The sequence below is a fragment of the Actinocatenispora comari genome (assembly GCF_017312725.1).
GTDB classification, from domain to species: Bacteria; Actinomycetota; Actinomycetes; order Mycobacteriales; family Micromonosporaceae; genus Actinocatenispora; species Actinocatenispora comari.
In genome coordinates this window covers 1-55769 of sequence record NZ_BOPO01000096.1, presented here as the reverse complement: position 1 = coordinate 55769, position 55769 = coordinate 1, and the positions used below count along the sequence as shown (strand labels likewise).

Here is a 55769-nt window from a genome sequence, read left to right as displayed (position 1 = left end):
GCGCTGGCCGCCGCCGCGTTGTGGCTGGAGCACTCGTGCCGGATCCCACCCGACCCGGACGACGAGAAGAACGCCGAGCGGTGATGCGTCCCTAGGCGGGGCTTTCCTCGGTACCGAGGGTGCATGCGCCGTGCCGGCGTGCGACCGTGGAACCGGTAGGCGACGATGAGCGCACGCGCGTCGCCGACCGGTGGGTGCGCACCGAGGGGGCCAACATGTCCGAGGACGATTCGACGGTCCGGCTGCCCGGTCGCCGGCCCGAGTCGAGCCGCTATCCCGACGACCTGCCGGACCAGGGTTTCGGCTACGGCGGCGACTACCCGTCCGACGACCCGACGTTCGACCCGGGCTACGCGACGCCGGAGAGCGACCGGACGTTGACCCTGCCCGGCCAGACCCCGCCGGGCGCGCTGCTCACCCCGCCGCCCCCGCCGGCGAACGACCGGCTGCTGGTGCACGTGGTGTGGGAGTTGCTGCTGGTGGTGCTGGTCGCGGCGCTCGCGGTGTTCTGCTGGCGGGTCGAACCGGCCATGTTCCACAGCGTCGGCCTGCGGCTGATCGCGGTGCAGGCGGCCGCGCTCGGGCTGCTCGCGATGGCGGTGTCGGTGTCGCTGCGGGCCGGCGCGCCGAACCTCGCGGTCGGTGCGTTCGCCGCGGTCGCCGGTCTGCTGTTCGCCCGGGCGTACGAGCACAACCTGCCGGTGGCGCTGATCCCCGGCCTCGGCGTGGCGCTGGTGGCCGGGCTGGCGCTCGGGGTGGTGGTGGCGCTGCTGCACGTACCGGGGTGGGCGGCCTCGCTCGTCGCGCTGTGCGGCGGTCTGGTGGCAACGACGCTGATCGGCCACGGCAGCATGGTCACGGTGGCGGACGGCGCGCCCGACCCGCGTCGCTGGGCGTACGTGTGGTTCATCGCGGTGGCCGCGACCTCGGTGCTGGCGGGGGTGTTCGGGCTGGTCCGGCCGTTGCGTCGGGCGATCGGTGCGTTCCGGCCGGTGGCCGACCCGGCGGAGCGGCGCGGCATCGGCGCGGCACTGATGGTGGTACTCGCGCTGACCGTGTCCGGCGGCCTGGCCGGACTGTCCGGGGTGCTGTCCGCGGTGCAGTTGCGCACCGCCGGCGGTCCCGGTGGGATGCTGCCGCAGCTGCTGCTGGCGCTCGGCGCGGTCCTGGTCGGCGGTGTCTCCGCGTACGGGCGGCGCGGCGGCGTGTTCGGCACCATGCTCGGCGTGCTGGCGCTGGTGCTCGCGGTCCAGTTCGGCACCATGCGCGGCTGGTCCGGGCCGGCCACCACGTTCGGTGTCGCGGGTGGCGCGATCGTGCTCGGGCTGGTGGTGACGCGGCTGGTGGAGTGGGGCGGCCGGCGCCGCGAGAACGCCCGTATGCTCGGCGTATGACTGAGGGTACGTCGAGCAACGACCTCGACGCGCTGGACGCGTTGTCCACCGAGGAGCTGCGCGAGCGGGCCTTCGCGCTGGCGCGCCACCGGCACGACCGGCACTTCTTCGTCGACCTGGTCCGGCACCTGCCGCACGCCCAGGAGAGCAACGTGCTGGACGACTCCAGCGGCTCGATCGGCGAGGTCGTCGACGAGCTGGTCGGGGTGTGGCGCGAGTTCACCGGCCACGAGTCGTACGGGGACGCCGAGCCGCTGATGCGCGCCCGCTTCATCGACTACCTGACCAAGCACTCCTGACTGCCCGCCGCCGGCCCGGCCCGGCAGCCGGGTCGAGGCGGACGGTGTGGGTCAGGCCGGGCGGCCCGGTTGGGTGTCGTGCATCGCCTGGTAGATGTCGTCGGGGGTGAGCACGCCGGCGAGCCGGTCACCGTCGTCCACCAGCACCCAGCCGGTACCCCCCTCCAGCAGCGCGGCGAGCGCCTCCCGCAGCGTCGCCGACAGCGGTACCCGGGGCGGCGCGGTGGCGGTCGCGAACGTGGGCACCTGATCGGTCGGGCGCAGCGCCGCCGGCGGGATCGGGGTGACGCCGAGCCGCTTGATGCCGCGGTCGGCGCCGACGAACTCGGCCACGAACGACGACGCCGGCCGGCCCAGGATCTCCGCCGGCGGCGCGTACTGTTCCAGCTTGCCGCCGGCGGACAGCACCGCGATGCGGTCGCCGAGCCGGACCGCCTCGTCCACGTCGTGGGTGACGAACACCGTCGTCTTGCGCACCTCCGCCTGCAGCCGCAGGAACTCCTCCTGCAGCCGGCCGCGGGCGATCGGGTCGACGGCGCTGAACGGCTCGTCCATCAGCAGCACCACCGGGTCGGCGGCGAGCGCGCGGGCCACCCCGACCCGCTGCCGCTGCCCGCCGGACAGCTCGTCGGGGTACCGCTTGCCGTACTCGGTCGGGTCGAGGCCGACGAGGTCGAGCAGCTCCTCGACCCGGGCCGCGGTGTCCGCCTTGGACCAGCCGAGCAACCGCGGCACGGTCGCCACGTTCTGCCGCACCGTCTGGTGCGGGAACAGCCCGACGTCCTGGATCGCGTACCCGATGCGACGGCGCAGCGCGACCGGGTCGGCGGCGGTGATGTCGTCGTCGTCCAGGAAGATCTGCCCGCCGGTCGGCTCGACCAGCCGGTTGATCATCCGCAGGATCGTCGACTTGCCGCAGCCGGACGGGCCGACCAGCGTGACGAGTTCCCCCGCCGGTACGGCCAGGCTCAGCTCGGCCACCGCGACCGTGCCGTTCGGGTACGCCTTGGTCAACCGGTCCAGCCTGATTTCGGCGGCGCGCGACGAATCGCCGCGGTTGGGGCGCTCGGCGGCGTGCTCCGCCCGGGTAGCGTCCACTTGTGTCCTCTCTTCAGCAGGTCCCGTTGGCGGCGGTCACCGACGCCGCGGGCAACCCGTGGTTTTCCTGGGACTACGTGCAATCCAACGCCTCGGCGCTGCTCGCCGCGCTGATCCAGCACGTCGAGCTGACCGCCGCGTCGGTGCTGATCGCGGCGGTGCTCGCGATCCCCCTCGGTATCCTCGCGTACCGCGTCAGCTGGCTCACCGGTCCGATCCTCGCACTTTCCAGCGTGCTGTACACGATTCCGTCGCTCGGCCTGTTCGCCGTGCTGGCGCCGTTCCTCGGCCTGTACGCCAGTACGGTCGTCATCGGTCTGGTGCTGTACGCGCTGCTGGTCATCGTGCGCAACACGCTGACCGGGCTCAGCCAGGTACCGGTGGAGATCCGGGACGCGGCCCGCGGCATGGGTTACGGCAAGCTGGGTCTGCTCACCCGGATCGAGCTGCCGCTGTCGTTGCCGAGCATCATGACCGGCCTGCGCATCGCGACCGTGTCGACCGTCGCGATGGTGACCGTCGGCTCGGTGGTCGGCGGGTACGGCGGGTTCGGGGAGCTGATCCTGGAGGGCTTCCGGAACAACTTCTACAAGGCGCAGATCATGACCGCGACGATCGCCACGGTCCTGCTGGCCCTGGTCTTCGACCTGGTACTGGCACTGCTCGGCCGCCTCGCCACCCCCTGGTCGAGGAGGCGGTCAGCATGAGCGAGCGGCAGCGAGCGAATCGTGGGCATCGTGCGGCTTGGTGCCTCATGAGGGTTCCGACGAAGGAGGAACGCTCATGAGCAGCATCGTGTCGCAGGCTTGGGTGTGGTTGAACGACCCGCTGAACTGGACGAACTCCGACGGGATCCTGGCGCTGACCTGGCAGCACCTGTGGATCTCCGCGGTGTCGGTGGCGATCGGCTGCGCGATCGCCTGGCCGATCGGCATCTGGCTGGGCCATCACGGCCGCGGTGGCGGGCTGGTCGTGGGCGTGTCGAACCTGACCCGCGCGGTACCGACGCTGGCGTTGTTGTCCATCTTTCCGTTGACGATCCTCGGGTTCGGGCCGTGGTCGGCGGTGGCGGCGCTGGCGGTGTTCGCGATCCCGCCGCTGCTGGCGAACGCGGTGCTCGGGCTGCGTGAGGTCGACCCGAGCGCCCGGGACGCGGCGTACGGGATGGGGTTGTCCGGCTGGCAGGTGCTGTTCCGGGTGGAGCTGCCGCTGTCGGTGCCGTACCTGGCGAGCGGGTTCCGCACCGCCGCGGTCCAGGTGGTGGCGACCGCGACGCTGGCCGCCCTGGTCGGCGGCCCGGGGCTCGGCGCGATCATCAACGAGGGGTTCGGCCTGGGCATCGCGTCGGGTGGTGGCCAGGTGCTCGCGGGCGGCCTGCTCGTGGTGGTGCTGTGCCTGCTCGTCGAGGGGGTCCTCGTGCTGGTCGAGCGGGCGGTAACGCCCCGCCCGCTGCGCCACCCCACCCGCCGTGTCCGTCGCCGCGTCGCCAAACCGGCCCCCGCTCGCTGACCCTGCCCGTTCCGTGACGGCGTCGATCGGAGCGTGGCTGCTCCGGAAAGCGCTCTCCATCCCGTTCGCACCATGATCGACGCGGGCTGCGGTGGCATGGGGACTCCGGTGGGTAACGATGATGACAACTGTTGCCATTCGAGTTGCGGCACCCGCACCGGCGAGGTTGGGTAGTCCCTGCGCGCGGAAGGCACCGTGTTCCCGGCCGGCGAGGTCCGGGTAGGGGCGCGCCGACCGCTCGTCGGACACGCGGCCGGCCAGGGGGGCCGAGCCGGGACACGGAAGGCGGGCAGTAATGGCAACGCGGCTTTCGCGGTCGCGACTCGCTGCGGGGGGAGCGCGCCGTCGCGGCGTGACCCCGCGCCGGGTGGCGGTCGGGATTCTTGCCGGACTCTCGGTGGCGGCGTTGGCCGCCGGGTGCGGCCAGGCCGGTTCGTCCGGCACCAAGAAGGACACCAACGTCAAGGGTGCTGGCTGCGCCCCGGTGGCAGGCAGCCAACTCGTCGTGCTCAAGGACGACAAGCACCTGCAGAACTCCGACAACATCGTTCCGGCGGTGAACGCGAAGGTCGCGTCGCCGGCGCTGATCGCCGACCTGAACAAGGTCTCGGCGGCGCTGGACACGCCGAAGCTGATCCAGTTGAACAAGCAGGCCGACGTCGACCGGGTGCCGCCGCAGAAGGTGGCCGCGACGTTCGCCAAGAGCGCCAAGCTGACCGACGGGGTGCAGAAGGGCTCCGGCTCGGTCACCATCGGCGCGGCGAACTTCTCCGAGAGCAAGACGCTCGCCTACCTGTACAAGACGGTGCTGGACGCCGGCGGCTTCAGCACGTCGGTGCGCACCATCGGCAACCGCGAGCTGTACGAGCCGGCGCTGCAGAAGGGTGAGATCCAGGTCGTGCCGGAGTACGCGGCGACCCTGACCGAGTTCCTGAACCAGAAGGCGAACGGCAAGAACGCCAAGCCGATGGCGTCGCCGGACATCGACACCACGATGAAGGCGCTGACCTCGCTGGGCGACAAGGACGGGCTCAAGTTCGGCGAGCCGTCCGCGGCGGCCGACGAGAACGCGTTCGGGGTGACCAAGGAGTTCGCGGAGAAGAACAAGGTCTCCACGCTGTCCGAGTTCGCCGCCAAGTGCAGCGGCAAGGCGACGATCCTGGGCGGGCCGCCGGAGTGCCCGGACCGGGCGTTCTGCCAGCAGGGCCTGGAGAGCAAGTACGGGATGAAGTTCGGCAAGTTCGTCCAGCTCGACGCGGGCGGCTCGCAGTCGAAGAACGGGCTGAAGACCGGCAAGGTGTCGATCAGCCTGCTGCTCAGCTCGGACGCCGCCCTCGCCGGCAGCTGACCGGGCTCCGCAGCTGACCGGGGCTCCGGCAGCTGACGGACAGTGATCGATCGGGCCGGTGGAGTCGACCGACTCCACCGGCCCGATCGCGTTCGGGCGTCCCCTTTCCGGGGTAATTCTCGTCGCAGTCGTGACGGTTGGTTCGGATGAAGTCACCGTTCGCCGACGATCGGGCCGGGTGGCCGGCCAGTTGTCGATCGTTTTACCGATTGCGCGATGGCCCGGCCTTTCTTCGACCGTGTCGCACTCGGTAGCCTCGGCTCCCATGACAGCCCGTACCGCAGCGTCCGCCCAGGGACGTCGACCCCACCGCGGTCGGTTGCCCACCGTGCTGTTCTGGGTCGGCGCGATGCTCGCGCCGCTCGCCGGGATCGCGCTCTGGTTCGCCCGGGACGGCGGTGCACTGCGCGGCACCGCGGTGCTCGCGATCGTCGGTACGGTGCTGATCGGCCTGTCGGTGGTGCTGCGCCGGGACGCCGACGGGGTCCGGATCGAGCTGCAAGAGAACCTGGCCGCCGAGATCGAAGCGGTACGCGGCGACCTCGGCTCCGCGATGACCACCGCGTTGCAGCGCACCAAGCACGGCACGCACGCCGAACTCGCCGCGCTGCAGGAGCAGCTCGACACGCTGACCGCGCGGCTCGGTGGCGAACCGGCCCGCGAGCCGGTCGGCGCGAGCGCGGCCCAGGCATCCGCCGGCACCCGCCGCCCGGGGATGCCGCCCCGCCGCCGTGACCCGGTCGCCGACAGCATGCAACCCGGCACGATCGACCCGGTCCGGGACAGCCTGCGGCCCGGCGCCGTCGACCCGGTCCGGGACAGCCTGCGGCCCGGCGCCGTCGACCCGGTCCGGGACAGCCTGCGGCCCGGTGCCGTCGATCCGGTGCGGGACAGCCTGCGGCCCGGTGCGGTCGATCCGGTGCGGGACAGCCTGCGGCCGGGGGCGATGCAGCCGGTACGGGATGGCGCGCGTCCCGCCGCCGCGGGCCCGGCGCGAGACGCCGCGCGCGGACGTGGCAGCCTGCCGCCGGCGCCCGATCCGCTGCGGGACAGCGGGGTACAGCGGTTCGAGCCGTTGCGGGTGGAGCGCCGCAAGGCGCAACCCGAGACCACGGCGCCGCCGGCCCCGGCCGTACGACGTCGGCCGCCACGCGCCGTCGACCCGCTGCGGGACAGCGTGGCCCGCCTCGACCCGTGGGCCGAACTGCGCGGCGAGGACCCGCCTGCGCCGCCGGCGCCGGTGTCGCCCCGGGCGGCGCGCCGGGCCCGGCACCGCGCCGAGGACTGACCGGCGACCTCGCGCGTCGCGGAGCCACTCACCGTTCTCGCGTCCCGGCGCCACTCACCGTTCTCGCGCGCTACTTGTCGAGGTCGCGCGGTCCGGCGCTACTTGTCGATGTCGCCGACGACGAAGAACATCGAGCCGAGGATCGCGATCAGGTCCGGTACCAGGCAGCCCGGCAGCAACGTGCACAGTGCCTGGATGTTGGCGTACGAGGCGGTGCGCAGCTTGAGCCGCCACGGCGTCTTCTCCCCGCGCGACACCAGGTAGTACCCGTTGATGCCGAGCGGGTTCTCGGTCCACGCGTACGTGTGCCCCTCCGGTGCCTTGACCACCTTCGGCAGCCGCACGTTCACCGGCCCGGTGGTCCGGTCCACTTCGGACAGGCAGGCGTCGGCCAGCTCCAGCGACACGTGCACCTGCTCCAGCAGGCACTCGAACCGGGCGTGGCAGTCGCCCGCGGTGCGGGTGACGACCGGCACGTCGAGCCGGTCGTACGCGAGGTAGGGCTCGTCCCGGCGCAGGTCGAGGTCGAGCCCGGAGGCGCGGGCCACCGGCCCGGACACCCCGTACGCCGCGGCCGCCTCGGCGGTCAGCACGCCGACCCCGACGGTACGAGCGAGGAAGATCTCGTTGCGCATGATGATGTCGTCGAGATCCGGCAGCCGGCGCCGGACGGCGGCGATCGCGTCCCGGCAGCGCCGGGTCCAGCCCGCCGGTACCTCCTCCTTCAGCCCGCCGACCCGGTTGAACATGAAGTGCATCCGGCCGCCGGCGACCTCCTCCATCACGGCCTGCAGCGTCTCCCGCTCCCGGAACGCGTAGAACATCGGCGTGATCGCGCCGATCTCCAGCGGGTACGAACCGAGGAACATCAGGTGGTTGAGCACCCGGTTCAGCTCGGCGAGCAGGGTGCGCAGCCACACCGCCCGGTCCGGTACCGCGAGTCCCATCAGCCGCTCGACGGCGAGCACCACGCCCAGCTCGTTGCTGAACGCGGACAGCCAGTCGTGCCGGTTCGCCAGCATGATGATCTGCCGGTAGTCGCGCACCTCGAACAGCTTCTCCGCGCCCCGGTGCATGTACCCGATGATCGGCTCGGCGGCCTTGACGCGTTCCCCGTCGAGCGTCAGCCGCAGCCGCAGCACGCCGTGCGTGGACGGGTGCTGCGGGCCGATGTTGAGCACCATGTCGGCGGTGGCGAGGTCCGGATCGGCCAGCTGCTCGGCGCCGGACCCCAGGCCGACGACCAGCTCCCGGGACGTGTCCATCCCTGCATCCTCCCACCGGTACCGGTGCCGGCCGGTCACCCGCCGTACCGCGGTGTCCGGTTCGGCCGCCGCGCGCGGGCGGGTGGTCGCGTACCGTCACCGCTGCGCCGCGCGAGCCGACGATTTGACGGTGGTCCGGGAGCTGCATGAAAGATCGACGGAATCGGACAGGGAAGCCCTTCGAAACATGTTGACGTTCTGTGATGGGTCTCCCTGTCGAGCGAGCCGGCGACAGGGTTAAAGTCGGGGCCATGCTCCGATCGGTGATCCTCGCCGCGGCCCGCAGTGACCGGGTCGAGCGGCTTGTCGAGACCGCCCCGGTCAGCCGGGACGTGGTCCGTCGTTACGTCGCGGGCGCCGCGCTCGACGACGCCCTCCACACCTCGCGCGAGCTGGTCTCGTCCGGCCTCGCGGTCAGTCTCGACTACCTGGGCGAGGACACCACCAGCCCGGAGCAGGCGACGACCACGAAGCAGGCGTACCTCGACCTGCTCGGCGCGCTGTCCGCCGAGGGGCTGTGCCCGCCGGTGGAGGTCAGCATCAAGCTGTCCGCGCTGGGCCAGCTGTTCGACGAGAAGCTGGCCTACCAGCATGCCCGGGAGATCTGCCAGGCGGCGACCAACGCCGGCACCACGGTGACGGTGGACATGGAGGACCACACCACCACCGACTCCACCCTGGAGCTGCTGATGCAGCTGCGCAAGGACTTCCCGGACACCGGCGCGGTGCTCCAGGCGTACCTGCGGCGCACCGAGGCGGACTGCCGCGAGCTCGCCGGCGCGGGGTCCCGGGTCCGGCTGTGCAAGGGGGCGTACGACGAGCCCGAGTCGGTGGCGTTCCAGGCCAAGCTGGACGTCGACCGGTCGTACGTGCGGTGCCTGAACATCCTGATGGCGGGCGAGGGCAGGCCGATGGTCGCCACCCACGACCCGCGGATGGTGGCGATCGCGGAGGACCGGGCGAAGTGGTTCGACCGCTCGCCCGACTCGTTCGAGTTCCAGATGCTCTACGGCATCCGGCCGGACGAGCAGCGCCGGCTCATCGCCGACGGGTACACGATGCGTGTCTACCTGCCCTACGGAGTGCAGTGGTACGGGTATCTCATGCGACGTCTTGCCGAACGCCCGGCGAACCTGGCGTTCTTCCTTCGCTCGCTCGGCAGCCGCGGCTGACCGATCGGCGTGGCCCACGGGGCGTCCGGCGCGTGCCGGGCGCCCCGTTGCCGTCTCCACCCCGTACTGAGCTGGCGCTTTGTTATTGATCAAGCAGACCTGACCGCATCCGCCACCTCCCGCGGTCCGCTTCGTTAGGCCGGTGGAAGGTCGGCGAAACCTCGCATCCGAGAGGTAACGGCATAACAGTGCCGTTCGCCGGAGATGTCCCCCGTCGGGGTTCGAGGAATTCTGCGCTTCCGGTCTGGGCAGGATCGGTGAGTAGGTGCAAGATCGGCGGGGGGTTAGCTGCGCCGGTCTGGGTGGAGCCGGATCCCACTCCCCATCGGCGTGCCGAGGAGGTAAGGCGATGACCCTCAGACGACGCAGCCCGACCGCACGGCGGCGGCGGCTCGCCATGGAACTGCGCCGGCTGCGCGAGGAGGCCGGGCTGACCATCGACCAGGTCGCCGGCCGGATGGAGTGTTCCGCGTCCAAGATCTCCCGGACCGAGAACGCCCAGGTCTCGCCGACCGCCCGGGACGTCCGCTTCATGCTGCACATCTACGGGCTGGACGAGCAGAAGTGCGAGGAGCTCGTCCAGATCGCCCGGGAGGCGCGGCAGAAGGCCTGGTGGCATCCGTACAGCGACGTCGCGCTGGGCCCGTACATCGGGTTGGAGGCCGCCGCGGAGACCATCTTCACCTACGAGGCGCTGCTGATCCCCGGCCTGCTCCAGACCCGGGAGTACGCCCGCGCCGCGACCCGGGCGGCGCGACCCGATCTCACCCCCGAGGAGATCGAACGCAAGGTCGATCTGCGGCTCGCTCGGCAGAAGTTGCTCACTGAGGGTGACCCTCCGGAGCTCTGGCTGGTGCTCGACGAGGCGGTCCTGCACCGCTGGGTCGGCGGCCGCGAGGTGATGCGCGAGCAACTGCACCACCTGGCCGCCGTGGCCGAGCGCACCAACGTGACGATGCAGGTGGTGCCCTTCGATTCCGGCGAACATGCGGGGATGGACGGTGCCTTTGTCATCCTCGGTTTCCCGGATCCCGAGGATCCGGATGTCGTTTATCTCGACAATGCAACTGGTGGGCTCTATCTGGAAACCGACCAGGAGGTTCGTCGTTATAACCTGATGTTTGACCATCTACGCGCGGCGGCGCTCAAGCCGGACAATGCATTGGAGCGGGTCGTCGCGTTGACGAAGGAGTTGTGATGCACTACGAAGGCACCGCGTACCCTACCGAGCTGGCCTTCGCGGCATGGCGCAAGAGCACCCGCAGCGGGGGCGGGAACAACTGCGTCGAAGTCGCGTTCGTCCCGTCAGGTGTTGGTGTGCGCGATTCCAAGAATCGACTGGGTACGGCATTCGTTTTTGGCACGGCGGCCTGGGGTGAGTTCCTCGACGGAATTCGCGACGGCCGTTTCGACCTGAGCTGAAACATCTTCGCATCACGCCGAGAAAACCGGGTGGCGAGCCGTGCGCGGCGTCCGCCGCCCGGTTTTTCTCCGGGACCCCGACCGCGCCACACCGGTGCGGTACGGGTCCTCCCGGCCGAGGGGCGGCACTGCCGGGGCGCGGTCTCGGCGAGCCGCGCCGGCCTCGGTACGGTAGTCGCTCAGCGTGACGGTCGGCGGCGAGGTGATGTGACGCCCGTCGGTGCACCTCCGCCCGCTGCGGCGATCACCCGCTCACCCGGATAAGGTTTGGTGTTCACTACCTGCGCCAGGCCGCCGCATCGGCGGCCGGCGAAATCGCAAGCAAGGGGATGACGTATGGGCTCCGTCGTCAAGAAGCGGCGCAAGCGGATGGCGAAGAAGAAGCACCGCAAGCTGCTGCGCAAGACCCGCATCCAGCGGCGCCGTCAGGGCAAGTAGGCCCGGGTCGGCTGCCGCCGACCGCATCGCCGGTGCCGCGGGACGGGTCGTGACGACGTCGTCCAACGGCAGGATTCGCGTCAGCCACTGAAGGCGCCGTGCCATCGAGGTGCTGTCACCGATGGCGCGGGCCACTGATGGTGCTGGGGGCGCGCATGCACGCAGTCGCACCACGGGTCGTGCTCGTCACGGGCGTCAGCAGGTACTTCGCGGCCCAGGTCGCGGCTCGACTCGCCGCCGACCCCCGGATCGACCGGGTGGTCGGGGTGGACGAGACCGAGCCGACCGGGGTGGCCGCGAGCCTGCTGCCCGCGGTCGACTACCGCCGCGCCGACATCAGCAGCCCGGGCATCGCCCGGCTGGTGACCGACGCCGCGGTGGACACCGTGCTCCACCTCGCCGTGGTCGCCGGCCCGACCGGGGCCGGCGGCCGCGACGCGATGAAGGAACTCAACGTCATCGGTACGTTGCAGCTGCTCGCGGCGTGCCAGCACGCGCCGACGGTGCGCCGGCTGGTGGTCCGCTCCTCCACCGCCGCGTACGGCGCGTCGCCGCGCGACCCGGCGATCTTCACCGAGCAGACCGCGCTGCGCGCCATGCCGCGCGGCGGCTACGCCAAGGACGTCGTCGAGATCGAGGGGTACGTGCGCGGGTTCCGGCGCCGTCGCCCCGACACGGCGGTGACCGTGCTGCGCTTCGCGCCGTTCGTCGGTTCGCGCGCCGACACCACGCTCACCCGGTACTTCTCGCTGCCGGTGGTGCCCACCGTGCTCGGGCACGATCCGCGGATCCAGTTCGTGCACGCCGACGACGCGGTCGAGGTGACCTGCCGGGCCGCCCGCGAGGAGCACCCCGGCGACTTCAACGTGGCCGGGCCGGGCGTGCTGCTGCTGTCCCAGGCGGTCCGCCGGGCCGGCCGGGTGCCGTGGCCGATGCCGGACCCGGCGATGACCACCGTGGCGCAGCTGGCCCGCCGGTCCGGGCTGGTCGACTTCTCGCTCGACCAGCTCGACTTCCTGGTGCACGGTCGGGTGGTGGACGTGCGCCGGCTCATCGACGACTTCGGTTACTCGCCGCGCAGCACGCCGGAGGCGTTCGACGACTTCATCGCCGGGCACGGAATGGGCGCGCCGGTCGATGCCGGCGGCCTGGACGAGGCCGAGCGGTTGCTCCGGGCCGGTGGCCGGGCCGTACTGTCCGGGCTGCGCTCGATGCTGGCGGCGAAGGGAGACCGACCGTGACCGCCGACGAGCCCGCGGTGGGCGACGACGGTACCGCGGCGAAGGACCCGTCGGCGAACGCCGGCCGTGCCGACGGCGACCCGCGCGTGGGCGCTGGCCGTGCCGACGGTGACCCGCGCGTCGACGCCGGCCGTGCCGACGGTGACCCGCGCGCGGATGCGGCGGAGGCGTCCGGCGGCACCGCCGAGGCGGACGTGTGGGAGCGGCGGATCGCGGACGGGTTGGCGTTCCTGCGTCGCCGGGTCACCGGTGACTACCCGGTGGACGACTTCGGCTTCGATCCGGAGCTGACCGAGCAGCTGCTCGCCCGGGTGCTGCGGCCGCTGTACCGCTCGTGGTTCCGGGTGGAGGTGTCCGGGCTGGACCACGTGCCGGCCGACGGCGCGGCGCTGCTGGTCGGCAACCACTCCGGCACCATCGCGATGGACAGCCTGATGCTGCAGCTGGCGCTGCTGGACGACCATCCGGCGCACCGGCACCTGCGGCTGCTCGGTGCCGACTTCATCTTCCGTACCCCGATGCTCGGCGAGTTCGCCCGCAAATCCGGCGCGACGCTCGCGTGCAACCCGGACGCGGAGCGGCTGCTGTCCGATGGCGAGATCGTCGGCGTGTTCCCGGAGGGCTTCAAGGGCATCGGCAAGCGTTTCACCGACCGGTACAAGCTGCAGCGGTTCGGCCGCGGCGGCTTCGTGGCCGCCGCACTGCGCACGAAGGTACCGATCGTGCCGGTGTCGATCGTCGGGGCCGAGGAGATCTACCCGCTGATCGGTGACATCAAGCCGCTGGCCCGGCTGCTCGGCATCCCGTACTTCCCGGTCACGCCGTTCTTCCCGTGGCTGGGGCCGCTCGGCGCGGTGCCGCTGCCGAGCAAGTGGCTGATCGAGTGCGGCGAGCCGATCGACACGTCCGCACTGGACGCCGACCCGGACGACCCGGCCGCCGTGTTCGGCCTGGCCGACCAGGTACGGGAGACGATCCAGCAGACGCTGCACCGGCTGCTGCTGCGCCGCGGCAGCACCTTCTGACCCCGCCGGGGCGCGTTCGGGTCAGCCGGCGGTGAGGCCGGCGGCGACGGTACGGATCGAGTCGCGCAGGTCGGGCGCCGACGGCGCATCGGCCGGATCGACCAGCCACAGGCCGACCACCCCGACGAGCAGCGCCTGGTAGAAGGCACCGACCCGCAGCGCGGCCGCCTCGTCCGCGGTCTCGGTACCGAAGATGGCGGCGAGTTCGAGCCGCGCCTGCCGGGTCGCCTCGGCGTAGCTGTGCCGCAGCTCGGGGGTGCGCTGCAGGTGCGCGATCAGTTCGAACTGCACCGCCCACAGCGGTCGGCTGTCGGCCAGCGAGGCGAGCACCCCGGCCCAGGCCTGCTCGAACCGCGCGGCCCCACCCGTCCCGCCGGCTTCGCCGACGGTGGCGAGGGAGGCGGCGAGGCGGTCGCCCCACTCCTCGATCGCGCGTTGCAACGCGGCGTCGAGCAGCGCCTCCTTCGATCCGTAGTGGTACCCGATCGCGGCGAGGCTGACGCCGGCCGCGGTGGCGATGTCGCGGGCGGTTGTGCGCGCGTAGCCCTTCTCGTACAGGCACTGTGTGGCGCCGTCGAGCAGCGCGTCCCGGTTTCCCATGCCGAGAGCATAGCAACTGTGTCAGACAAACGTCTTGCACAATCGTCTTACTCGACTGTATGGTTTCGGCATCGAACACCTCGACCTGCCAAGGAGCCCCCGATGACCCAGCGCAGCGTTCTCGTCTCCGGAGCCGGCGTCGCCGGCCTGACCCTCGCGTACTGGCTGCGCCGCCACGGCTGGGCGACCACCGTGGTCGAGCGGGCCGCCGAGCCCCGCACCGGCGGGTACAAGATCGACATCCGCGGTGCGGCGCTCGACGTGGTCGACCGGATGGGCCTGCTCCCGCAGTTGCGGGAGCTGACCACCGACGTGCGGGCCGGCGCCATCGTCGACGGCCGCGGCCGCAAGGTGGCGAGCATGGGCGGCGACACGTTCGGCGGCCGGCAGGGCCCGGACACCGAGGTCCGCCGCGGTGACCTGCTCCGCCTGCTCGCCGACACCGTCGGCGTCGACTGCCGGTACGGCGACGCCATCGCCACGCTGACCCAGGACGACGACGGCGTCGACGTGGCGTTCGAGAGCGGTGGCACCGGCCGGTACGACGTGGTCGTCGGCGCGGACGGGCTGCACTCGGCGACCCGCCGGCTCGCCTTCGGCCCGGAGGACCGGTACGTGCGGCCGATGGGTTATCAGATCTGCGTCTACCGGGTGCCGGACACGCTCGGGCTCGACCGGGAGGAGCTGACCTACGTCGCGCCGGGCCGCACCGCGCTCGCCTACCGCACCGCGCACGACTCCGGCGCGACCGCGATGTTCCTGTTCGAGGGCGGCTCGGTCGGCCGGCCGACGATCGAGGAGCAGCACCGGCTGCTCACCGAGACGTACGCGGGTGACGGGTGGCAGGTGCCGGCACTGCTCGCCGCCGCGGCCGACGCGCCGGACTTCTACTTCGACACCATGGCGCAGGTGCACGCCGACCACTGGTCGGCCGGCCGGGTCGTGCTGGTCGGCGACGCCGGGTACGCCGCGTCCCCCGCGTCGGGCCAGGGCACCAGCGTGGCGCTGGTCGGCGGGTACGTGCTCGCGCAGGAGCTCGCCGCGGCCCCGGACCACCGCACCGCCTTCGAGCGGTACGAGCGGCGGATGCGGCCGTTCGTCGACGCCAACCAGAAGCTGGGCCCGGCGAACGTGCGCCGGATGGTGCTGCACTCCGACCGGCAGGTCCGGATGTCGATGCGGATGCTCGGCCTGCTCGGCCGGCTGCCCGGGCACGACCGGCTGTTCGCCGCGGCGGTCGCGTCGATCCACCGCGCCGCCACCGCGATCACCCTCGACGACGACCCGACGCCCGCCGCCACGGCGACGGCCCGCTGAGCCGAACGGCGAGCCCGACCGGGGGCATGGTCAGGTACGTACCTGGCGGGCAGCGGCTCGACCGCGGCGATCGGCCGACGGTACGTGGATGGCGAGCAGCGACGGGCGGAGCGGGCGGGCGACGCGGACCAGCGCGACACCGCGGACCAGCGCGACACAGCGGGCCGGCGACGGGCGGCGCGGGTCAGCGCGGGTCAGCGGCGGCGACGGTGGTACGCGTAGCCGACGCTGATGGCGAGCGCCGCGGCCATCGGCAGCGCGTACCGGGCGGCGCGACGGCCGGTGCGGAAGTCGTGCACCTCCCAGCCGCGCTCGCGGGCCAGCCGGCGCAGCGACGAGTCGGGGTTGATCGCGACGGCGCCGCCGGCGGCGGTGAGCATCGGCAGGTCGTTGATCGAGTCGCTGTAGGCGACGCAGCGGTCCAGGTCGAGGCCCTCCCGCTCGGCCAGCGCCCGGATCGCCTCCGCCTTCGCGGGGCCGTGCAGGATCTCGCCGACCAGCCGCCCGGTGTACACCCCCTCGCGGGTCTCGGCCACGGTGCCGAGCGCGCCGGACAGCCCGAGGCGGCGGGCCAGCAACCGGGCCAGCTCCACCGGCGCCGCAGTGACCAGGTAGACCCGCTGGCCGGCGTTCAGGTGCAGCTGGGCGAACGCCTTGGTCCCGGACCAGATCCGGACCGCGAGCAGCTCGTCGTAGATCCGTTCGCCGTGGGTCACGATCTCGTCGACCCGCCGGCCGGCGACGAACGCCAGCGCGCTGTCCCGTGCGCTGGCGATGTCCTCGGTGTCCTCGGTGCTGCTGGCCCGGAACTTCAGCTGCTTCCAGGCGAAGCCGAGCAGGTCGCGGGTGGTGAAGTAGTCGTGCGCGGCGAGGCCACGGGCGAACCAGAAGATCGATGCGCCGCGCAGCAGCGTGTTGTCCACGTCGAAGAACGCCGCCGCGGTCGGATCCGGCGCGGCGGCACGCCGCGGGGCGTCGGGCGCCTCGTCGAGCGTGGCCACCGCACCCGGTTCGGCCGGCTCGGCCATCGATGCGTGCGCGGCGCTGGCCGCACCGGCGACCCTCGCACGCGCGGACAGCCGTTGCCGACGACGCCGTAGTCGGGCAAACACGTCCACCCTCCGAGCGTATCGGCCGTGACCGCTCCCGGTCAGAGCAGACCGCCGAGGATCTTGCCGATCGTCCCGAGAAGGCCACCGTTGCCCGAATCGCTGGTCGACGGGCTCGGCGCCGGCGATCCGCTCTCGCTCGACGACGGCCGGGCCGATCCGGACGGTGTACCGGAGGTGCTCGGTGTCGGCGAGGCGCTGGCCTTCCCGCTCGGGCTCGTGCCGGTCGGCGACTGGCCGGGGCCGCGGCCGGACCCCTGCCCGGTACCGGACGGGCCCGGCTTCGCGCCGGGCAGCGCGGCGCAGCTCTGCGGTACCGGTCCGAGCGAGTCCTGCTTCACCGACTTGCCGGTGGTGCACAGCAGCAGCCGGCGCAGCTCGGTGGACCGCTGCTTGACCTGGTCGATCAGCTCGAGCGACTGCTGCGCCCGGTGGTGCGACGGGCCGGTCAGCCGGCCGGTCAGCCGGGCCACCACCGGCCGCTGGGCGGCGGTGAACGAGTCGACCCGGTCCAGCTCGGTCGCGCTGCGGTCGTGTACCGCGGTGGAGTCGAGCAGCGCGACGCCCTGCCGGGTCTCCCGGTCCATGTCGCCGAGCACCTTGGACAGCTGCGCCGGGTCGTCGCTGACCGAACCGGCCTCGCCGGACCGGGTCCGGGCGAACTGCAGGTAGAGCTGGCCGGAGTTGCTGTCCGAGCCGGCCAGCGCGATCTGCGCCCGCTCGGTGGACCGCTTCACGTTGTACAGCGCGTCGCCCGGCACCGCGGAGGTGCTGGCGGCGGCCACGCCGGAGATGCCCAGCGCGCCGGCGACCACGCCGCCGATGACGATCAGCCGTACCTTCGGCCGCCGGTTCGGCGGCACCGCGTGCCGGGTGGGCCGGGGCGTACCGTGCGTGCGCACGCTGATGTCGGTGTCCGGCTCGGCGTCGGCACGGGCGGCCCCGATGCCGTGGATGGCGGCGTCGGCGAGCAGCCGGCGGCGGATGTCCGCCTTGGCGTCCGGATCCATCCGGTGGCTGCGTTCGAACGTACTGGCCTGCGCGGAAACTTCTCGGCCCACCCGCACCAGAAGTGCGAGTGTGTCGTCCGCGTCGCGAGTATGGTGAGCAGCACGGGCCTGGTGGTGTCCGGCCTGTTGTTCGGCGTTGTCGTGCTCGGGCAGGTCGTCCGCCACGAGCTGCGCGAAGCGTTCGGTCCGCCGGCGCAGGAACAGTTTCATCGCCGCGCGCACCTCCTTCCGTCTCGCGGCACGCCGAGCCACCGGCGACGCCGGTCGGCCAGGCAGCCTTGGGTGCGTTGTCGCACACCGTCGACCCCGTCTGGACCAACGCGTACTGCCGGGACCGGGTTACGCCCGGCCATCCTGACATGCCACGAGTCAGGGAAGAAGCCCCGTCCCGGTGTCAACAGCCGCAACCGCCACCGTCCCTACACATAGCGGACGGTGGCGACACGGCGACGCGCGGACACCAGGCGTTCAGGGTGTGAAGCCTTCCGGGAGCAGCCGGGCCAGCGAGCGCACCGCTCGGTACTGCAGGGCCTTGATCGCGCCCTCGTTCTTGCCCATCGTCTGGGCGGTCTCGGCCACCGAGAACCCCTGCAGGAACCGCAGCACGATGCACTCCTGCTGTTCCGGGTTGAGCCGCTTGACCGCCTCCAGCAGCGTCTGGTTGGTGAGCTTGTCGACGACCGCCGCCTCCGGGCTGCCCTCCGGGCCGCGCTCCGGACTGTCCGCGTCGAGGACCTCGGCGGTGGACACCTCCAGCCGGTACCGGCCGGACTTGAAGTGGTCGGCGACCAGGTTGCGGGCGATGGTGACGAGCCAGGCGCCCAGGTCACGGCCCTGCCAGGTGAAGCTGCCGATGCGGCGCAGCGCCCGCAGGAACGTCTCGGAGGTGAGGTCCTCGGCGAGTTGCCGGGTGCTCACCCGGAAGTAGATGAACCGGAACACGGTGTCCACGTACCGGTCGTAGATGAGGCCGAACGCCTCGGTGTCGCCGGCTTGGGCCCGCTGTACCAGCCGCCAGACGTCGGTGGCCGACTCGGGGACCTGGTCCGGGCGGGTCGGCTCCGGTGTCGGTGTCGGCGTGGCCGGTTCGACCCGGGTGATCGACTGGGTGGGCGTGTCGTCACCGCTGCGTTGCCGGGTGTGTGGCCGCGGCTGCGGCTTGGTCCGGGTGGCGGCGCGCAGCGCCTGCCCGGCCCGGGCCGCGAGGGAACTGCCCTTGGTCTCGGCCCGGTCCGCGACGAGAGTGCGTAAGGCGTGCAGTCCGCCGACGGGGTCCGGGCCGTCGAACGGCGCGGACATGCTGGCCGCGCTCACCGATGCCACCCTTCGTGGCGACGCGCACCGTATCGATGCGCGCGGCCAGGCGTTATGGGGTAACAGAGCGGTGCTTCGACGGGCACTTGCGGCCTCCTCGGGCGAGGGGTGTCGGTTCCCAAGGCTCAGTGTTGGACGGCCAAGTGATGATAAGGCCGGACATCACACTGATGTGTGTACTCGACTACTACGAGCAACAGTGTGTCGGGGTCCCTACCGCCAGTGACGGACATCCTGTCCGTCTGCGCGAAACGAATTTTGTCGTGAGCAAGTTTCACTTCGCACCTTGTCGGCCGAGCGTGCCGAACACTGTCCTGCCGCACCCGGAAACGATACTCGGCATCGTGCGTCGGGGTGTGTCCCGCCGCAACGGGTATGCCAGACTCGGTGGCCGTGTCGCAGGACATCCGGAACATCGCCGATCTCGTACCGCGGGCCGCTCGGGCACGGCCCGACCACGTCGCGCTGCGGCTGGGTGACACCGCGCTGACCTGGGCGGCGTTGGCCGACCGGGTCGGCGCCGTCGCCGCCGCGCTGCTGACCCGGGCGCTCACGCCCGGCGACCGCATCGTCATCGCCCTGCCGAACGGGATCGACTGGGTCGTCGGATACTTCGCCGCGATGCGCGCCGATCTGGTGCCGGTGCCGGTCAACCCCGGCTACACCGAACCCGAACTCACCCGGCTGCTGGTCGACTGCGGCGCCCGGATCCTGCTCGGTACCCCGGCCGTGCACGACGCCACCGCCGGCGTCGAGGTGCCGCACCGGTTCGTGGCCGGTGGCGCGCACCGGCTGGCCGAGCCGTACGAGGAGCTGGCCAGGACGGACGGCGCGGGGGTCGCGCCGAGCCGGGGCGGCGAGGACCTGGCGGTGCTGCTGTACACCTCGGGCACGTCCGGCAGCCCGCGGGCGGCGATGCTCAGCCACCGTGCGCTGCTCGCCAACGGCGCGCAGATGGGGCGGCTCGACCCGGCTCCGGTCGGCGTGGACGACGTGGTGCTGCTGGCGCTGCCGCTGTTCCACGCGTTCGGGCTCGGCCCCGGGCTGCACGAGGTCGCCCGCTACGGCGCGACCGGCGTGCTGGTGCCGCGGTTCGACGCCGAGGCCACCCTGGCCGAGATCGAGCGGTACGGCGTGACGACGGTGCTCGGGGTGCCGGCGATGTTCGCCAGCTGGGTCGCGCACGGCGAGCTGGCCGCACCGCTGCGCTCGGTCCGGCTCGCCGTGTCCGGCGCCGCGCCGCTGCCGCCCGCACCCCGCACGGCGTTGCAGGACAACGGCATCACCCTGCACGAGGGGTACGGGCTGACCGAGGCGGCGCCGGTGGTCACCAGCAGCCTGGCCGCGCCGACGGCGAAGCCGGGCTCGGTCGGCCGGCCGCTGCCCGGCATCGAGCTGCGGCTGGTCGGCGCGGACGGGGAGCCGCTGACCGAGGCCGAGTCGGAGGCGGACGAGAACGCCAGCCCCGGTACCGATCCGGGCGAGGTCGTGGTGCGCGGCGACAACCTGTTCTCCGGATACTGGCCGAACGGCGCCGACGGGCCCGACCCGGACGGCTGGTGGCGCACCGGCGACATCGGCTACCTGGACGCCGACGGCGACCTGTTCCTGATCGACCGGGTGGACGAGCTGATCGTGGTGTCCGGCTTCAACGTGTACCCGCGGGAGGTGGAGGCGGTGCTCGCCGCACACCCGGCGGTACGGGAGGCCGCGGTGGTCGGCGTGCCGCACCCGCTGACCGGCCAGGCGGTGCGCGGGTACGTGGTGCCCGAGCCCGGCGTGGCGGCCACCGAGGAGGAGCTCATCGCGTACTGCCACGGCAGCCTGGCGCACTTCAAGTGCCCGGTCGCGGTGGACATCGTGGCCCGGCTGCCGCACTCGGCCACCGGCAAGGTACGCAAGGCGGAGCTGCCGCACGGCGTGACCCGGACCCCGTGACTCGGGCCGGCGGCCCGGACCTGTGCCCGGACCCCGTGACCCGGGCCGGGTGGCCCGGACCCCGTGACCCGGGCCGCATGCGTGGCCGGCCCGGGTGGCTGGGATCGGGTGACGTGGGCGCCGGGTGGCGGTGACCCGGGGCCGGAGTGCCGTTCGGGCGGCGGCGATACTGGCCGGGTGGACGACCGGTTGACGTTGCTGACCAGGCAGGACTGTCATCTGTGCGCGGCGGCGCGGGAGGCGATGGCGCGGGTCGCGGCCACCGCCGGCGTGGGCTGGCGGGAGATCGACGTGGCGACCGACGAGGAGCTCGACCGCGAGTACGGGGACCGGCTGCCGGTGATCCTGTTGGACGGCAAGGAACACGGGTACTGGCGGGTCGAGGAAGCGCGGCTGCTGCGCGACCTGGCCCGCTGAGCCGCCCGCCGCGCGCACCTCGGCCGCCGTACCGACCTTCGGCCGTCGCGCCGTGCTTTGGCCGTCGCGCCGTGCTTTGGCCGTCGCGCCGTGCTTTGGCCGTCGCGCCGTGCTTCGGTGGCCGTACCGTGCTTCGGCCGTCGTGCCGGGTGGCGGTGGGTGCTGTGACGCGGATCGGTTCCGTGGCCGCGGACTGGTTCGCCCGGCCACGTCGGATCTAGGGTCGGCGTCATGCATCTGGTGTGGGACTGGAACGGCACGCTGCTGAACGACTTCGACCTGACCGTCGATGCGACCAACGCGGCGTTCGCGACCTGCGGTGACGGCCCGTTCCCGGCCGAGGAGCTGCGCCGCCGGTACCGCCGGCCGATCGCCGACTACTACGCCGACGTGCTGGGGCGTGCCGTCGACGCGGACGAGTTCGCCCGGTTGGACAAGATCTTCCACGACACGTACCACACCCGGTTGGCCGAGTGCCGGCTCGCGGCCGGGGCCGAGGCCGCGATCGCCGGCTGGCCGGGGACCCAGTCGCTGCTGTCGATGTGGTTCCACGAACGGCTGGTGCCGTTCGTCGACACGTTCGGGCTGTCCGACCGGTTCGCCCGGGTCGACGGGCTGCGGGCTGTGACCGGCGGTGGCGCCAAGGCCGACCACCTGGTCCGGCATCTCGCGGCGTTGGGGCTCGTCGGTACCGACTGCACCCTGATCGGGGACACGGTGGACGACGCGGCTGCGGCGGCGGCGGTCGGTGCCCGCTGCGTGCTGGTGACCGGCGGCTTCACCGATCCGGACCGGCTCGCCGAGGCCGGTGTCCCGGTCGCCACGTCACTGCCGGCGGCGGTACACCTGGCCGCGTCCCGGTACGCCGACTGACCGCGCCAAACCGCCCAGCGCGGCGTCCGCTGATCGCGCTCCGGGCCGTCCGGCGCGGCGTCGAATGACCGTGCGCCCAACGGTCCAGCGCGGCGGTCGGCTGACCGCGCGCCAAACCGTCCCGTGCGGCGTCGCTGGTCGCACCGCGGGACGTCCACAGTGGATGGTCGGGGGGCAGCAAGACGGGGCGGGAGCCATCCGACGAACTCCCGCCCCGCCCGGGCGCCAGTGGCGCCCCGAATCGAGCCTTGCCGGTCCCGCCGGGCCGGCGCGGTGCCGGCCCGGCAGACCTTCTACTTGAAGGAGACCTGAACGGTCAGGTTGCCGTTCTTGGCCTGCTTGGTGACCGTAATCTGGGTACCGCTGCCGGCGACCTTCACCGAACCCTGCGGGTTCTGCGGGTCGTAGTAGCGGTCGACGTTGCTGTCGTCGAACGTCTTCGCCGCCTTCTGGGCCGGCAGCGACAGCGTGGCGCCACCCGCGTGGTGCAGGTTCAGCGCCGGCGTCTTGCTCGTCCCGAAGGTGGCGTCCCACGGCTGGATCCGGTTGCTGACGGCCTTGCCGTCGGACCAGAACAGCGCGCCCGGGTGCGCGTCGACCGGCAGCACCAGCCCACCACCGGGGTGGGTGCTGGTGTTGTTGTCCTCGTACGCGTAGTTGACGTACCAGATCAACAGGCCCTTCTGGTACGGGAAGTGCTCCACCCAGTCGGCCTTGGTGTCGCCGAACCCGAAGTTGTACGGGCCGGTCCGCAGCGTGTCGTCGTAGTCGACGTACTGCCGGTTCTCCGCGATGTAGAACCGCGCCTTCTGCTCCGACGTGCTGCCGGTCATCCGGCTGAAGCCGTCCGCGGTCCACGCCGGGTCGGCCGACTCGACGTCGTCGGTCCACGCGGTCGCCCCGTCGACGGTCAGCGCCAGGTCGTCCAGGAACGCGCCGGCGTAGTGCACGCCGCCGTCGGTCTTGTACTGCCAGTGGAACAGCACCTTCTGGCCCGCGTACGCCGACAGGTCGTAGCTGACGTCGGTCCACGCGTTGTTCGACGAACCGGTGATGCCGTCGCCGTTCAGCGAGGTCCAGTGCGTGCCACCGTCGGTGGACACCTCGGCGAGCAGGAAGTCGTACCCCTCCTCGATGTCGTACCACGCCTTGGTGGAGATGCTGGCGCTGCTGGCGCCGGTCAGGTCGAGCTCCCGGGTCAGCGACGAGGACAGGTTGTCCGCGGCGCCGCCCCACCACTCGTACGAGCCGGAGGCCGGCGTGTTGTAGTCGTGCGTGATGGTCTGCTCCGGCAGCGTGACCACCAGGGCCTGCGGGTTCTTGCCCTGCCGGGCCGCCGCGCCGAGCGTCACCTTGGTCTTCGCACCCTGGTACGGCACGACCGCGTAGTCGAGCCAACCCAGCTGGTACTTGTCCCAGGCGTTCATGTAGCCGGGGGTGGTGCCGATCGAGTCGAAGCCCTTGCCCAGCCAGGAACCGGACGACATCAGCGTCCAGAACCCGGTGCTGTTGTCGCCGCCGGCGGTGTCGTACTCGTCCGGCAGGCCGAGGTCGTGGCCGAACTCGTGGCAGAACACGCCGAGGCCGCCGTTCTCCGGCTCGGTGGTGTAGTCGCCCACCCAGTACGGCGCGTCGCCGACCTGGGTGCCGCCCAGCAGGTTGCCGTCGGGGCCGGTCTTGCCCTGGTCGGTGGAGTACGCGTACCAGCGGTGCGACCAGACCGCGTCGGCGCCCTGCGGGCCGCCGCCGGCCTCTTCGCCCTCACCGGCGTGCACGATCTCGATGTGGTCGAGGTAGCCGTCCGGCTCGTCGAAGTTGCCGTCGCCGTCGTAGTCGTACCGGTCCCACTTGTCGAACCGGGACAGGTAGCTGGCGATCTCCTCGTCCGTGGCGCCCTGCTGCTTCTCCGCCGCGTACCAGGCGTTCACCGAGTCGCGGACCAGGTTCCAGTAGCCGTCGGTCTCGGGGATCTCGTTGCTGCCGTACCGCGCCTCGTTGTACGGCACGGTCACCCAGCCGGAGACGTCCCCGCTGACGCTGAACTTGCCGCTGGACTGGTGCTCGTAGAAGTCCTTGAACGAGTCCTTCTTGCCGAAGAACATGTCCTTGTAGTGCTGGGTGTCGAAGTTCGGCACCCAGTAGGTCGAGTTGTCGTCGGTGGAGTCGCCGTTCCAGTTGCGGTCCGGCTGCTTGATCTGGCCGTTGGCCGGCCCGGGCGTGCCACCGGTACGCGGGTCGGTCTGGTCGCCGAAGCTGACCAGGACGGTGAAGATCTCGTCGGTGCGCGTGCTCGACGTCTCGACGTACTGGTTCTTGCCGTCGGCGCGCTTGCCCATCTTGACGACGTCGGACTTGCCGACCCGCTTCGGCGTGATGGTGCCCTGGGCCTGCTTCTTCGCCGCCTGCTGCATCAGCTCGCGGCGCTTGTCCGACAACGGGCTGGGCAGATCGTCCTCGGCGTGTGCCCGAGCCGGCTGGACCTTGCTCGTCGTCTTGGTCGCGGGATGGCCGTCGCTCGGCGCGGCACCGGCCGCGGAGCCGATCGTACCGACGGCGAGCAGCCCCGCTGCGGCGCCGGCGATCACACCGGCGGTTAGTCTCCGCACGCGTTCCTCCTCTGTGTCCTTCCGGCGAACTGGGGATGCCGGATGGCGTGCCCTTGGGATCGGAGGGCACGGTGCCGCCCACCCTGGCACAAGGAAGATCCCGCTTCAGGAATGGAAATCCTGTTATGACCTGCTCTTAAGGGATGCTTAAGTTCCGAGGTGGGTGCGCGACCGTCCGCGGTCGATGACTCTTTTGCGCTGCTTGCGTTGTCGGTCCGTTAAGCGCCCTGTGCGGCGCCGGCAGGTCGCACATCGAGGGCCGTTGCCGGCGGCACGGTCAGTCGCGGAGCGTCCCGGTCGCTCGCTGTCCACAGGGGTACCGGTTGTGCACAGATCGGCGCGCGCCGGTCGCCGGCCCGCAGCCGTCCGGCTAGGGTCGTGTCGGGGCTGGCCCCCCGGGTGGGTGGGGTGACTGAAGAACCACTCACTACCGCGCCGATGCCTTGCGGCACGGGCAACTCGACTCCCGATCGGTCAGGAGAAGAGTTCGAAGGGTTCGTCGATCTCCTTGCCGGCCAGCACGTCCGGCAGCAGGCTGGGCAGCCGGCCGGGATAGAACCGTTCGGTGCTGCCGACGATCTCGTCGACCGGCAGCCAGCGGAAGTCGACGTAGTCCTCGACCTCGTGCTGCTCGCGGTCCTGCTCGTCGATGTCCGGGGCCACCGCATCCAGCGTCGCGACCGCGACGACCTCGTGCTGCACCCGCCGCTTGCCGCGCATCCGGAACGACGAGGTGCGCCGCCAGTTCGCCGGGCCGACCTGCGTCGGGCCGATCCGTAGGCCGGTCTCCTCGCGCAGTTCCCGGACCGCGGCGTCGACGTAGGTCTCGCCGGGCTCGATGCCGCCGCCGGGCAGCTCCCACCAGTACCCGAGTTCCGGCATGGTCAGCTCCCGGGTGTGGAACAGCAGTACCGCGCCGGTGGCGTCGCGCACGATCAGCCGGACCACGTCGCGTTCCAGTACCGGCAGGTCGTCGGGTAGCTCGATCATCCGGCCATTACACCGCGTCCGGGCGCTCCCCGGCGTACCGGCGCGGTGCGGCGCCGGTCACGCCACGCCACGCCGCGGAGGACGGTGCGGTGCCGGCCACGCCGGCAGCGGAGGGACGGCGGGGTGCCGGCCAGGTCCGACCGCGGACCGGCGGTGACGGTCAGCTGCGAGGCGGTGGTCGGCGCCGCCGGTCGCGCCGGGTCGGGGTGGCGCCGCGTCATGCCGGCCGGACGACGCCGCCTCACGCCGGGTCGGGCGACGCGGCCTCACCCCGGGCTGCGGGCGAACAGGGCGGAGACGGTGCTGCGGGCCTGGTACAGGTAGTGCCGGGCCAGCTCGTAGCGCAGTCGGCGCGGGGAGAACCCGTGGAAGACGACCACGTGGTCGAGCCGGTGCACGCCGGGCCGGTCGGCGAACCCGCGCGCCGCGTCCCGGATCGCGACCAGCTGCTCGACGCTCAGTTCCAGCCGGTGCTCGTGCGGCTGCCAGGTCGCACCGAGCGGGTAGTCGCGCCGCGGCCGGTCGGTCATCTCGACGTGCGTACCGAGCACGGCGGTGACCGGCCGTTGCTCGGTCAGCGCGACCATCCGGTCCAGGCTGCCGAGAAACGCCGGATAGTCCTCGACGTACAGCCGGCCCGGGTAGACGGTGTCGCCGGTCAGCAGCCAGCCGGTGTGCGGGTCGTACAGGGTGATCGCGGCCCGGTGGTGGCCGGGAGTGTGCACCACGTGCAGCAGCCGGTCGCCGAGGTCGAGGTCGGCCGCCGCGTAGGGCTCGTCGGCCAGCCCGAACTGCGCGCGGACCGCGTCGAGGTCGGTACCGACGACGGTCGTGTCGGGCCGGTCGGCGAACTGCGCGTCGGCCGCGACGTGGTCGCCGTGCGCGTGGCTGTGCGCCACGATCAGCCGGTACCCGGGCCGGTCCGGCAGCAGCTCGTCGACGGTGGCGCGCAACGGGAAGCTGTCCGCCTCGGCGGTGGCGCCGGTGTCCAGCAGCAGCGCGGCGTCCGTGCCGCGGAGCAGGTAGAGGAACGGCGCCTCGTACGACAGGTCCTTGCTCTGCCGCAGCACGAAGGTGTGCTCGTCGTGCCGGTGCACCTGGATCGGCGGGTCGGTGCGGCGTCGCTTGGCCGGCGCGCCGTGAATCCATCGAGGAAACTCGATGTCGGTCGGCATCGGCCCAGCTTAGATGTCCGGGCTGGTCGGCGGGGGGTCGAGCCAGAGCAGTTCGACGTCGTACACCAGGGACAGCCGCCGCGCGATCCGTTCCGCGCTGGCCGCCGAATGCACCGCGCCGCGGCCGAACCCGATCGCGGTGTCGGCGGTCTGCAGCCCCCAGTACCGCAGCGACGGCTCGCCGTCGTCGTCGGAGTACGTGCAGATCGCGAACCGGCGCGGCAGCGCGCCACCGGTCAGTGCGGCCAGGTCGATGGTGTCGTGCTCGGCGTCGTACGCCGTCGTCTCGTCGGTCATGCCGTCGACATTGCCGGCTGGAATCGACGCACGGTAGTGCTCTAGCCTCTACACGTGAACATGTACCGGTTCTAACGGCACGGGTGGGAGCAGCCGTGATGACGAGCGTCGCCACGCAGACCGACGAATGCGGCGACGCCGCGCACCGGCTGTACGCGGCCGAGCTGCGGCGCTGGCGGCAGGAGCGCGGCGTCACGCAGGAACGGCTCGCCGCGCTGACGCACTACTCGGCGGCGCTGGTCGGCATGGTGGAGAAGCTGCAGCGCAACCCCACCCGCGAGTTCACGTCCCGGTGCGACGACGTGTTGCGTACCGGAGGTGCGCTGGCCCGGCTGTTGCCGCTGCTCGCCGCCGAGTCGTACCCGTCGTGGTTCCGCCCGTTCGTCGAGATGGAGGCCGAGGCCACCGCCATCCAGGAGTTCGAGGTACAGGTGATCGCCGGCCTGTTGCAGACCGAGGACTACGCCCGGGCGGTGCTCAACTCGTGGCCGCCGAAGTCAGCGGAGGAGATCGAGCGCCGGCTCGCCGCTCGCCTCGACCGGCAGCGGATCCTGGATCGGGCCGACCCGCCGCTGCTTTCCTTCGTCCTGGACGAGAGCGTGTTGCGCCGCCCGATGGGCCCCGCGTCGATGATGGCCGCCCAACTCACCCACCTCATCGAGACGGCTGCCCGCCCCAACATCCAACTCCAGATCCTCACCTTCAGCCACGCTCGACTCGCTCCAACGGATGGGTCGTTCACGTTGATGGAACTGCCCGAGCGGGAACGCTACGTCTACGTCGACAATCCAGCGAATGCACGGCTGATCCCAGAGTCGGAGACCGTGGAATACTACGCACGCGGATTCCGGGCCGCGCAGTGTCAGGCGCTTCCGATCGAGGACTCGATAGAGCTCATTGATCGGGTGAGGAGAGACTTCCATGACCGCTCATGAAGCAATGGCCTTGACCTGGTTCAAGAGTTCTCGCAGCGGTGGCTCGGGTGGCCAGTGCGTCGAGGTCGCCGGCAACGGAGCAGCCTGGTACATCCGGGACAGCAAGAACCCCACAAACGGAATGTTGTCCGTCGGTCCGGCGGCGTGGCGCGCGTTCGTCGATGCGGTACGGGCGGATCTGCGATGACACCGTTGCGCTGGTTCAAGAGCAGTTGGTCCGGCGGGCAGGGCGGTCAGTGCGTCGAGGTTGCCGGTGGCGGGGCGGCCTGGTACGTGCGGGACAGCAAGAACCCCACAGGCGGGATGTTGTCCGTCGCGCCGGAAGCGTGGCGCGCGTTCCTCGACGTGGTGCCGAGCCTGTCGCGCTGAGCGTCAGTCCGGGTCGCCGCCGGCCGGGATCGGGATCCACCGGTGCGACCAGGCGACGACCGCGTCGATCACCGGAGCGAGGTCGCGGCCCATCTCGGTCAGGTGGTACTCGACCCGCACCGGCGTGCCGGTGTCGACCTGCCGGGTGAGCAGCCCGTCCGCCTCCATCGCGCGCAGCCGCTGGGCGAGCATGGTGTCCGAGACGCCGGGCACCGCCGCCTTGATCTCGTGGTACCGGTGCGCGTCGGTGAACACGGCGCGCAGGATCGCGCCGGTCCAGCGGGCACCGATCAGCTCGATCGCCGCGTGGAACCGGGTGCAGACGGGCCGCGTCACGGCTCAGCCCTGCCCGGTCCGCAGGGTGCGCAGCGCGCCGGTCAGGCGGACCAGCTCGTCCAGCATCGCCTTCGCCGCGCCGGTCATGACCTCGTTCGGCGCGATCGTGCGCTCGGCGGTCAGGAAGTTGGCGACGAACGGGATCTGCACCGCCTCGGGCACCGGGAACATCTTCACGGTCGTCACCACCTGCTTGATCATCTGGGCGGCCCGGGTGCCGGCCGACACGCCACCGTAGCTGACCAGGCCGACCGGCTTGTAGGACCACTCGTGGTGCAGGTAGTCGATCGCGTTCTTGAGCGCCGCGTTGTAGCCGTAGTTGTACTCGGGCATCACGAAGACGAACGCGTCCGCCTCGTCGATCTTGGCGCTCCAGTCCTTGGTGTGCTGGTGCACGTAGCGCCGCAGCCGCGGGTGCTCCGGCTCGTTCGCCATCGGCAGGTCGACCTCGGCCAGGTCGACCAGCTCGATCTCGTCGAAACCGCCGTGCGACCGGGCTTCCTGCTCGATCCACTGGGCGACCGGCAGCCCGACCCGGCCCGGCCGGACACTGCCGACGATGATCTCCAGCTTCGCCATCTGCGCCTCTCCCTGTACGGCCGGCGGCGGCGCCGCTCGACCCGCTCGCGGTCGGCGACGCGCTCCGCGCCGCCCGCCACGAAGCTACAGAATCCTGAGCAACTCAGCAAACCAAAGTGACCAGTTGCACCGCGTCCGGCTGCCCGCCCGGAGGCAGCAGACCGTTCGGTCGCCGGCCGAGGGCGGCGAACCGTTGAGCAGCCGTCCGGAGGCGGCGGGCCCTGGGCAGGGGCCCGGGGAGTGCGGCGTTCAGCAGGCGCCGGGGCCACCGAAGCGGAACGACGTCCCCGTCGTACCGCCGTGGTCGTAGTAGGCCGGGTTCGTGTCGGCGACCGAGAGCTGGGCCGGGGCCGAGCCGTTGTCCAGCGCGAAGCCGCCGATCGTGGTCGACCCGGCCGCGTCGCCGAACGTACCGTTGCCCATGTCGGTGCACGGCGCCGCGCTCGACGAGGCCACCTCACCGAACGCCTGCACCAGCCCGGCCCGGGTGTACCCGTTGCCCCACAAGGCATCCGGGAAGTAGCCGACCTCGGTCCCGTTGTACCAGGTCTGCCACTGACCGGCGGCGTGCACGATCTCGTACCGGCCGGTGGCGCCCGGCGTGACCGGATCACCGGCGCGCACCGTGGTCGAGGTCGGGACGAAGCCGCAGCCGTTGTAGCAGGACTCCTGCCGGTCGACCCAGTGGTAGACGAACAGGTGCGGTCCGGTGTCGCCGTTGTTCACCGCGCGGTCGACGGTCCAGCCGATCTCGACGATCTGCTGGCCGTCCGCGGACTGCAGCGCCAGCTCGGCCAGCGAGTGGTAGTCCGCGGTCGCGAGCGCCGGCGCTGCCTGGTCGATCGTCACCGTGGCCCCGTCGGTGGCCACCGACTGCCGGCCGTACACGTAGGTGAAGGTGTCCGCGGCCGGCGCCGCACGGCGCGGGGACCGTCCGGGCAGCGCGATGCCGGGCGCGAGCGAGCGCGCCGGCGGGACGGGACGTGCGGTGACGGTCGTCGCGGCAGGCTGGCCGGCGGCCGGTAGCGCGGCGGCGGGTCCGGCGACGATGCCGAGCAGCGCGGCGGCCACCGACGGCAGGACGGTACGGATACGCATCGGGTCCTCCGTGGCATGAGGGGTGAAGACCTCAAACTACGCGTATCGCGCGAACGCTCTCCAGTATGGCGAAAAACCTCGGGGCCGGGTTCCGGGGCTCAGCGCAGCAGCCGCACGATCTCCGGATCGGCCAGCACCCGTACGCACCAGGCGAAGTGACCGTCGCGGCCGAGCGGGTCGTACAGGTTCGAGCCGACCAGCGCGTACCAGGCGCGGTAGAGCAGCAGCAGGTCCCGGTCGTGGCCGAAGCGCCGGCACACCGCGGCGGTCAGCGCCTCGGTGTGTTCGCGGGCGCGCGGCGAGTACATGTCGAAGAACGCCGGGAAGCTCGCCGCGTCGAACGCCGGATCGCCCCGGGTGGTCAGCAGCCCCCAGTCGAGCAGCGCCGACACCCGGCCGTCCGGGCCGACCAGCACGTTCGGCAGGCACAGGTCGCCGTGCAGCAGGCCATCCGGCCGGGCCGGCAGCGTCGTGAGCCGTCGGTACGTCCCGGCGAGCAGCCGGTCGAATCCCGGTACCGCGGGGCGCAGCTGACCACCGAACCGGGAGACGCGCCGGGCCAGCACCGCCCCGAGCACCTCGCCCCACGCCGCGCCCGGCCACCACGGCGAGGTGGCCTCCCCGAGTACCGGCAGGGCGGTCACCGCCGGCCCGGCCGGCACCGCGGCCAGCGCCGCCAGGATCTCCAGCACCAGCTCGTACGCGGCGGGCACCGGCACCGTGCCGCGCGCCAGCAGCTCGGACAGCGGCACCCCGGTCAGCCGGCGCTCGACGCTGACGGTACGGCCGGCGACCCGCTCGATCCGCTCGATCCGCGGCGTCGCGAACGGCAGCCCGGCCGCCGCCACCTCCGCGTACGCCGCCGCCAACGGTTCGAGCGGCCGGCCGTCGTGCCACACCTTCGCGACCAGCTCGTCGCCCAGCCGGTACACGACGCCCTCGGTCCCGGCCCCGATCCGCTCGGCGCCCGGGAACCCCAGCGCGGCCAGCCGGTCCGGCCAACCGTCCACTGTGCCTCCACAAAGGACGGTGGCCGGTGCGTCACCGCACCGGCCACCGTCGGGTCGAACCGTCGGGGTCAGTCCTCGTCGGACTTGCCGGCGGCGAGGCCGGCCGAGATCAGGTCCATCACCGAGGAGTCCTGCAGCGTCGTCACGTCGCCCATCGTGCGGTTCTCCGCGACGTCACGCAGCAGCCGACGCATGATCTTGCCGGACCGGGTCTTCGGCAGGTCGGCCACCATCAGGATCTGCCGCGGCTTGGCGATCGGCGAGATCTCCTTGGCCACGTGGTTGCGCAGCTCGGCGGCGAGCTCGGCGCCCTGCGCCTCCTCCGCCGGTACCGAACCGCGCAGGATCACGAACGCCACGACGGCCTGGCCGGTGGTCTCGTCGGTGGCGCCGACGACCGCCGACTCGGCCACCTTCGGATGGCTGACCAGCGCCGACTCGATCTCGGTGGTGGACAGCCGGTGACCGGCCACGTTCATCACGTCGTCCACCCGGCCGAGCAGCCAGAGGTCGCCGTCCTCGTCCTTCTTCGCACCGTCACCGGCGAAGTAGACACCGGGGAAGCGGGAGAAGTACGTGTCGAGGTAGCGCTGGTCGTCGCCCCAGATGGTGCGCAGCATGCCCGGCCACGGCTCGGTCAGCACCAGGTAACCACCCTGGCCGTTGCCGACCGGCTTGCCCGCGTCGTCCACGACGTCCGCGGAGATGCCCGGAATGGCGGTCATCGCCGAGCCCGGCTTGCCGGCGGTCACGCCGGGCAGCGGGCTGATCATGTGGCCGCCGGTCTCGGTCTGCCACCAGGTGTCGACCACCGGGGTCTTGTCGTGCCCGATGTTGTGCCGGTACCAGATGTAGGCCTCCGGGTTGATCGGCTCGCCGACGCTGCCGAGCACCCGCAGGGTGGACAGGTCGTACCGGGCCGGGACCTCGGCGCCCCACTTCATGAACATCCGGATCGTGGTCGGCGCCGTGTAGAGGATCGACACCTTGTACTTGTCGATGATCTCCCACCAGCGACCCTGGTGCGGCGTGTCCGGGGTGCCCTCGTACATCACCGAGGTCGCGCCGTTGATCAGCGGCCCGTACACGATGTAGGAGTGGCCGGTGACCCAGCCGATGTCGGCCGCCGTCCAGAAGATGTCCTGCTCCGGCTTGAGGTCGAAGACGGCCCAGTGCGTCCAGGCGCACTGGGTCAGGTAGCCACCGGTGGTGTGCAGGATGCCCTTCGGCTTCCCGGTCGTCCCCGAGGTGTACATGACGTACAGCGGGTGCTCGGCGTCGAACGCCTCCGGGGTGTGCGTGGTCGGCTGGCGGTCGACCACCTCGTGCCACCACAGGTCCTTGTCGGTCCAGGCGACGTCCTGGCCGGTGCGCCGGACCACCAGCACGTTGCGCACGTCCGGGCAGTCGGCGACGGCCTCGTCCACCGCCGGCTTCAGCGCCGCCTGGTTGCCCCGCCGGTACTGGCCGTCGACGGTGATCACGATGCGGGCGTCGCAGTCCTGGATCCGGTCGCGCAGTGCGGCCGCGGAGAAGCCGCCGAACACCACGGTGTGCGGCGCGCCGAGCCGGGCACACGCCAGCATCGCGACGACCGTCTCCGGGATCATCGGCATGTAGATGGCGACCCGGTCACCGGTCCGCACGCCCAGCTCGACCAGCGCGTTCGCCGCCTGCGACACCATCTTCTGCAGGTCGGCGTAGGTGATCGTGCGGGTGTCGCCCGGCTCGCCCTCCCAGTAGTAGGCGACCCGGTCGCCGTGGCCGGCCTCGACGTGCCGGTCGACCGCGTTGTACGCGGCGTTCAGCTTGCCGCCGACGAACCACTTGGCGAACGGCGCCTTCGACCAGTCGAGCACCTGGTCCCACTTGCGCTCCCAGGTGAGGCACTGCTCGGCGGCGTCGGCCCAGAAGCCGAGCCGGTCGTCCGCGGCACGCTGGTACACGTCCGCCTTGACGTTGGCGTTCGCGGCGAGCTCGGCCGGCGGGTCGAACCTGCGCGTTTCGTGCAACAGGTTGGACAGGGCGCCGCCTTCCGGCCCGGTGCCCTCGGTAGATGTCTCGGTCATCAGCGCGACTCCCTCTCCGACGTGCCGTTCCAGCGAGGATCTTCGAACGTTCCAGCACGATCGCGGTCGGCGCCTGCCGAGCAGGCGACGCCATCGTGTTGGCACCTCTTTATTGGTCAACTTAGTGCGACGCGGCACACATGGCGAGGGCCGGGTGTCGCGAACCGCTGTCAAAGCTTGATCATTATCGTAGGGTTCCGTTCACGAACTTGCACCGCTGGTGCATAACCTGCGCACAGCCGCGCTCGGCGGCACGCCCCCGGTCGGTACGCTGGCAAGCCATGACCGTGTTGAACCGGCTGCTCGACCTCCCCGACGTGGCCGCCGCCCTGGACTCGGCCCGCGACGCCGTCGACGAGGTGCTCGGCCAGCGCAGCCTCCGCCGTACCGGTGGCCCCCTCGCCGCCGAGGTCTCGCTGCGCTGCGCGCACGCCTCCGCCGCGTTGGAAGGCGCCGCGGCCGATCTCGCCGAGGTACGCGCCGGGACGGTCACCGATCCGGTGGTGCAGGGCGCGCTGCGGGTCGCCGAGGCGCTGCCGGGCCTCGCCGACACGTACGGCCGGGCGCCCGGGCAGGCGCTCGCCCGGCTGCACCTGCTCGCGGCCCGCGGCACCGTCCCGGACGACCAGCTCGGCCGACCCGACCTCGCCGCGAGCGCCACGGCCCGGTTCGGTGGGCTGCTCGGCCTGATCGCCGACCCGGACCCGGGTCCCGGCCTGCTGCACGCCGCGGTGGTGCACGCCGAACTGCTCGCGCTGGCGCCGTTCCCGGGCCCGAACGGGGTGGTCGCGCGCGCCGCCGCCCGGCTCACGCTCCTCTCCCGCGGGGTCGACCCGCGGGCCCTGATCGCCGTCGACGCCGGCCACCTGGACCGGGCCCCGGAGTACCAGGGCGCCGCCAACGCGTACGCCGCCGGCACCGAGGACGGCGTCCGTTCCTGGCTGCGCCACTACACCGAGGCGGTACGGCTCGGTGCCGCGCAGACCGCCGCCCTGGAAGCCGCCCGTACCGCTTGACCGCCGGGGTCGGCCGCCTCGTGCCGGCTGACCGTCCGGTGACCGGGATCGGGCCGGTGCCTGTCGTCGAACACGCGGCGGGCGGCGACCGGATGGCCGCCGCCCGCCGCGCTGGTTCCGGTTACCGCTGCGCGGCGCCGGCCTGGGCCCGCAGCTGGGCGACCCGGCGCTGCACGGCCGCCACGTACCGGATCGTGAACACGATCGGGATCACGAAGCTCGCCACCTGGACGAGCACCACCGCGGTGCTGCCGGCCTGCACCGCCCCGCAGATCGCCAGCGCGGCCGAGCCGAGCGTGAACGCGATCGACCAGACCAGTGTGATGACCACGTTGGTGCGGATGAACAGCGGCTGGTGCCAGACCTCGCGCGGGGTGTCGAGCTTGGCGATGCCCAGCGTGAACGGCTGCCGGATCGCCAGCGAGAACCACGAGATGACCGCGAGCCAGCCGTTCGACACCGCCGGCAGGTACGGGTGCAGCGCCGTGTGCGGGTCGGCGAACGCCAGGACGGTCGCGGCGGCGAAGAAGACCACCGAGCCGAGTTCGATGATCATCGACGCGACCGGCCGGCGGCGGGCGATCGACCAGGCCAGCGTCGCGGCGGTGAGCACCAGCGCGACCAGCGCGCCCCACTGCCACTGCGACGACGGGATCACCGCGTAGACGATCCACGGGGCGAAAGCAAGCACGTACGACATGGCAGGCTCCTCGGGCACTTCGCTGCTGACATGTCAAAACTAGAAGGTGCTCTAGCGACATGTCAAGTCTGGAAGGTAAGGTGTGGGGCATGAGTCTTCGTCATGCGCTGCTGGGTCTGCTGGTCGAACACCCCGCCAGCGGGTACGACCTGCTGAAACGGTTCGAGGGGTCGCTCGCCAACGTCTGGCCGGCGTCCCAGAGCCAGATCTACACCGAGCTGACCAAGCTGGCCGCCGACGAGTTGATCACCGTGTCCGACACCGGCCCGCGCGGCCGCAAGGAGTACGCGCTGACCGACGCCGGCCGGGTCGAACTCCGGCACTGGCTCGTCGACAGCAAGCCGGCCAGGCCCGCCCGCAACCCGGCGCTGCTGCGCGTGTTCTTCCTCGGCGTGCTCGACCGGGACCAACGCGTCGCGGTGCTGGACGAGATGCTCGACCACGCCAAGCGCGACCAGGCGGCGATGGAGCACCTCAGCCGGTCGATCGACTGGGACGACAGCGACCTGTCCCGCTACGGCCGGATGGCCCTCGAATGGGGACTGCGGTTCAGCGCGATGCGCCGGGACTGGGCCGAGTGGGCGGCCGACCAACTCGACTGACCGACCGCCGATCGAACGACGAGGTCCCCCGCCGGCGGCGGGAACGCGGGTCGGCCGGCGTTGCTGGGATCGCGCCGGCCGACCGCGGGAGTTACTGGTTCTGGTTCTGCCCGGGCCAGAGCGGCTGGTCGGTCTGCGCCGGCGGCGGGGGCGGCGGGCTCTGCGGGTCGCGCTGGATCGGCTGCTGCGGCGCGGCACCCTGGCCCCACTGCTGCTGGGCGACGGGCTGGCCGTAGCCGGCCGGGGCACCACCCGGCTGCTGCGCCTGCGGGTAACCGGCAGGCTGGCCCTGGCCGTACTGGCCGGGAGGCATCTGGCCGGGAACCGGCTGGCCGGACATGGGCTGGCCGGGCTGCTGGTTCCAGCCGGGCTGCGGGCCGGCCGCGTTGTACGGCGCGGCCTGGGTCGGCCCGCCGGACGAGCCGCCCGCCTTGCCCTTCACCAGCGCGACGATGCCGTAGATGATCGCGATCACCGGCAGGATGAAGATCTTGAACGAGACCCAGACCGTGTCCGGATCGCCGATCAGGATGTACGCGCCGTACACGACGCCGGCGATCCCGATGAGGAGCGACAGCACGCCGCTGCCGTTGTGCTTGTTCCTCAGGTTCAGGATCCCGATGCCGAGGCAGATCAGGCCGGCGATGACGTAGAAGACCGCGATGGCCTTGAACTGGCCCTCGGTCAACGTCATCTCGGCGAGGATTGTCTGGTGACTCATGGAATGTCCCTTGAGGGGAGGGGTGTGGACGGGCGGCGCCCGAGCAGGGTCGCCTGACACTAGTCGTGTCGTGCAACCTGTGGGGCACCGTTTCGGCAGGCCACCACGTGTGTCCCGACCGTGACCAGGCAGACGCGAACGACCGCCGGTACCGATCGGTACCGGCGGTCGTCGGGCCCTGTTCGTCGGGCCCTGGTCGTCCGGGCCTTACTGCTGCGGCCAGGTCTGACCCGTCGGCGGCTGCGGTGCCCCCGGGGCGGCCGGCGGTACCGGCTGACCGGCGGGCGGCACGGGCGGGCCCGCGGGCGGTGCGGGCTGACCGGCGGGCGGTGCGGGCGGTGCAGGCTGGGCGGGCTGCGGCACGGTCGGGTACGGCGCGGTCGGCATGTCGACCCCGGCCGGCGGGTACGCCTGCTGCTCCGGCGGGTACCCCGGCTGCTGCGGGTACCCGGCGGGGGCCGGGGCCGCCGGGCGCGGCGGCTGCGGGTACACGGTCGGGCCGATCTCCAGGTGGCTGAGCACCGCGCCGACGGCCGCGACGAGCGAACCGAACAGCATCAGGTACCCGCCCCAGCCGAGCGACATGTCCAGCCCCTCGGAACTGCCCAGGCTGGTGACGCTCACCCCGAGGTCGTGGCCGAACATGATGCTCTTGGCCGACGTCGCGTAGCCGAACAGCACCAGGAACACGAAGATCGAGACGCCGATCTGCAGGTGGCCGGTGCGGAAGCCGGTGACCTCGCGCTCCCGCGGCACCGCCATCCGGGCCGCGGCGAGGCTGATCGAGATGAGCCCGCCGAGCACCACGAACCAGGTCAGCGGCGCCATGAACGTCTCGGTGGCCCAGGCGCTGAACCAGGTCGGCAGGTTCTCCCGGGCGAGATCGCGCACGGTCGAGTCGTCGGAGTACGAGACGAACGGGGCGAACGAGAACGCGAACACCAGCAGCCCGCCGAACGCGGTGAGCGCGTCACCGATCAGGATCCGCCGCTCCGGCGCCCAACCGGGCCCGGGCAGCCGGGCGTACGGCGCGCCGGAGGGTTGCGGCAGCCCGGTGTCGAAGTGGCCCGGCATCGGTTGCGCCGGACCGGGATTCGGCGGTGCTACCGGCCCGGGTGGTGGGACCGGCTGGCCCGGCGCCGGCTGGGCGGCGGGCGGGGTGGGTTGTCCGGGCTGCCCGTACGGAGGGGGCTGCGACGGATCGTTCGGCTGCATGCGGGACGGCTCCTTGGATGTCGAGCAGCGGCAGACACTGCATCCCCGACCGGTGGCGCCTCGGATGACCGCACGTGGGTACGGGCCGCACACGGCGTAAGGGGACGCCGTACGAAGCGAGGGGCCGACGCGGCCGGCGCGCGGACTTCGCCACAGACCCTAGCCGAACCGGAAAAGCAGACTCGTCCCCTGCGGTCGCCACCTACCGGTGGCCGGGCCGTCGTCGGGCGCTGATCGGGTCGCCGGCGTCGCGTTCCTTCCGAACGACCTCGGTGCGTGTGCCGTGGTACCCCGGCCGGGACAGACCGACGGCGCCCGCGGTGGGGCGCCGTCGCCACGCGTCCGCCCGGGGTACCAGGCGTGCATTCGTGTTCGTCGGCTCAGGGCCGCGCGGTCGGTGACCGTCGGTCCCGGCGACTGTGCCCTCCGCGGCTGATCGCACGTGGGTCCCCGGGTGGTCGCGCCACGGACTCGGCCTTGCGGACACTCCCCGTGCCGCTCGGCTGACCGAGCTCCGTATGCCCTTTTCTACGCCTACCAGCGCAATCACGCCAGGGGCCCGGCCCGAAGTTCCCCAAGAAGGGCAACGCTTCGTGCGGGCCAGGGGGCGGTTCGTAACGTTAGGGAAGGCTACCCTAAGCTGCACGTCATGATCTTGCCAGACACCGTGCCGGCCACCACGCCGCACCCTGCGTCCCCCCGTCCGAGCCGCACGCCGACACCGCCCCCGACTCCACCACCGGCACCTGGGCCGACCACGCCAGCGGCGTCGGCTCCGGCATCCACCCCGACCACGGCAGGAGCGTCGGCTTCCGCGCAGGCCGCGCCGCCGACGTCCATCCCGGCTTCGGCAGCGGCACCGGGTCCCGGGCCCACCGCGCCGCCGGCGGTCGGCGTCGACGAGCTGGCCGGTACCGATGCGGGGTTGGGCCGGCTCGCCTCGCTCACCACGGCGCTCGCCACCGCGGCGGCGGCCGGGCTGCGCGGTCGTACCGGACCGCTGCCCGCGCGGACCCCCGCCGACCTCGCCGACCAGGTACGGGCCGAGCTCGCCGCCGGCGGTGGCGTGCTGCCCGACGCCGGGCGCGGCACCGCCGCCGTCATCGAGCTGATCCGGCGGTACGCCACCGGCACCGTCGACCTGGCCGACCCGGCCGCCGCGGCGCACCTGCAGCCGCCGACGTTGGGCGTACCGGCTGCGGTGGAGGCGATCGTGGCCGCGCTCAACGCGAGCGTCGACACCTGGGACTCGGGGCCGTACGCGGTGGAGCTGGAGCGGCAGGTGGTCCGCGCGCTGGCCGACAGGCTCGGGTTGCCCGGCAGTTCCGACGGCGTGTTCACCTCCGGCGGTACCGCCTCCAACCTGCACGCCCTGCTCATCGCCCGGGACGCGGTCGCCGAGCGGCTCGCCGCGGGCGCCCGGCCGGTGGTGTTCTGCTCCGCGGTCGCGCACTTCTCGGTGTCCCGGGCGTGCGCGGTGCTCGGGCTGGGCGCCGACGCGGTGCGCACCGTACCGGTGGACGCCCGGTACCGGCTGCGACCCGACCTGCTCGCCGGCGCGCTGGCCGGGCTGGCCGGCGACGAGGTGCCGGTGGCGATCGTGGCCACCGCCGGTACCACCGACTTCGGCAGCGTCGACCCGCTGCCGGCGTGCGCCGAGCTGGCCCGGCGGTACGGGTGCCGGCTGCACGTGGACGCCGCGTACGGCGGGGGCGCGGTGTTCTCCGCCCGGCTGCGCGGCCTGCTGTCCGGGATCGGCGCCGCCGACTCGGTGACGCTCGACCTGCACAAGATCGGCTGGCAGCCGGCGCCGGCGAGCGTGCTGATGGTGGCCGACGGCGCCGACTTCGCGCCGCACCGGGTCGACTACCTCAACCCGGCCGACGACGGCGCGGCCGGCTACGACGGGCTGCTCGACCGGTCCGCGCTCGCCACCACCCGGCGCGCCGACGCGGTGAAGGTGGCGGCGACGTTCCTGGCGCTCGGCGCCGACGGGCTCGGCGACCTGCTGGACCGTTGCCACCACCTCGCCCGGCACGCGCAGCGCCGGATCGAGGCCGAACCCCGGCTGGAGCTCGCCGCCGGCGCGACGCTGACCACCGTGGTGTTCCGGCACCGCGGCGCCGATCCGGACGCGTTGAACGGGCGGCTGCGGCGCCGACTGCTGCGCTCCGGTGCCGCGCTGATCGGCCGTACCACCATCGCCGGCCGGGGTGTGCACCTGAAGCTGACGCTGCTCAACCCGGCGGCTCGCACCGCGGACGTGGACGAGCTCGTCGACGCCGTCCTCGCCGCCGGGGACGAGGAACGGGAGGCGGCGTGACGACGCTCGACACAGCCGCCGTCCCGGTCGACGCTGCGGTGAGCGCGGGGGAGCAGGCCGCGATCGAGGCGCTGCTGCGTTGCTTCGTGCTCGACCACGCGGTACCGGTGCCCGAACGTGGCCCGCTGCGGCTGTGGCTGCCCGACGGCGGCACGGTCACCGCCGAGGTCCGGTACCGGTCCGTCACCGGGCTGCACGGCTTCGGCGCAGTGTCCACGGTAGACGGAGAGATCGGCTCGGCGACGGCCCTGGCGGCGTTGCTGACCGGCGGCGACACCGACCTGGTGGCGCGGGTCGCGGACAGCGCGGGCCGGATCGGCCGGTACCTCCGCGAGCGCGCCGCGGAGCCGTCGCCGACGGCTGACGACGCGTCGCTGGCGAGCGGCACGCCGAGGGAGAACGGAACGTCGACGGAGCGCGGCGCATCGACGGTGAGTGGGGCGCCGGTGGACGGGTTCCTTGCTGCGGAGCAGGATCTGCTGCTCGGGCACCTGCTGCATCCGGCGGCGAAGAGCCGGGACGGCATCGGCCCGGACGAGGACGCGCGGTACGCGCCGGAGCTGCGCGGCCGGTTCCCGCTGCACTGGTTCGCCGTCGACCCGGAACTGGTTCGGACCGGATCGGTGGACCATCCCGCGCTGTCGGTGCCGCTGCCCGAACTGCTCGGGGCGCCCGCCGGGCAGCACCGACCGGTACTGCCGGCACACCCCTGGCAAGCCGCAGACCTGTTGCGCCGCAAGGGGTTCCGCGAGCTGGTCGAGGGTGGGCGGATCGAGCCGTTGGGGCCGGCCGGGCCGGACTGGTATCCGACCTCGTCGCTGCGCACCGTGTACCGGCCGGGGCATCCGGTGATGCTGAAGCTGTCGCTGGGGCTGCGGATCACCAACTCGCGCCGGGAGAACACGCCGACCGAGCTGGTCCGCGGGCTGGAGGTGCAGCGGTTGCTGGCGGCCGGGATCGCCGCGCCGGTCGCCGCCGCGTACCCGAGGTTCCGGATCGTGGCGGACCCGGCGTACGCGAGCGTGCAGCACCCGGACGGCACGCCGACGCAGCTGGACGTGTCGGTACGGGAGGCGCCGCCCGGGCTGTCTGCCGCCCGGGTACTGGCGGGGCTCGTCGCACCGCAGCCCGGCGTCCGGGACGCCACGGTGGTACGGCTGGTGCGCCGACTCGCCGCGGGCGGGCGCCCGGAAGCCGTCGCCGCCGAGTGGGTCCGCCGGTACGTGGATCGGGTGCTCGCTCCGATGGTGCTGCTGTACGCGACGACCGGGATCGGGCTGGAGGCGCACCAGCAGAACACGCTGGTGCTGCTGGACGCCGACGGCTGGCCCGACACCGGCTGGTATCGCGACAACCAGGGCTACTACCTGGCCACCTCGGCGCTGCCGGCGGTCCTCGCGACCACCGGCGCGGCGGAGTCCACCCTGGCGGTGACCGAAGACTCCATAGTGGACGATCGGCTCACCTACTACCTGCTGTTCAACCAGGCGCTCGCACCGGTGTCCGCGCTGGGTGCGGCCGGTGTCGCGGACGAGCGCGACCTGCTCGGCGCGCTGCGCGACGGGCTGCGCGCGATCGTGGCCCGCGGCCACGACACCAGCAGCGGCCTGGTCCACCGGTGGCTGACCGCGGACCGGTTGCCGCGCAAGGCGAACCTCGCCACCCGGCTGGCCGGTATCGACGAGGTGCTCGCGCCGGTGGACCGCCAGTCGGTCTACCTGACCGTACCGAACCCGCTGCGGGAGGCCCGATGAACGCCGTCGACAACGCACCGAGCGTGGCCGAGGCCGCGCCGAGTACCACGACCGCTGTCGGAGGCGCGGTGCGCCCCACGAGCGCGGAGGGAGACGCGGTGAGCACCACGAGCGCGGTGGGCACCACGAGCGCGGTGGGCGGAGCGGCGGCTGCGGCGCGGCACCACGTCGGGCGACGACTGCCGGAGGGGTTCTCGGTACCGACCGGGCGCGGCATCCTGACCCTGCGGCCGGTTCGGGTCGACGACGACCTGGGGCTGGTCCACGACTGGATGAACCGGCCGCACGTGGCCCGCTTCTGGCGGCAGGACTGGCCGGCCGACCGGCTGCGCGGCTACCTCACCGACCTGCTCGCCGGGCCGGTGTCCCGGCCGATGCTCGGACTGGTCGCCGGCGTACCCGTGTCGTACTGGGAGATCTACCGGGCGGTGGCCGAACCGGTCGGTGCCGCGTACCCGGCCGAGCCGACCGATCTCGGGGTGCACGTGCTGATCGGGGAGCCGGCGCTGACCGGACGCGGGCTCGGCCGCACGCTGCTCGGCGCGGTCCGCGACGGCCTGTTCGGCACCGATCCGGAGTGCGCCAGGGTGGTCGCCGAACCCGACGTGCGCAACGCCGCCTCGGTACGGGCGTTTCTGCGTGCCGGGTTCGCGCACCGCGGCGAGATCGAACTGCCGGACAAGACCGCGGCGCTGCTGGTCGCCGAGCGACCGGCCGAACTCCGGACAGCCGGCGCGGATCGAACCTCGTACGACGGAATGGCGGGCGCCGACCGGGAAGGAAGTGCGGCGTGAACGAGATGTGGGACGTGGTGGCGGTCGGGATCGGGCCGTTCAACCTGGCGCTGGCGGCGCTCGCCGACGAGGTGCCCGAGCTGCGGTTCGCGGCGTACGACGCGAAGCCGCGGTTCGACTGGCATCCCGGGGTGCTGTTCGACTGGGCCACGGTGCAGGTCAGCTTCCTCGCCGACCTGGTCAGCCTGGTGCGGCCGACGAGCCGGTGGTCGTTCCTGAACTACCTGGCCGACCGGGACCGGATGTACCAGTTCTTCGTGGCCGAACGGTTCCACCTGCCGCGCCGCGAGTACGCCGACTACTGCGGCTGGGCGGCGGAGCGGCTGCCGTCCACCCACTTCGGTGTCACGGTGACCGCGCTGGAGTGGCGCCCGGACCGTCTGCTGTGGACGGTGCGGTTGCGTGACTCCGCCGGCGAACGGACGGTCGAGGCCCGGCACGTGGTGCTCGGCGTCGGCACCCGGCCGGTACTGCCGGCGCCGCTGCGGGAGATCCGCGGCGACCGGGTGATCCACTCCGCGTCCTACCTGTCGTACGTGGACTGTTGGCGCGAGGAGGTGCGGCACGTCGCGGTGGTCGGCTCCGGGCAGTCCGGTGCCGAGGTGTTCCTCGACCTGCTGCGCCGGCAGCCCGAGCGCGGGTGGGCGGTGAGCTGGCTGACCCGTACCGCCGGGTTCGCGCCGCTGGACTACACCAAGCTGGTGCTGGAGTACACCACCCCGGAGTACATGCACTACTTCCACCGGCTGGAACCCGCGGTACGGGACCGGTTGATCGGCGCGCAGTGGCAGTTATACAAGGGGATCGACAGCGAGACCATCGACGCGATCCACGCCGAGCTCTACCACCGGCTGCTGGACGACACGCTGCCGCCGGTCCGGTTGTACCCGGCGACCGCGGTCCGGGACGCGACCAGGGCCGGCGACGGTGTCGAGCTGTGCTGCACGCACGCCGACACCGGCAGCACCGGGACGCTCGCGGTCGACGCGGTCGTCGCCGCGACCGGGTACGCGGCCGAGGTGCCGGCGCTGCTCGACCCGGTGCGGGAGCTGATCGACTGGGACGAGCAGGGTCGCTACCGCATCGACGCCCAGCACCGGATCCATACCGCCCCAACGGTGTCCGGCGGGCTGTACGTGCAGAACGCGGAGCTGCACACGCACGGCGCCGCGGCACCCGATCTCGGCATCGGCGCGTACCGGTCGGCGACGATCCTGAACGCGATCACCGGCCGGGAGGCGTTCCGGCTGCCGAAGCGGACCGCGTTCCAGACCTTCGGCGGTGTCCGGTGAACGGCCAGCGCTGGCGCGAGCGGACCGCGTTCCCGACGTACGGCGGTGTTCGGTGAACGGCGAGCGCTGGCGCGCGGCGAACCGCAGGCTCGCCGCGAAGGCGCTGGGCGAGTGGTGCTACGAGGGCCTGCTGACGCCGACCGAGACCAGCGCCGGGGCGTACCGGATCGAGCTGGCCGGTGACATCGGGTACGAGTTCGCCGCCCGGCCCGGTGCCTTCGGCGCGCTGCGCGTCGACCCGGGCTCGATCCTGCGGTACGCGCCGGGTCTGCTCGGCAACCGCGGCGGCGCACCGGCCTGGGACGTGCAGCGGCTCGCCGTGGACGCGGCACCGACGATGGGCGTCGACGCGGCGACGCTCGCCGGGTACCTCGGTGAGCTGTCCGCGACCCTGGCCGCCGACGCGAGCGCGGACGACCTGCCGGTCGCCAAGCTGCGCACCCTGGACCACGCCGAACTGGAGGGCCACCTCGCCGGGCACCCGTGGCTGGTGGCGAACAAGGGTCGGATCGGTTTCGGTGCAACCGATCTGCGCCGGTACGCGCCGGAGTCCCGGCGGTCGCTGCGGCTGCGCTGGGTGGCCGTCCACCGCGGACTCGCCACCTTCGCCGGCACCCCCGGCCTGTCCGAACACGCGGTACGCAGGTCCGAACTCGGCGCGGCCACCGAGGCGCGGTTCGCCGCCGGACTGCGCGACGCCGGGCTCGACCCGGACGCGTACGTGTGGCTGCCGGTGCATCCGTGGCAGTGGGACCGGGTCCTCTCGATCGGGTACGCGGGGGAGATCGCGCAGCGCCGCATCGTGGCGCTCGGCGACTCACCGGACCGGTACCTCGCGCAGCAGTCGATCCGGACCATGACGAACCTGGGCGACCGCCGCCGGTACGACGTGAAGCTGCCGGTGTCGATCCTGAACACCTCGGTGTGGCGCGGGATCCCACCGCACTGCACCGCCGGTGCGCCGGTGCTCACCGCGTGGGTGCAAGGACTGGTGGCGGCCGACGAGTTCCTGACCGGCACCGTACTGCTCGGCGAGGTCGCCTCGGTGACCGTGCGCCACCCGTACCTGTCCGAGGTGGACGGGGTGCCGTACCGGCAGCTGGAGACGCTGGGCTGCATCTGGCGCGAGCCGGTCACTCCGACCCTCGCGGACGGTGAACGCGCCCGGTCGCTCGCGGCACTGTTGCATGTGGACGGTGCGGGCCGATCGCTGCTGGCGGAACTGGTCTCGGTCTCCGGCCGGGCGCCCGCCGAGTGGCTGACGGCGCTGGTTCGTACGGTGCTGCGGCCGCTGCTCCACCTGCTCTACCGGTACGGGCTGACCGTCAACCCGCACGGACAGAACGCGCTCGTCACGTTCGACCCGGACGAGCTGCCGCGCCGGCTGCTGCTCAAGGACCTCGTCGACGACCTGGAGCTGTCCGACACGGTGGTACCGGAGCGGCTGCCCGAACCGGCCGGCATCGTGCCGCGCAAGGCGCCGAAGCTGATCGCCCAGCACGTGGTGGACAGCGTGCTGATCGGCCACTTCCGTTACCTGGCACCGTTGTGCGCCGACCAGCTCGACGTACCGGAGGCGCGGTTCTGGTCGATCGTCCGCGAGGTGGTCCGGTCGGTGCAGCGCGAGATCCCGGAACTCGCCGCCCGCTTCGACGAGTACCCGCTGCTCGGGCCGACGTTCCCGCGCTACCGGCTCAACGCCGACCGGCTGCTCGTCACCGGCTACGCCGACCGGCCGCTGCGGCACGCCATCGGCGCCTCCGGCGAGGTGCCGAATCCCTTGTACGACGGGGAATCCTGACCGTCGCCTGTGCTCGGCCCGGCGTCGTCGCTCTCCGGGCCAGCACAGTGATCGTGGCGACCGACGGGCGGGGTCGGTGCGTTCGGCGTGCCGACCCCACCCCGGGGCCCTGCGTGTCGCAGACCTGGTGCGGGACTCAGGGACCGGGCGGCGGCGCCGGCAGGGCACGGGCAGCCGGGCGGCGGCGCCGCGTGTACCAGATCGCGGCGGTGACGGCGGCGCTCGCGGTGACGAGGACGGCCATCGGCACCAGGGGGCCGCCGGGCGGGCGGCTCAGCACGTACCGGATGCGGGTCAGCGGGGTCGGAACGGGATTCCGGAAGGTCAACACCGGCCACTCGCGCTCCCGGGCCACGCGACGCAGTCCACGATCCGCGTTGACAGCTGTCGGATATCCGACAGTTGACAGGAGCGGAACATCGCTCACGGAATCGGAGTAGGCGTAACAGGTCGCAAGATCGTAGCCGTTTCGGGTCGCCAATTCCCGCACCGCCACCGCTTTGCTCTCCCCAGCGGCATAGAAGTCGACCTCGCCGGTGAACCGGCCGTCCCGGATCGCCATCCGGGTGGCGATCACATCGTCGGCACCAACCAATCGCGCAATCGGTCGGACCATCTCCTCGCCGGAGGACGAGACGAGCACAATGTCACGCCCGGCCGCCCGGTGCTGCTCGATCAACACCAGCGCCTCGGCGTACACGTACGGCGCGATCAACTCGTCGATGGTGCCAGCGACGATCCGTCTTACCTGGTCAACGGGCCAGCCGCGGCTCATGGTGGCCAGCTGGTCGCGGATTCTCGCCATCTGCTCGTCACCCGCGCCGGCCAACTTGTACACCGCCTGCGCGTACCCGCTGGCGACCACGTCGCGGCGGTTCAACAAGCCGTCGCGGTAGAACGGCCGCGCGAATGCCAAAGCGCTCGACGTCGCGATCACTGTCCGGTCGAGATCGAAGAAAGCGGCGCCCGAGCCCACGGGCCGAGTGTATTCATCACCACCGACACTCCGCTCGGCCGGTCGGTTCGTGTCCCGGTCGGTGGGCGGCGCCGAGTGGCCGAACGGTTGCACCCTGAAGGTGGAGGTACGTGCGCCGGATTCCTGCTACTACTCGACGTCGCGCCTCGATCTCGGGCATCCTTACGAGTAGGTACGTGCGGGCCGGGGCGGGCGCTTCCGGCTCGCAACCACACTCTCGGCGGTTGCACCCCCCGTGACCGCTGAGCGGGCCCGGCTCGACCCCCCCGGAGCCGGCCCCCCTGACGGCCCCCGCCACCCCCCGGCGGGGGTCGTCCCTATTCCCGGACGTTTTTCGATTGGACGTCTGCGCAGGTCAGGCCGGGAGTGGGACCCCGGCCGTGCCGTCATCGTCCGGGTCGTCGGACCCAAAAGTCAGCAAAAAGTCAGCAGACTCGCCGTCGATGGACCGCCGAATGCGCTCCTCGAAGCCCGCCGACGGGTGCGTGTACAGGTTGAGCGTGGTCGACCCGCGGGTGTGTCCCATCGCCCGCTGTACGTCGTTGATGGGGAGCCCGTCGCTCACCAACCACGTCGCGTACGAGTGGCGCAGGTCGTGGAAGCGCGGGCCGCCGGCTGCATGCAGCGCAACGTGGGTGACGGCCTGATGCTCGCTGCCGAACGTCGCCGTCCGCTCGATGCCGTCGGCTGTAGGCCACGCGCCGCGCCAACGACCCTCTGCCGCCTCGTGTACCTCGCCGAGGAGTCCAGCGCGGACGAGCGCCGGACGCCACACCCGCTTGCGGAAGTTCGCCCGGCGCATCGGGCGGCCGACGCGACTCAACACGACGAGGTCACGGTCCGACGGATTGCCGGTCATCTCCCGGTACTCGCGCAGGATGGCCGACAGGCCGGCGCCCATCGGGACCGTACGGCGCCCAGCCTCCGTCTTGGGGTACGGACGTAGCTCGACGGTGTGCGACGTCTCCACGGCGACCTGAGCCACGTGCAGGACGCCACGGTCCAGATCCACGGCACCCCAGGGCATCCCCGCACACTCGCCCCAGCGCAGACCCGCACCGGCAGCGAGCCAGACGAGGATGCGGTGATGCGGACTGGCGATTGCCGGAAGGATCTGCCCGAACACCTGCGCGCGGGTCAGCGCCACCGCACGACGCCCGCTGCGAGTCTTCGGTAGGACGACGCCGTCGGCGGGATTCACGTCGAGGATGCGCGAGCGTACGGCGGCGGCAAGGATGGACGAGACCAACCCGAAGCACTTCGCCACCGTTGCCGGCGCCAGCGTGCGACCGAGCTCGGTCACCCAGCCCTGTACCTCCAGGTGATCGATGCTGCCCAGCCGCCAGCCACCCCACTTCGGGATGATGTGCGTGCGCAGCAACGACATCGTGCGCTCGTCGGTACGCGCCTCGACGTGGCGCCCCTTCAACCACCGAACCGTGTGATCGCGGAACCGGACCTTCCGCGCCCGGTCGTCCACGTAGCTGCCGCGGGTCTTCGTCGACTCCATCTTGTCGATGTGCGCGTACGCGGCATCCTCGGCCTTGAACGTTCTCGATCGCTCCTTGCCCGACGGGTCCCGCCAGTTGGCGCGGAACGATCCCGCCGGAGTCTTCATCACCCATCCCACGGCTACCGCACCTCCCACGGGTACGGCTCCGTGCCGGTTGCCGAAAGCCCGTCGTTCGGTGCGAGCGCCTGTACGTCTTCGAGCCAGGACTCGATGCGACGTCGGGAGATGACCCACCGGCGACCGACCCGACGAGCCGGAATCTCGCCGCGCCGAAGGTACTGGTACGTCGTACCGACGCTCAGGTTCAGCAGCTCGGCGAGCCCGGGCACGGTGAGCGTCGCCCGCTGGTACTCACCGAGGTTGACGACGTCGGCCACGTGGCCGGGGACGTTGGTCCGCTGCGTATCAACCTCCGATTGATCAGACATCCGAATGACCGTCATTGTGTTGTCTCCCAATGGACTCATGCCGCAGCCCCGTTATGCGTTGCCGAAAGTCGTTGCAGGACTTGTTGTTTCGCCGCGTCGAGCTGCGCGCGCCAGGCCTGCCGTTCCGCGATCTTGCGCAGGAAGTGCACATGCGGCGGTGGCACGTCCGGATCATCGCGGGAGGCGAGCTGGTATTCGAACCGGTCGAGCCCGTCCGCCTGGTCGTGCTCGGCGCCGTCGGCCTGGTCGCCGTTGCCGTCGCCGGTTGTCGAAAGGGCGAGGAGTGCTTTGACCCAGGCTTTGCGGTCGCCGCGGTGGTCGGTGAGGGTCTTGTTCGACCATTGCCGGGAGACCAGGACGCGTCGGCCGGTGAAGCCGAGGGTGCGCCGCTGGTGCACTTTGCCCTTGCACCGTCCCGGCCGTGCCGTGGCTTTGGCGTTCTTGGGCTGGATGCCGTAGAGCAGCCAGTTCGGGCAGGTCGGCGAGCACGGCAACACCTGCAGCTCGGCCGCCAGGCGGGCCATGTGGTCTTCCTGCGCCCGCGAGTCCGGGGAGACCGCGTCGGTGATGTCCTTGGCGATGTACTTCGTGATGTAGCGGATGGTCTTCTCGGCGTTGTCGGAGCCGCCGCGCACGCCTTTGACGTCGACTGTGCCGAGCCGGGCCACGTGAGCAGACTCAGCGTCGGGGTCGTCGTCGATGGCGTCGAGCGCTTCGTCCCAGGTGGGTAGCGCGGCCCCGGTCTGGGGGTCGCGGTAGGCCAACGCATCGGCGTCCCAGACGGGAAGCGGCCCGTCGGGGTCGTAGACGAGCCGGTCATGGGCGGGCCACCACACCTGGTGGTAGGTGGCGGCGGCGACTTGCTTGACCAGCTTGCGGGCCAGCGCGCCACGCACCGCGAAGTGTCCGTGCGGGGCGAGCCGTTTCTGCATTTCGATGGATCCGGCGTACTGGACTTTCCAGCCGACGGCGCGGCGCAGGTTCTGCCAGAACCGGTCGATGACCTTGGCGAAGTGGATAGCGTCCAGCGCCGCGGCCCGGTAGTCGTAGCTGTCCGGGTCGACCGGGGTACCCAGCCGCGGGTCATGCTGGCCGTGCAACTCCCCGCACTCGCACGGCTGGGTACGGCCGCGCCGCCAGTAGGCGGAGTGCACTGGCCCGTACGAGCCGAGGGTGAGCGTCAGGAACATGGAGTCCCGATGTTCTTGCCCGTCGGTGCCGATGTGCGGGTGCGGGATGGTTCGGTTCGCCACGGGCAGCCGGGGTAGGTCGGGGGCGTCCTGCCGGCGTTTGGTCGACCGCTTCCGTGCCGGCGCCGCTTCCTGTCCGTCGGTGCCGTCCTTCCTGCCGCCGGGCAGCACCGAGCCGCGGATGCCCGCGGCGGTGATCTGCTCGTCCACCTGGTCGATCTCGGTGTCCAGCTCGGCGACCTGGTCCCACTCGGCGGCCATCACGACCGAGGTCCGTGCGAATTCCAGGACGGCGCGGTACTCGACCAGCTCCCGCTGCTCGTCGGTGGGTGCGTCGGGGGTGGTGACGGGCTCGTCGGTGAGGTGCCATCCTTCGCGGATCTGCTGCATCCGCAGTCGCCGGTTCGCTTCCGCGCACGGCTCACACTTCGCCGCCGACGTGGCGCCGCACGGCACGGAGATCAGTTCGGTTTCGCCGGTGGCGGTGTTGGTGCGGCGCAGCCACACGGGCTTGACGCACACCCCGAACTGTTTCGCCAGCTCGGCGGCCATGTTCTTTGCGATCGGCTGCAACAACCGAGCCGCGCGCGTTCCTGGTCGTGGCGTGTCCTCCTGCCCGAGATCCGGAAGGACGACAGCCGTGGGTTTGACGGTGGTCATACAGACGGCACCTCCCTCGCGGAGCTGTTGACACGGACGACCGGTCGGGCCGGTGCGACGACACGGGCCGCGAGCGGACGGGCGGTCGCGGGAGCGGCCGAATCGCCGATGTGGTCTGTGTTTGCGGCCGATACGGTCTCGTCATGGCGTTCGGCTGGTGGCGACGGTGGCAACAAGCGGGCGACCGGCGTTGGGCCGCCCACCGTGGCTGGTACCTCTTGGTCGTGGGCGGGCGCGCTTGGTTGATCGCCGTGGTTGGCAGTGCGCTGTGGCGCCTGATCCAGGTCGGCAGCGTCGGGCGACACCCGAGCCATGTGGTGATCATGGTGGGCGGTGGCGTCGGTCTCGTCGTGGTCGGTGAGGTGTTCGGCCGTCGCCGTGCGCGGCGCGTGCACGTTGCCGGGCAGGCTGGAGAACACCAGTTTGATCAGCAGGGTGAACGCGATCGCGGGTAGCGCGGCGAGTGCCTTGCTCGACAGCGACGCGTTGGCCTGCGACACCTGCGCCGCCAGCGACAGCAGCCCGGAGCCGACCAGCAGCGCCACCGGGTAGCCGATCGAGCCGCCGGCCCGTCGTCGCCGCCGCCATTCCAGCAGCGCCAGCGCGGGAGTCAGTTCGGAGACGACCGCGTTGGCCCAGCCGAACCATTCCGGCGTGCCGTGCGGCGCGTTCTGCATCGTCCAGTCGTGCATGTGCGTGAACGACGCCGCCCCGGCCATGACCCCGATCACGCCCATGATCACCAGCCGGGCCGCGCTCTCCATCTTCAATCCAGCAGACACAACGACCCTCCCTATCGGCTCGTCGGGGTAACAGGAGTACGGACGAACTCGGGCGGATCGCCGGTGACGTCCAGAGCTTCGCCGAGCAGCTTGAACACCGCCCACGCCTCCGACACCGACAGCGGCAGGCGACGGTGGCCGGCGCCGACCGCGACCCACATCCGGGCATCCGTCTCGCTCGCGTCGAGCCGTACCGTGACCGCCGTGCCAGACAGCAGCGTGCCGGGGACCCGGATGCGCCACAGCCGGGCCGCGCGGCGTTCGATGCTGGTCATCGGTCACCGCCGCGCAGCTTGTTGAACAGCTCCACCGGCAGCGGCCCTGACCCGTTCCCGTTCCCGCCGGCAGGTGGGGTGCGCTGTGGGGGTACCGGAGCCGCTGAGGACGGCGCCGGCGTTGGGGTGGCGTAGCGGGTGTTCATGTCGCGGATGTGGTCGTCGGTGACGTGGGTGAACCGCACCCGGACGGGTTCGGGCCGTTGGTCGAGGACCATGTACCCGACGCCGGGCAGGCTGGCCGGGATCTGGTCAGCCAGGGCACCCCGCTTCCGGGCGCCTGCGCCCAACACCATGTCGACCTGTTCGTCTTCGGTCATCCGCAGCCCGACGCGGGTCGGGAACAGGTCGCGGAACTTGACGACCTCCTTGCGCGGGTCCTGCACCGCCGCGATCACATGCACGCCCAGTGCCCGGCCCTGCGAGAGCAGCACCGCCAACGCTGCTTCGATCCGGTTGCGGAGGTCCTTGTCTGTCAGGTACGCCGTCAGCGCGGCCAGCTCGTCGACCAGGACCACGATGGTCGGGTCCTGCGGGGACGGAACGTGCTGGCGGACCGAGCCGGCGAGCCGCGTCTGCCGCTCGCGCATGACCTCGACGGCCTGGTCCAGGACGTCTGCCATCTCGGGAAGCGACGAGTAGGCGAAGCGGGAGAACAGCCTCTTGCCCATGGCCAGTTCCATCCCGCCCTTCGGGTCGATCGCCCACACCTGCATCAACCCCGACCGGATACCGCCCGCGAGAGCCCGCAGGATCGACCAGATCACCGACCCCTTTCCCGACCCGGTCGCGCCCGCGATCAGCACATGCGTTTGTTCCAGCACGATCCGCAGCCACGAGCCGTCCTCCCGCAGCCCGACCGGTAGGCACGACAGGTCCGGCGTGCGCGGGATCGAGTCGGGGCCGATCGCGGGGACCGCGTAGGCGAGCAGGTCACCGCGTACGAACACGAGGGTCATTTCGGTCGGGCGGTCCCGGCCGAACCGCCGCCGGTCCCACCAGGCGAGCAAGACACCGAGGCGACCCGCGCGGATCTTGGGCAGGACGTTGATGCGGCCGGAGAACACCCGGCACAGCCGCGTGCCGAACGCGTACGCCAGCTCCGCCGACCTGCCCGACCAGGTATCCGGGGTCTGACCCCGCAGCAGCCGAACGCGAACGACGTCGCCGGCCGGGGAGGACTTGACCGACAGGATCGGTGGCCAGTACTGCACCGACCCGTGCGCGGTGGACAGGCCGCAGCCGCGCATGGTGGGTTCCCAGCCACGCCGATACAGCCACCAGCGGCGCCACCGCGACAGCCACGGCCACTTCACCCACACCCCGAACGAGTTGCGGTGCCCGATCCGCCAGCCCGACAGTCCGGCCGCAGCCAGGAGGAAGACGATCGGGATGACCTGCCAGCCCGCCCGCCAGCCCAGCCAGATCAGCAGGACCACCGGGCCGGTCACCCGCCAGTACCGCAACGCCAACCGGACGGCGCGGAACAGCGCACGGAACATCAGCCCGAGCAGCAGCGCCCACCGTGGCACGGCGAACACCGACGACTGCAACCGCACCCACTGCGGCTCACGACGCGCCGCCATCAGACCTCACCGCCCGGACGCAGCCGGTACTGCGGGCATCGCACGGGAATCCCCGACTCGTCGAAGTGCTTCCGAGGCGACGAGCAGAACGGGCACGGACCCACGTCGTTACCGCCGTCGGCGACCCCGCAGTAACCCACGAGGCCGAACTCGGTCGAGAACACCTCGACCGCCTGACGGCCGCAGGTGCACAACTCACCGGGCACACCGAGCCGGGTGCCCATCAACGAACGCCAATCAGCGTCGCGTGACATGCTGGTTTCCTCCTGTACGGCAGGAGAAGCGCGGGGCGGTCGTCAGCCGCCAAGCAGGGCCGCCCCGCGCCTCATGAACGGGTGAGGGTCAGGCCGCCGAACCGTCGGCGGCGGGCAGGGTCGAGGCGGCACGGATGCCGGTCGCGCGAAACGAGTACGTCTGCTGCGCCTTGCACTTGTGCTGCCGGCCGTCCTGCGGCGCGCGGCACTTCTTGTCGTCGACGTACGGCGTGAACTGCAAGCCCTCGAACTCGATCACCGGCGGGTAGCCGGGGATCTGCGAAGTCGGCGGTACCGGCTGGTGCTCGGCGAGCACCTTGACCTTGATCTGCGCGTTCCGGCCGAACTTCGCCGCGTCCGGATCGAGGTCCATCGCGGTCACCGTCCACACGCGCTGGCCGGTCTGCTTGTCGCGCGCCTGGTCGTCGCCCTGCCCGCGCTTGTCGAAGTCGGTCTCGGCCCGCACGCCGAGGAACAGCGCGTTGTTCGGAAACGCCGCAATGGACGGGATCTCGACCCGCAGCCCCATCTGGATAGCCATTGCCTACTCAACCTCCATCGTTGAACCGGTTGTCCGATCAAGCTAGAGCCGCTTGACCAATGCGCGAAGTGTAGGCACGGCCATCTTGTACATGCAAGTCAATCAGCACGACCAGTTGTGTCCGAGTCGCGCCCGCCGAGCGTTGTCCCTGGTTGCGGCGTTGTTCGAACCTGTGTTCGAATGAAGCCGTGGGGGGACCAAGCTTGAAGACGGAGCTACGTCGGGCACAGAGCGACCTGCGCGCGGCGTCAGTACGGGCGACGAACGCGCTCGCGCTACTCCACGAGTACGGCGTACCGCTTGGTTGGCCGCCGTCGATGCCGCAGCCGCCGGCATGGGACCGCGTCACGATCTCCGTGATCCTGGAACTTCAGGACGCGATCTCCGAACTGATCAACGCCCGCCGCTCCTACGACCAACTCTCGCGAGCCCGCGGCACCGTCCCGCAGCGCAGCCGGTCGAGAGCGGACTGAGCTGACGGCAAGGTGCGCCGGATGGCGGCCGTGGGCGATGGTTAGGCATGCACTGTTGCGATGCGATGGACAGGCACGCCAACGTGACCTGCGAGGACCACGAGGACCCGTTTGATTGCCCGGATGCGCTGGTCCAGTTCAGTGCGAGGTTTCAGGAGTACGGGCTGATCATCCACGACGGCGGCCGGTCAAGCAGCATCATCGACTTCTGTCCGTGGTGTGGGCGCCGGTTGCCCGAGTCGCAGCGCGATCGTTGGTTCGACGAGCTTGAGCGCCGGGGGATCGACCCATGGGAGGACGAGCTTCCACCCGAGTTCGAGGATGACCGGTGGCTCAAGTCCGACTCGGCGGAACCGCACTAGCCACGGGCCGATGAGCCGCCAAGGTCATCAGGGGCCGAGGGCGAAGCTGTTCACGAGTTGTGCCGGCCGCCGGATAGAACGACCTCGTGACCGGGGCGACCCGTCCGATGTAGATTGCTCGGCGATGCACACTCATCGATCGTTCTTCAACCCGCCTGCCCTTCCTCATGACGTGGTCGAGGAGGCGATCGAGCGCGCGCTTCGTGATCCGACAGACGTCGCTGACGCCGCCGATGCGTTGGTTGGTAGCGCGTTGGACGACGATGACTTCGCATTCATCCAACGATGCTGCGTCCGGGTCGGGACCAGTGCGCCAGCGGGAAACGAGCTGCTGGGTCTGGCCGGCCTGTGCCTCGGGCACACGGCTCGCCGGTTCAAGCAGCTCAGCGCAGAAGCAGAAGCCTTGGTCGAGCATCTTGCCGACCGGGCCGAGCGTGACCCGAAGGACGTCGACACGCGAGCCCTTGACGGTCGCGACGACATCCGTTGCTACCTGCACCCCGACCAGGTGTACGACGACTGACAAGACCGCCAGCGGTGCCGCTCAGGAGCCGAGAGGCAGAGCTGTCTACGAGTCGGGTCGGTCGCCGGTAGGACGACATCACGTGACCAGGGACGAGCCTTCCGGGTAGGGGACTCATCCGCTGGTCTCCAAGGGGACGGCTAGCTGTTGTGGTTCGTGAGGTTGTTGACACCGGCCTGGCGATGAGGGAGGGGTAGGTCCCGGCGGCAGGATGGAAGTGCGACCAACCGTCTCTGCCAGCAAGGACCTACCCCTCGTGACCCACGCTAACGCCCCACTCACACCGGCCGGAAGGCTGCGTCTGATCCAGCGGTGCGCCACCCGACCGCTGGCCCACGTTGCCGCGGAAGCCGGCGTGTCTCGCGCCTGCTTGACCAAGTGGAAACGCCGTTACCAGGCCGAAGGACCAGCCGGTCTACTCGACCGGCCCAGCGCACCCCACCGCCG

Annotated in this window: 57 protein-coding genes (1 of these 57 running past the window's edge); 31 read left to right on the top strand and 26 right to left on the bottom strand. The window is 71.7% G+C overall.

Annotation, left to right across the window (positions count from 1 at the left end):
- The 3 genes from NUM_RS24235 to NUM_RS24225 all read left to right on the top strand — a co-directional run.
- Positions 1–84, top strand: partial view of a DUF3180 domain-containing protein gene (locus NUM_RS24235; RefSeq protein WP_207127226.1) — the 3' end only. The gene continues 405 nt to the left of window position 1, outside the view; 84 of the gene's 489 nt are visible here — the last part of the coding sequence; its start codon lies off the left edge, out of view; its stop codon occupies positions 82–84.
- 131 nt (positions 85–215) lie between these two features.
- A complete protein-coding gene (locus NUM_RS24230) occupies positions 216–1394 on the top strand; it encodes an ABC transporter permease (RefSeq protein ID WP_207127225.1) in 1179 nt (392 codons plus the stop codon).
- Positions 1391–1693, top strand: coding sequence for a hypothetical protein (locus NUM_RS24225; RefSeq protein ID WP_207127224.1), 303 nt, complete (start codon positions 1391–1393; stop codon positions 1691–1693). Before NUM_RS24230 ends, NUM_RS24225 begins: the two co-directional genes overlap by 4 nt.
- Before the next feature lie 51 nt (positions 1694–1744).
- Here NUM_RS24225 and NUM_RS24220 read toward each other — a convergent pair whose 3' ends face one another.
- Complete coding sequence (locus NUM_RS24220; RefSeq protein ID WP_207127223.1) at positions 1745–2791, bottom strand: ABC transporter ATP-binding protein; 1047 nt, start codon at positions 2789–2791, stop codon at positions 1745–1747.
- A 2-nt stretch (positions 2792–2793) separates the two neighbouring features.
- On the opposite strand from NUM_RS24220, the gene NUM_RS24215 reads away from it, so the two are divergent.
- The 4 genes from NUM_RS24215 to NUM_RS24200 all read left to right on the top strand — a co-directional run bounded on the left by NUM_RS24215 (position 2794) and on the right by NUM_RS24200 (position 6936).
- Positions 2794–3498, top strand: a complete 705-nt coding sequence (locus tag NUM_RS24215) for an ABC transporter permease (protein WP_225918818.1) — start codon at positions 2794–2796, stop codon at positions 3496–3498.
- 76 nt (positions 3499–3574) lie between these two features.
- A complete protein-coding gene (locus NUM_RS24210) occupies positions 3575–4300 on the top strand; it encodes an ABC transporter permease (protein WP_207127222.1) in 726 nt (241 codons plus the stop codon).
- A gap of 295 nt (positions 4301–4595) precedes the next feature.
- Entirely contained in the window at positions 4596–5648 is a 1053-nt protein-coding gene (locus NUM_RS24205; protein ID WP_207127221.1) for a glycine betaine ABC transporter substrate-binding protein, read from the top strand.
- 265 nt (positions 5649–5913) lie between these two features.
- Entirely contained in the window at positions 5914–6936 is a 1023-nt protein-coding gene (locus tag NUM_RS24200) for a hypothetical protein (RefSeq protein ID WP_207127220.1), read from the top strand.
- Positions 6937–7034: 98 nt separating this feature from the next.
- On the opposite strand, the gene NUM_RS24195 is transcribed toward NUM_RS24200, so the two are convergent.
- On the bottom strand, positions 7035–8201 hold the full coding sequence (locus NUM_RS24195) for an NADH-quinone oxidoreductase subunit D (RefSeq protein WP_207127219.1): 1167 nt from the start codon (positions 8199–8201) through the stop codon (positions 7035–7037).
- Positions 8202–8452: 251 nt separating this feature from the next.
- Here NUM_RS24195 and NUM_RS24190 point away from each other — a divergent pair, with 251 nt between their 5' ends.
- The 6 genes from NUM_RS24190 (at position 8453) to NUM_RS24165 (ending at position 13499) form a co-directional block, all read left to right on the top strand.
- Complete coding sequence (locus NUM_RS24190; RefSeq protein WP_207127218.1) at positions 8453–9373, top strand: proline dehydrogenase family protein; 921 nt, start codon at positions 8453–8455, stop codon at positions 9371–9373.
- 349 nt (positions 9374–9722) lie between these two features.
- Positions 9723–10571 carry a helix-turn-helix domain-containing protein gene (locus NUM_RS24185; protein WP_207127217.1) on the top strand — a complete coding sequence of 283 codons (849 nt, stop codon included), beginning with the start codon at positions 9723–9725 and terminating at the stop codon, positions 10569–10571.
- Positions 10571–10795 (top strand): DUF397 domain-containing protein, encoded by a 225-nt coding sequence (locus NUM_RS24180; RefSeq protein ID WP_207127216.1) that lies wholly within the window; start codon positions 10571–10573, stop codon positions 10793–10795. The genes NUM_RS24185 and NUM_RS24180 overlap by 1 nt, the downstream gene beginning before the upstream one ends.
- Positions 10796–11131: 336 nt before the next feature.
- A complete protein-coding gene (locus NUM_RS24175; RefSeq protein ID WP_084131757.1) occupies positions 11132–11233 on the top strand; it encodes a 30S ribosomal protein bS22 in 102 nt (33 codons plus the stop codon).
- A gap of 155 nt (positions 11234–11388) precedes the next feature.
- Positions 11389–12474: an NAD-dependent epimerase/dehydratase family protein gene (locus NUM_RS24170; RefSeq protein ID WP_207127215.1), complete on the top strand. Its 1086-nt coding sequence runs from the start codon at positions 11389–11391 to the stop codon at positions 12472–12474.
- Positions 12471–13499, top strand: a complete 1029-nt coding sequence (locus tag NUM_RS24165) for a lysophospholipid acyltransferase family protein (RefSeq protein WP_225918817.1) — start codon at positions 12471–12473, stop codon at positions 13497–13499. The genes NUM_RS24170 and NUM_RS24165 overlap by 4 nt, the downstream gene beginning before the upstream one ends.
- A 21-nt stretch (positions 13500–13520) precedes the next feature.
- Here NUM_RS24165 and NUM_RS24160 read toward each other — a convergent pair whose 3' ends face one another.
- Positions 13521–14099, bottom strand: coding sequence for a TetR/AcrR family transcriptional regulator (locus NUM_RS24160; protein WP_207127214.1), 579 nt, complete (start codon positions 14097–14099; stop codon positions 13521–13523).
- A gap of 102 nt (positions 14100–14201) precedes the next feature.
- Between NUM_RS24160 and NUM_RS24155 the strand changes: the two genes are divergently transcribed.
- Complete coding sequence (locus NUM_RS24155) at positions 14202–15416, top strand: FAD-dependent monooxygenase (protein ID WP_207127213.1); 1215 nt, start codon at positions 14202–14204, stop codon at positions 15414–15416.
- Between the two features lie 194 nt (positions 15417–15610).
- On the opposite strand, the gene NUM_RS24150 is transcribed toward NUM_RS24155, so the two are convergent.
- The 3 genes from NUM_RS24150 to NUM_RS24140 form a co-directional block, all read right to left on the bottom strand.
- On the bottom strand, positions 15611–16444 hold the full coding sequence (locus tag NUM_RS24150) for an HAD family hydrolase (RefSeq protein WP_207127263.1): 834 nt from the start codon (positions 16442–16444) through the stop codon (positions 15611–15613).
- 122 nt (positions 16445–16566) lie between these two features.
- Positions 16567–17745: a DUF5667 domain-containing protein gene (locus NUM_RS24145; protein WP_207127212.1), complete on the bottom strand. Its 1179-nt coding sequence runs from the start codon at positions 17743–17745 to the stop codon at positions 16567–16569.
- Positions 17746–18003: 258 nt separating this feature from the next.
- The gene (locus NUM_RS24140) at positions 18004–18849 is read right to left on the bottom strand and encodes an ECF subfamily RNA polymerase sigma factor, BldN family (protein ID WP_308440587.1); all 846 of its coding nucleotides are present in this window, start codon (positions 18847–18849) and stop codon (positions 18004–18006) included.
- A gap of 387 nt (positions 18850–19236) precedes the next feature.
- Here NUM_RS24140 and NUM_RS24135 point away from each other — a divergent pair, with 387 nt between their 5' ends.
- The 3 genes from NUM_RS24135 to NUM_RS24125 all read left to right on the top strand — a co-directional run bounded on the left by NUM_RS24135 (position 19237) and on the right by NUM_RS24125 (position 22077).
- A complete protein-coding gene (locus tag NUM_RS24135; protein ID WP_225918816.1) occupies positions 19237–20787 on the top strand; it encodes an AMP-binding protein in 1551 nt (516 codons plus the stop codon).
- A gap of 177 nt (positions 20788–20964) precedes the next feature.
- Entirely contained in the window at positions 20965–21204 is a 240-nt protein-coding gene (locus NUM_RS24130) for a glutaredoxin family protein (RefSeq protein WP_207127210.1), read from the top strand.
- A 231-nt stretch (positions 21205–21435) separates the two neighbouring features.
- Positions 21436–22077, top strand: coding sequence for an HAD family hydrolase (locus NUM_RS24125; protein WP_207127209.1), 642 nt, complete (start codon positions 21436–21438; stop codon positions 22075–22077).
- Between the two features lie 293 nt (positions 22078–22370).
- Here the strand turns inward: NUM_RS24125 and NUM_RS24120 are convergent, their stop codons facing one another.
- From NUM_RS24120 to NUM_RS24105, 4 genes are all read right to left on the bottom strand, one after another.
- Entirely contained in the window at positions 22371–24683 is a 2313-nt protein-coding gene (locus NUM_RS24120) for an immune inhibitor A domain-containing protein (RefSeq protein ID WP_207127208.1), read from the bottom strand.
- Between the two features lie 474 nt (positions 24684–25157).
- Positions 25158–25673 carry an NUDIX hydrolase gene (locus NUM_RS24115; RefSeq protein WP_207127207.1) on the bottom strand — a complete coding sequence of 172 codons (516 nt, stop codon included), beginning with the start codon at positions 25671–25673 and terminating at the stop codon, positions 25158–25160.
- A 266-nt stretch (positions 25674–25939) separates the two neighbouring features.
- On the bottom strand, positions 25940–26848 hold the full coding sequence (locus tag NUM_RS24110) for an MBL fold metallo-hydrolase (RefSeq protein WP_207127206.1): 909 nt from the start codon (positions 26846–26848) through the stop codon (positions 25940–25942).
- Between the two features lie 9 nt (positions 26849–26857).
- Positions 26858–27145: a hypothetical protein gene (locus tag NUM_RS24105; protein WP_207127205.1), complete on the bottom strand. Its 288-nt coding sequence runs from the start codon at positions 27143–27145 to the stop codon at positions 26858–26860.
- A gap of 98 nt (positions 27146–27243) precedes the next feature.
- On the opposite strand from NUM_RS24105, the gene NUM_RS24100 reads away from it, so the two are divergent.
- From NUM_RS24100 to NUM_RS24090, 3 genes are read left to right on the top strand one after another with little or no spacing between them, the layout of a single operon-like run.
- On the top strand, positions 27244–28080 hold the full coding sequence (locus NUM_RS24100) for a helix-turn-helix domain-containing protein (RefSeq protein WP_207127204.1): 837 nt from the start codon (positions 27244–27246) through the stop codon (positions 28078–28080).
- Entirely contained in the window at positions 28067–28267 is a 201-nt protein-coding gene (locus NUM_RS24095; protein WP_225918815.1) for a DUF397 domain-containing protein, read from the top strand. The genes NUM_RS24100 and NUM_RS24095 overlap by 14 nt, the downstream gene beginning before the upstream one ends.
- Entirely contained in the window at positions 28264–28449 is a 186-nt protein-coding gene (locus NUM_RS24090; RefSeq protein ID WP_207127203.1) for a DUF397 domain-containing protein, read from the top strand. The genes NUM_RS24095 and NUM_RS24090 overlap by 4 nt, the downstream gene beginning before the upstream one ends.
- A 3-nt stretch (positions 28450–28452) precedes the next feature.
- Here the strand turns inward: NUM_RS24090 and NUM_RS24085 are convergent, their stop codons facing one another.
- From NUM_RS24085 to acs, 5 genes are all read right to left on the bottom strand, one after another.
- The gene (locus tag NUM_RS24085) at positions 28453–28785 is read right to left on the bottom strand and encodes a winged helix-turn-helix transcriptional regulator (protein WP_207127202.1); all 333 of its coding nucleotides are present in this window, start codon (positions 28783–28785) and stop codon (positions 28453–28455) included.
- A 3-nt stretch (positions 28786–28788) separates the two neighbouring features.
- Positions 28789–29364 (bottom strand): NADPH-dependent FMN reductase, encoded by a 576-nt coding sequence (locus NUM_RS24080; RefSeq protein WP_207127201.1) that lies wholly within the window; start codon positions 29362–29364, stop codon positions 28789–28791.
- A 249-nt stretch (positions 29365–29613) separates the two neighbouring features.
- Positions 29614–30462 (bottom strand): neprosin family prolyl endopeptidase, encoded by an 849-nt coding sequence (locus NUM_RS24075; protein WP_207127200.1) that lies wholly within the window; start codon positions 30460–30462, stop codon positions 29614–29616.
- A gap of 98 nt (positions 30463–30560) precedes the next feature.
- On the bottom strand, positions 30561–31472 hold the full coding sequence (locus NUM_RS24070; protein WP_207127199.1) for a phosphotransferase family protein: 912 nt from the start codon (positions 31470–31472) through the stop codon (positions 30561–30563).
- A gap of 68 nt (positions 31473–31540) precedes the next feature.
- Positions 31541–33541, bottom strand: a complete 2001-nt coding sequence (acs, locus tag NUM_RS24065) for an acetate--CoA ligase (protein WP_207127198.1) — start codon at positions 33539–33541, stop codon at positions 31541–31543.
- 281 nt (positions 33542–33822) lie between these two features.
- Here acs and NUM_RS24060 point away from each other — a divergent pair, with 281 nt between their 5' ends.
- The gene (locus NUM_RS24060) at positions 33823–34557 is read left to right on the top strand and encodes a Fic family protein (RefSeq protein WP_207127197.1); all 735 of its coding nucleotides are present in this window, start codon (positions 33823–33825) and stop codon (positions 34555–34557) included.
- Positions 34558–34678: 121 nt separating this feature from the next.
- On the opposite strand, the gene NUM_RS24055 is transcribed toward NUM_RS24060, so the two are convergent.
- A complete protein-coding gene (locus NUM_RS24055; protein ID WP_207127196.1) occupies positions 34679–35257 on the bottom strand; it encodes a hypothetical protein in 579 nt (192 codons plus the stop codon).
- Between the two features lie 89 nt (positions 35258–35346).
- On the opposite strand from NUM_RS24055, the gene NUM_RS24050 reads away from it, so the two are divergent.
- The gene (locus tag NUM_RS24050) at positions 35347–35859 is read left to right on the top strand and encodes a PadR family transcriptional regulator (RefSeq protein ID WP_207127195.1); all 513 of its coding nucleotides are present in this window, start codon (positions 35347–35349) and stop codon (positions 35857–35859) included.
- 91 nt (positions 35860–35950) lie between these two features.
- Here the strand turns inward: NUM_RS24050 and NUM_RS24045 are convergent, their stop codons facing one another.
- On the bottom strand, positions 35951–36580 hold the full coding sequence (locus NUM_RS24045) for a hypothetical protein (protein ID WP_207127194.1): 630 nt from the start codon (positions 36578–36580) through the stop codon (positions 35951–35953).
- Positions 36581–36787: 207 nt separating this feature from the next.
- Positions 36788–37654 carry a hypothetical protein gene (locus tag NUM_RS24040; RefSeq protein ID WP_207127193.1) on the bottom strand — a complete coding sequence of 289 codons (867 nt, stop codon included), beginning with the start codon at positions 37652–37654 and terminating at the stop codon, positions 36788–36790.
- A gap of 1066 nt (positions 37655–38720) precedes the next feature.
- Between NUM_RS24040 and NUM_RS24035 the strand changes: the two genes are divergently transcribed.
- The 5 genes from NUM_RS24035 (at position 38721) to NUM_RS24015 (ending at position 45759) form a co-directional block, all read left to right on the top strand.
- Entirely contained in the window at positions 38721–40118 is a 1398-nt protein-coding gene (locus tag NUM_RS24035) for a pyridoxal phosphate-dependent decarboxylase family protein (protein ID WP_225918814.1), read from the top strand.
- On the top strand, positions 40115–41872 hold the full coding sequence (locus tag NUM_RS24030; protein WP_207127191.1) for an IucA/IucC family protein: 1758 nt from the start codon (positions 40115–40117) through the stop codon (positions 41870–41872). Before NUM_RS24035 ends, NUM_RS24030 begins: the two co-directional genes overlap by 4 nt.
- Before the next feature lie 98 nt (positions 41873–41970).
- Entirely contained in the window at positions 41971–42666 is a 696-nt protein-coding gene (locus tag NUM_RS24025) for a GNAT family N-acetyltransferase (RefSeq protein ID WP_207127190.1), read from the top strand.
- 5 nt (positions 42667–42671) lie between these two features.
- Positions 42672–43958: a lysine N(6)-hydroxylase/L-ornithine N(5)-oxygenase family protein gene (locus tag NUM_RS24020; RefSeq protein ID WP_225918822.1), complete on the top strand. Its 1287-nt coding sequence runs from the start codon at positions 42672–42674 to the stop codon at positions 43956–43958.
- 52 nt (positions 43959–44010) lie between these two features.
- Positions 44011–45759, top strand: coding sequence for an IucA/IucC family protein (locus tag NUM_RS24015; RefSeq protein WP_207127188.1), 1749 nt, complete (start codon positions 44011–44013; stop codon positions 45757–45759).
- A gap of 136 nt (positions 45760–45895) precedes the next feature.
- Here the strand turns inward: NUM_RS24015 and NUM_RS24010 are convergent, their stop codons facing one another.
- The 8 genes from NUM_RS24010 to NUM_RS23975 all read right to left on the bottom strand — a co-directional run bounded on the left by NUM_RS24010 (position 45896) and on the right by NUM_RS23975 (position 53964).
- On the bottom strand, positions 45896–46735 hold the full coding sequence (locus NUM_RS24010) for an HAD family hydrolase (RefSeq protein WP_207127187.1): 840 nt from the start codon (positions 46733–46735) through the stop codon (positions 45896–45898).
- 355 nt (positions 46736–47090) lie between these two features.
- Positions 47091–48365, bottom strand: coding sequence for a tyrosine-type recombinase/integrase (locus NUM_RS24005; RefSeq protein ID WP_225918813.1), 1275 nt, complete (start codon positions 48363–48365; stop codon positions 47091–47093).
- Positions 48366–48367: 2 nt separating this feature from the next.
- Positions 48368–48676: a helix-turn-helix domain-containing protein gene (locus NUM_RS24000; protein WP_207127186.1), complete on the bottom strand. Its 309-nt coding sequence runs from the start codon at positions 48674–48676 to the stop codon at positions 48368–48370.
- A 35-nt stretch (positions 48677–48711) separates the two neighbouring features.
- Positions 48712–50526, bottom strand: a complete 1815-nt coding sequence (locus tag NUM_RS23995; RefSeq protein WP_207127185.1) for a replication initiator — start codon at positions 50524–50526, stop codon at positions 48712–48714.
- Positions 50523–51308, bottom strand: a complete 786-nt coding sequence (locus NUM_RS23990; protein ID WP_207127184.1) for a DUF2637 domain-containing protein — start codon at positions 51306–51308, stop codon at positions 50523–50525. The genes NUM_RS23995 and NUM_RS23990 overlap by 4 nt, the downstream gene beginning before the upstream one ends.
- 11 nt (positions 51309–51319) lie before the next feature.
- Positions 51320–51583, bottom strand: a complete 264-nt coding sequence (locus NUM_RS23985) for a hypothetical protein (protein WP_207127183.1) — start codon at positions 51581–51583, stop codon at positions 51320–51322.
- Positions 51580–53169: an FtsK/SpoIIIE domain-containing protein gene (locus NUM_RS23980; RefSeq protein ID WP_207127182.1), complete on the bottom strand. Its 1590-nt coding sequence runs from the start codon at positions 53167–53169 to the stop codon at positions 51580–51582. Before NUM_RS23980 ends, NUM_RS23985 begins: the two co-directional genes overlap by 4 nt.
- 342 nt (positions 53170–53511) lie before the next feature.
- Positions 53512–53964: a hypothetical protein gene (locus NUM_RS23975; RefSeq protein WP_225918812.1), complete on the bottom strand. Its 453-nt coding sequence runs from the start codon at positions 53962–53964 to the stop codon at positions 53512–53514.
- 203 nt (positions 53965–54167) lie between these two features.
- Between NUM_RS23975 and NUM_RS23970 the strand changes: the two genes are divergently transcribed.
- The 4 genes from NUM_RS23970 to NUM_RS23955 all read left to right on the top strand — a co-directional run.
- Positions 54168–54437, top strand: coding sequence for a hypothetical protein (locus NUM_RS23970; RefSeq protein WP_207127181.1), 270 nt, complete (start codon positions 54168–54170; stop codon positions 54435–54437).
- Positions 54438–54484: 47 nt separating this feature from the next.
- Positions 54485–54799, top strand: coding sequence for a DUF6980 family protein (locus NUM_RS23965; protein WP_440588076.1), 315 nt, complete (start codon positions 54485–54487; stop codon positions 54797–54799).
- 124 nt (positions 54800–54923) lie between these two features.
- Positions 54924–55322: a hypothetical protein gene (locus NUM_RS23960; RefSeq protein WP_207127179.1), complete on the top strand. Its 399-nt coding sequence runs from the start codon at positions 54924–54926 to the stop codon at positions 55320–55322.
- Positions 55323–55578: 256 nt separating this feature from the next.
- Positions 55579–55769, top strand: a 191-nt coding sequence (locus tag NUM_RS23955; RefSeq protein ID WP_207122467.1) for a helix-turn-helix domain-containing protein, incomplete at its 3' end; no start/stop codon positions are given.

Bases quoted from the DNA above. Each gene is read 5' to 3' on its own strand.
- NUM_RS24230 (WP_207127225.1), top strand. From the start codon at position 216: ATGTCCGAGGACGATTCGACGGTCCGGCTGCCCGGTCGCCGGCCCGAG.
- NUM_RS24225 (WP_207127224.1), top strand. From the start codon at position 1,391: ATGACTGAGGGTACGTCGAGCAACGACCTCGACGCGCTGGACGCGTTG.
- NUM_RS24210 (WP_207127222.1), top strand. From the start codon at position 3,575: ATGAGCAGCATCGTGTCGCAGGCTTGGGTGTGGTTGAACGACCCGCTG.
- NUM_RS24205 (WP_207127221.1), top strand. From the start codon at position 4,596: ATGGCAACGCGGCTTTCGCGGTCGCGACTCGCTGCGGGGGGAGCGCGC.
- NUM_RS24200 (WP_207127220.1), top strand. From the start codon at position 5,914: ATGACAGCCCGTACCGCAGCGTCCGCCCAGGGACGTCGACCCCACCGC.
- NUM_RS24195 (WP_207127219.1), bottom strand. From the start codon at position 8,201: ATGGACACGTCCCGGGAGCTGGTCGTCGGCCTGGGGTCCGGCGCCGAG.
- NUM_RS24190 (WP_207127218.1), top strand. From the start codon at position 8,453: ATGCTCCGATCGGTGATCCTCGCCGCGGCCCGCAGTGACCGGGTCGAG.
- NUM_RS24185 (WP_207127217.1), top strand. From the start codon at position 9,723: ATGACCCTCAGACGACGCAGCCCGACCGCACGGCGGCGGCGGCTCGCC.
- NUM_RS24180 (WP_207127216.1), top strand. From the start codon at position 10,571: ATGCACTACGAAGGCACCGCGTACCCTACCGAGCTGGCCTTCGCGGCA.
- NUM_RS24175 (WP_084131757.1), top strand. From the start codon at position 11,132: ATGGGCTCCGTCGTCAAGAAGCGGCGCAAGCGGATGGCGAAGAAGAAG.
- NUM_RS24170 (WP_207127215.1), top strand. From the start codon at position 11,389: ATGCACGCAGTCGCACCACGGGTCGTGCTCGTCACGGGCGTCAGCAGG.
- NUM_RS24160 (WP_207127214.1), bottom strand. From the start codon at position 14,099: ATGGGAAACCGGGACGCGCTGCTCGACGGCGCCACACAGTGCCTGTAC.
- NUM_RS24155 (WP_207127213.1), top strand. From the start codon at position 14,202: ATGACCCAGCGCAGCGTTCTCGTCTCCGGAGCCGGCGTCGCCGGCCTG.
- NUM_RS24150 (WP_207127263.1), bottom strand. From the start codon at position 16,444: ATGGCCGAGCCGGCCGAACCGGGTGCGGTGGCCACGCTCGACGAGGCG.
- NUM_RS24145 (WP_207127212.1), bottom strand. From the start codon at position 17,745: ATGAAACTGTTCCTGCGCCGGCGGACCGAACGCTTCGCGCAGCTCGTG.
- NUM_RS24125 (WP_207127209.1), top strand. From the start codon at position 21,436: ATGCATCTGGTGTGGGACTGGAACGGCACGCTGCTGAACGACTTCGAC.
- NUM_RS24115 (WP_207127207.1), bottom strand. From the start codon at position 25,673: ATGATCGAGCTACCCGACGACCTGCCGGTACTGGAACGCGACGTGGTC.
- NUM_RS24110 (WP_207127206.1), bottom strand. From the start codon at position 26,848: ATGCCGACCGACATCGAGTTTCCTCGATGGATTCACGGCGCGCCGGCC.
- NUM_RS24105 (WP_207127205.1), bottom strand. From the start codon at position 27,145: ATGACCGACGAGACGACGGCGTACGACGCCGAGCACGACACCATCGAC.
- NUM_RS24100 (WP_207127204.1), top strand. From the start codon at position 27,244: ATGACGAGCGTCGCCACGCAGACCGACGAATGCGGCGACGCCGCGCAC.
- NUM_RS24095 (WP_225918815.1), top strand. From the start codon at position 28,067: ATGACCGCTCATGAAGCAATGGCCTTGACCTGGTTCAAGAGTTCTCGC.
- NUM_RS24090 (WP_207127203.1), top strand. From the start codon at position 28,264: ATGACACCGTTGCGCTGGTTCAAGAGCAGTTGGTCCGGCGGGCAGGGC.
- NUM_RS24080 (WP_207127201.1), bottom strand. From the start codon at position 29,364: ATGGCGAAGCTGGAGATCATCGTCGGCAGTGTCCGGCCGGGCCGGGTC.
- NUM_RS24075 (WP_207127200.1), bottom strand. From the start codon at position 30,462: ATGCGTATCCGTACCGTCCTGCCGTCGGTGGCCGCCGCGCTGCTCGGC.
- acs (WP_207127198.1), bottom strand. From the start codon at position 33,541: ATGACCGAGACATCTACCGAGGGCACCGGGCCGGAAGGCGGCGCCCTG.
- NUM_RS24060 (WP_207127197.1), top strand. From the start codon at position 33,823: ATGACCGTGTTGAACCGGCTGCTCGACCTCCCCGACGTGGCCGCCGCC.
- NUM_RS24055 (WP_207127196.1), bottom strand. From the start codon at position 35,257: ATGTCGTACGTGCTTGCTTTCGCCCCGTGGATCGTCTACGCGGTGATC.
- NUM_RS24050 (WP_207127195.1), top strand. From the start codon at position 35,347: ATGAGTCTTCGTCATGCGCTGCTGGGTCTGCTGGTCGAACACCCCGCC.
- NUM_RS24045 (WP_207127194.1), bottom strand. From the start codon at position 36,580: ATGAGTCACCAGACAATCCTCGCCGAGATGACGTTGACCGAGGGCCAG.
- NUM_RS24040 (WP_207127193.1), bottom strand. From the start codon at position 37,654: ATGCCGGGCCACTTCGACACCGGGCTGCCGCAACCCTCCGGCGCGCCG.
- NUM_RS24020 (WP_225918822.1), top strand. From the start codon at position 42,672: ATGTGGGACGTGGTGGCGGTCGGGATCGGGCCGTTCAACCTGGCGCTG.
- NUM_RS24000 (WP_207127186.1), bottom strand. From the start codon at position 48,676: ATGTCTGATCAATCGGAGGTTGATACGCAGCGGACCAACGTCCCCGGC.
- NUM_RS23995 (WP_207127185.1), bottom strand. From the start codon at position 50,526: ATGACCACCGTCAAACCCACGGCTGTCGTCCTTCCGGATCTCGGGCAG.
- NUM_RS23985 (WP_207127183.1), bottom strand. From the start codon at position 51,583: ATGACCAGCATCGAACGCCGCGCGGCCCGGCTGTGGCGCATCCGGGTC.
- NUM_RS23980 (WP_207127182.1), bottom strand. From the start codon at position 53,169: ATGGCGGCGCGTCGTGAGCCGCAGTGGGTGCGGTTGCAGTCGTCGGTG.
- NUM_RS23975 (WP_225918812.1), bottom strand. From the start codon at position 53,964: ATGGCTATCCAGATGGGGCTGCGGGTCGAGATCCCGTCCATTGCGGCG.
- NUM_RS23965 (WP_440588076.1), top strand. From the start codon at position 54,485: ATGCACTGTTGCGATGCGATGGACAGGCACGCCAACGTGACCTGCGAG.
- NUM_RS23960 (WP_207127179.1), top strand. From the start codon at position 54,924: ATGCACACTCATCGATCGTTCTTCAACCCGCCTGCCCTTCCTCATGAC.